The following is a 57,144-nucleotide window of genomic DNA, read 5'->3' as shown; positions in this document are numbered from 1 at the left end:
CACCGCTCGGCGTCGAGCGGTGGACCGGCTACGTCGCGACCGGGTGCTGGCGACGCGGCTCGCCGTACTCCGGGCGGAGGCGGAGCGGGCCGACCACGCCCCGCCCGCCGACGCGGACCGGGACCTGCCCGACGACCGGCTGGCGCTCTTCTTCACCTGTGCGCACCCGGCCCTGGCCGCGCAGGATCGCGGCGCACTCACCCTGCGGTTCCTGGCCGGCCTCACCACCACCGAGGTCGCGCGGGCCTTCCTGGTGCCGCCCGCCACCATGGCCCAGCGACTCGTCCGGGCCAAACGGAAGATCCGCGACGCCCGCATCCCGTTCCGGGTGCCGGGCCCCGACGAGCTGCCCGCTCGTCTGCCCACGGTGCTCCAGGCCGTCTACTCGGTCTTCACCGAGGGGTACGCGGCCAGCTCCGGCCCGGACCTGCAACGGATCGACCTGGCCGAGGAGGCCATCCGGCTGGGCCGGATCCTGCGTCGGCTGCTGCCGGCCGAGCGGGAGGTCGCCGGGCTGCTCGGCCTGATGCTGCTGGTCCACGCCCGACGGGACGCGCGTACCGGACCGGACGGCGCCATGGTCCTCCTCGACGACCAGGATCGGGGACGGTGGGACCATCCGATGATCGAGGAGGGGCGTGGCCTGGTGGTGGTCGCGCTGACCGGCCGAGCGCCCGGCCCGTACGGGGTGCAGGCAGCCATCGCCGCGCTGCACGACGAGGCCGCCGACGTGGCCAGCACCGACTGGCCGCAGGTGGTGGCGCTCTACGACGTGCTGCTCGGCCTGGTGCCCTCACCGATCGTCGCGCTGAACCGGGCCGCCGCGGTGGCCATGCGGGACGGGCCGGAGGCGGGGCTCGCGCTGCTCGACGAGTTGGCCGACGATCCCCGCCTGCGCGGCCACCATCCCTATCCGGCGGCGCGGGCCGACCTGCTCCGCCGGCTCGGCCGGTACGACGAGGCCGCTGCCGCGTACCGCAGCGCGTTGACGCTCGTCGGCACCGAACCGGAGCGCGCGTACCTGCTCAGCCGGCTGAAAACCGTCACGACCGAGTGAGCTGTACCCTTCCCCGATGACTCTGCCTCTGCCATCCGGTGAGTTCGCGGCGTACCTGTTCGACTGCGACGGCACCATCGTCGACTCGATGCCGCTGCACTACCTGGCCTGGCAGCGGGCCCTCGAGGAGTGGGGCTGCGAGTTTCCGGAGGACCTCTTCTACGCCTGGGGTGGGCGACCCACCGCCGACATCATCGTCGCCCTGAACGAGCAGCAGGGTCTGGCCATGCCGGTGGCGGCCGTCGTCGAGCGCCGGGAGAGCTACTACGAGGAGTTGCTGCCGCAGCTCGCCGCCGTGCCCGAGGTGGTGGCGCACATCCACGACGCCCATCGACGGGTTCCGTTCGCCGTGGTCTCCGGCAGCACCCGCGCCTCGGTCATCGCCTCGCTCGACGCGCTCGGCCTGCTGGACCGCTTCGACGTGCTGGTCTGCGCCGAGGACTACACCCGGGCCAAGCCCGACCCGGAGGCGTTCCTGCTCGCGGCGGAACACCTCGGCGTACCCCCGGGTTCGTGCCTGGTCTTCGAGGACACCGACCTGGGCATCCAGGCCGCGACGGCGGCCGGCATGGCGTCGGTACGCGTGCCGCAACAGCGCACGGCGCACTGAGGTCTCAGGCCACCGTCAGCAGCAGCTTGCCGGCGTAGGAGGTTTCCAGGCGCTGGTGCGCTTCCCGCACCTTGCCCAGCGGGAACTTCTCCGCGACGTGCACCACGAACGGGCCGGCCTCGATGAGTTCGTTGAGGCGCTGCAACTGTCGAGGGCTCGATTCGCCGTCGTACGCCCGGACCACCACACCTGGCCGTTCCTTGGGCTCCGGCTGCACCCCGTGGGCGAACGCGACCACACCGCCATCGGTGAGCGCCTCGGCGAGCCGGTCGAGCGTCTTGCCGCCCGCCATCGCCAGGATGGCGTCCACCCCGGCCGGTGCCGCGTCCCGGATCCGGGCGAGCACCTCGGTCGGGTCGGCGTGGCCGTCGAGGGACACGTCGGCGCCGAGCCGGGTCACAAGCGCGACGCCGTCCGCCCCGGAGGCCACGGCGATCACGTTCAGGCCCTGCCGCTTGGCCAACTGCACGGCCAGGTGGCCCTGGCCGCCGCTCGCACCGAAGATCAACAACCAGGCGCCGGCTGACAGGCTCACGGTGTCGAGCCCGGCCAGCGCGGTCAGCGCGTCGGTGGGCATGGCCCCGGCGTGCTCGGCCGGCACACCGGCGGGCACCTTGGCCGCGTACTCCGCCTTGACCGCGGCGTACTCGGCGTAGAAGCCACCCTTCGGGCGGGTGGTGGCGGAGACGTAGACCAGGTCGCCGACCCCGACGTTCGACACCTTGCTGCCGGCGGCGATGACGGTGCCGGCGCCGTCGGAGCCGGGCACGATCGGGAGGGCCGAGCCCTCCGGCACCAGCACACCCTGCCGCTCGTACGCGTCCCACACCCCGACGCCGGCGCTCCAGACCTTGATCAGCACCTCGTCGTCGGCGATCTGCGGGATCGGCAGCTTCCGCAGCGTGATCACCTCCGGCCCACCGAACTCGTCCAGGGCCGCGGCCTGCATCCGCTCTGGCACATCCCCGTCAACCATGTGGATCCCCCCTCTGTGCCGGCGTCACCGTCGCAGCATGCGCGCTCGGGGACGGGCGTGGTCCGGAGCCGAGCGCCGTTCACCCACAAGGGCGACCGCCGCGCGATCTTGCAGTTTCGGTTGCCGATACGCGTGGAACGCCCTGGTATGACGGCGCAGAAAGTGCAAGATCGCGGGAGAGGGACAGGCGGGAGGCGGAGCTGCGTGATCAGGAGGTCCGCGGCTCCTGATCCCGCAGAGCCCGCGCGACGGCGTCGCGTACGCGGGCGTCCTCGCGCACCGTGCGCCGCGTCCGGTTGCGACGCCGGTACAGGTACGCCCCGACGACAACCGCGACAAGGACGACGAGCGCCAGCACCAACATCCACGGCAGCGCCCACCCGTGCGCGGTGACCTGGACCGGCTTCAGCGAGGTGGTGGAGCCCGAGGCGTCGGTGAGCAGCGGCGTGACGGTCACGGTCGCGGCCAGCGAGACGGCGGGGGCGACCCCGGCGATCGGCACGGTCACGTCCCAGCTCTCGCCCGGGAGCAGCTCCGGCGGGGCGGCGATGTCCTTCGCCCGGACCCGCAGCACGCCGAACGGCCCCGAGACCGATACCGCCTGCTGCCCGGAGAGCGCGGCGTTGCCGACGTTGTGGATCTTGTAGGTGATGGTGGCGTCGCCCTTGCGGAACGGGTTGACCGAACCGCCGTACGTCACGTGCGGGTCCTCGATCGCGAGGTTCGGCTTCAGCTCGCCGCCGACCCGCAGCTTGATCCGGATGCCGAGGCGCCTGTCGACGTTTATGCCTTCGGCCTGGTCGGCCTGGGTGAGCGTGGTGAGGATCCCGCCGACGTAGTCACCGGGCGTGGCGTTGTCCGGAACGCTCACCGTGAAGGGGACCTGCGCGGTCTTCCCGGGCTGGATCACGACACTGCCGGCCTTCGGCTTCGCCCAGGCGCCGATCGCGACGGACTTGGCGTCCTTGGTGAGCAGGTCGAGCTGGCCCGCGTCGGTCGTGAACCCGTCGGCGGCGTACACGGACAGGGTCAGTGGCGCCTTGCCGCGGTTGGCGACGACCATGGCGTCCTCGACAGCGCCGCCGGGGTTGACGTTGTAGCTGTAACTGGACCGAGCTTCGCCGTAGCCGTTGGAGGCCGTGCGGACCGTCCAGGCGACGTTGCCGTCCGCCGCCAGGGCGGGGCCGGCGCCGACGCCGACGCCGACGGTCGCGACGACGGCGAGCAGGGACAGCGCGGTGGTACGAGCACGCTTCTTCCAGCGCGTTACGGACGGGTACATGTCGGTTCCTTGAGGTGATCTTGGGAGGACTGCACATGGGTGGCGGGGCAGGCCCCCGAAGGTGCCTACCCCGCCCGGTGGAACAGGTCGGTCAGCTGCTCAGCGCGGTGATCGTGAGCGTGGTGCGGTAGCTGCCCTTCGCGATGCTGTCCGGGATCTTCAGATCCAGGTCGGCGCCGAGGCGGGCACCGCCCCGCGCGTGACCCTGCGCGGCAGCGGCGAGGGCGCTGGAGACCGAGAGGCCCTTGCCCTGGTCGTCGAAGGACGACAGGACCGGAGCGCCGGCCTCGGCGCCCGCGCCGCCGTCGAGCACGTACGGGTTCCAGCCCAGGTAGGAGCCGGAGAACTTCTTGTCGGCGTCGGAGAAGTCGCCGACGTTCGCCGAGATCGACCACGGGGCGAGCGAGCGGCGGCTGTCCGACACGAGGATCGGGTTGATCTTGCCGGCCGCCTCGAAGAAGGTGCCGTCGCGCTCCTGGGCGGTGCCCAGGTCGACGAGGCCGTTGTAGCCGTCGATCGTCCAGCCGAACTCGCCCGGAGCCGGGTTCGGCACGTTGACCTGGATGGCCTGACCGTCACCGTGGTACGGGTGCACCGTGACCTTGTCGACGATCGAGCCGACTGGCTGACCCTCCGGGGTGTTGACGCAGGAGAGGCCCTTCTCGACGGCCGCGTTCGGCGCCGCGCAGGTGCCGCTGCGGACATTGGCCAGGACCAGCTTGTCGCCGCGCACCTGCACCTTGACGTAGCTGCGGACGTGCTCCTGGTTCTGCACCGAGTTGTACCAGTACTTGCCCGGGTCCAGCGGGTCCGGGCCGTTGCCGCGGATGCCGGTGCCGCTGTCGTCCGGCTTCTTGATGTCGTAGTACTTCGAGCCGGAGGCCGAGTTCGCCGTCACGTAGATGACGCCACCCGGGCCGGGGAACACGTCGGCAGCACCGGGCTGCTCGGCCGGGTTCTCCTTCTGGCCGTTCTTGATCGAGTAGCTGCGGGTGTAGCTGTGGTCGTGGCCCTGGAGCACCATGTCCACGCCGAGGTTGGAGAACGCCGTGGTGAAGTCCTCGCGCCGCTGCTTGTTGTCGGTGTCGGTCGCGTGGCTGGCCGGCGAGTAGATCGAGTGGTGGTAGACGAGCACCTTCCACTTGGCCTCGGAGCCGTGCTTGTTGATCACGTCGGTGACGTACGCGACGTGCGCCGCGTCGCCGCCGGCGGAGCCGTCCGCCGGGTTGGCGTAGCTGTTGCTGTTCAGGTCGATGAACAGCACGTCCTTGTGGATGAACCAGTAGTCGCCGCCGGACCGGGTCGCCTGGTCGCCGTTGTAGTACTGCGCCGAGCGGTCGGTGTTCGGGGTGAAGTGGTGCTGCTCGTAGGACTTGCCGCCGACGTCGTGGTTACCGATGGTGGCCACGAGCGGGTACTGACGCAGTTGCTCGGGGGCCAGGAACGAGCTCCACTGCCCCTCGTCGTTGGCGCTCTCCACGTGGTCACCGGCGGAGACCAGCAGCTCGGCGTTCGGGTTGGCGCCGGTGGCGACCTTCAGGGTCTCCTCCCAGCCGGCCTGGTCCTTCAGCCGGTCACCGGAGGAGCCGATCTGCGGGTCACCGAAGAACAGGAAGTCGTAGTCGCCCTCGAAGTCCTGGGTCTTGAAGGCGTACGCCGGGGACCAGCCGCCTTCGGCGCCGACCCGGTACGAGTACGCCGTGTTCTCCCGCAGGTTGCTGATCGTGGCGTGCCGGTTGAAGCCGGTGGTGGAGGTGTTCGCCGCACCGACGGCGTCGAAGCTGACGGCGCTTGCCGGAAACTCGCCGTTGACGATCTCAGCGGTCGGGGCGAGCTGGATCTTCTGCGCGGTGTCCGCGGAGGAGTACCAGCTCACGATCCGCTGGGTCTCGTTGGCGCCGACGCCGAGGATCACGCCGGTGATCGTGGTGGACTCGGCCGCGCTCGCAGTGGCCGTCAGGCCGCTGCCGAGGGCCGCGCCCATTCCCAGGAAGCCGGCTGCGACCCCGGCGACCACGCGCCGCCGCACAAGCCCGGGGGCCCGTGTCGAGGTGCTCAATGTCATCGACATTGTTCCCTTTTCAAATAGAGAAATGGATGGTGACTTCACCCGACGCGGGGAAGCAAATCCACGCTTTCGCCGCCCGGTTAACCGACCATGAACGTGATCTTGCGAAGACCTGCACTTCACGAACTACTTAGCCTTACTCAGGACCCGAAAACGCGCTGCACAAACCAGATCAGGCCCATGACGGACACGGCTGCGGAAACAACGCCGGTCGCCCAGATCCCGGTTTTCGGCGCACGGCGGCGCAGGACCAGCAGGAGCGGGAAGACCACCGCGATAATCGTCAACTGAACGACCTCGATGCCGATGTTGAATACCAACAGCGACCACAGCAGGGTCCACGACCACGCCTCGTCGATGCCCAACGCGCCCGCGAAGCCCAGGCCGTGCACGAGGCCGAAGCAGAACACCACACCGAGACGGATCCAGCCCGCCCGATCCAGGCTGAAGTGCCCGTGCCCCGCCGTGTCCAGGTCTGTCGCGTGCTCGCCGCGTCGCCAGATACCCCACAGGTGCCAGCCGGCGACGACGGCGATCGACAACGCGATCACCGGCTCCACGACCGCCCCCGGCACCTCGACCAGGCCGAGCGCCGCGAGCATGAACGTCACCGAGTGCGCCAGGGTGAAGCTGGTGGCCGCGAGCACGATCTCCCGCAGCCGCCGCGATCCGGCGATGAGCGCCAGCAGGAACAGGATGTGGTCGATCCCGGACAGCAGATGCTCGGCGCCCAGCAGGAAGAACTCCCCGAAGCGCTGGTACCACGCCTGCCCGGTCGAGAAGGTGGGGTTGGCGCTGTCCAGCGCCGCACTGCCCGACCGGCCGTCGATCTCGTAGGTGACGATCGTCTTGGTGCCCTTGACGTAGCCCTCGACGTCCGGGAACAGCGCGCCGCGCACCTCGTGCTCGCCGACCCGCTCGGGGCAGGTCCAGTCGAGCAGCAGATTCGCGTACGGCACGCCCTCGCGCTCGCCGATCGTCGCGTCGCCCACCTGGGTCGGCCGACAGGCCGCGTCCCGCGCGCTCACCGAGAACCGGTCGGAGACATACCTGAGGACCGTCGACGAATGGCTCTTCAGTGCCGCGGCCTGGGCGTCGCCATCGCCCGCCTCGAACGCGGCGGTGCCCGCCTCGAAGAGCGGGTCGTCGTGACCCGAATCCGCGGCGGACACGACGAGAAGGTCGTATTCGAGGTCCATCGCCGTACGGATGTGACCCTCGTCTCCGGCCATTATTTTCGCGTACACAGTCGACGAAAAGCCGTGCGCGGAGGCCGGTCCGGCAGCCAAAAATGGGAGCACCACCGCGGCAATCCCGACAGCGGTGACGATAACGGTACGGCGAACGCGCCCCAACATGCGACTCCCTCGGTAGGCCAGTGCACGTTGCAGGGCACGGGTGAACACCAGCCCGCGCGCCGACGAACCGCCGGAAAACAACAGCCCCGGACGACCGCCCGTGGATAAACGGCGCAGGGAATTGAGATAGGAATACGAGGCTGCCGCCACCACTCGAAAGGACGACCACCTTGCGCCCCCCGCTTCGCGCCGTCGCCATGCTGGCCGCGACCGCCGCGCTGGTCGCCGCCTGCGACTCCGGCGACGACTGGTCACAGCCGCACCCCGCACCCAGCGCCGTCGGGACGCTCGGCCCCGGATTCGTCGCCCCCTCCACCACCCCCGCTCCGGAGGCGACGATCACGCCGCAACCCGGCTCGTGGGCCGGGGTCCACCCGCCGAAGGACTACCGGGTCGTCCTGCTCACCGCCGGCTCTGACGACCCGACGAAGGCGCTGGTGACGGCCGTACGGGAGTGGGCCGACGACGAGCACGCGGATCTCCGGACGATCGTCGTCGGCAACGCCCACGATGCCGTTCCCAGCATCGCCAAGGCCATGGAGATGAACCCGGATCTCATCGTCAGCGCCGGCGGCGACCTCATCGATCCCCTCGCCCTGGTCACCCCGAACCACCTGGACGAGAAGTTCCTCGTGGTGGGCGCCGAGTTGGCGGAGCCCACCCACAACGTGACATCGGTCGACTGGGACGGCGCGTCGTTCCGCGGGGAAGGGCTCGGCATGTCCTCGACGTACGACCCGAAGTCGTTCACCGCCGAGCGCTGCGCGGCCGCCGTCCGGGCGGGTGTGGCGGCGGTCCTCAACGACCTGACCGGGATCGTGGTCTGGCTCTGACGGCGGTGGACGAGGACTGTCCGCACCGGGGCCGTTCGCGGCTCAGCGCGGGGCAGGCCCACGGTCCTCGAACTCGTACGTGGTGGTGAGGCCCTCGGGCAGGTCGGGCACCAGGGCGTTGGTGCCGTCGACCACCTGGACGTAGCGCTTCCCCTGGAACATCGAGTAGCTGCCGTCGGGGACCTGCTCGATCCGGAAGAGCTGCGTCGAGGCGGCCGGATCGCACGTGCGCCCGCGCACGCTGCCCGGCGCGGTGTCGTGCACGACGGTCATGCAGACCGCGTTGGCACCGGACGCCAGACGGATCCGGTACCTGTCGCCCTCCGGGTGGAGAACCCACAGCGCCCGATCCTCGACGTCCTGCTCGCTGGTGGCCCGCACCTGATCGCCGTCGCGGTCGATCGCCAACGTGGCCCCGCGCATGCCGGGCAGCACGATCCGGACCTGACGCCCGCCGCCGAGGATCTGCTGCGGTCCCGCCGAGGCGATTGCGGACGGGGCGGTCGCGGACGGGGGCACGGACGGTGCGACCTGGGTGGCCGGGCCGACACCCGGCGTCTCGACGCCGGCCCGCGCCTGCCAGAGAGTGGTGCCAGCGGCAACGGCCACGACAGCCAGCCCCGCCACGCCGGCGGCGACAGTCACCCGGTGCCGCCGACGCCTGTCGCTGCGCTGCCGCAACGTCTGCGCGGAGGGGAGCGTCGCGACCCGCCGGACCTCGTCGACGATCGCGGAGAGCTCGTCGCGTGGATCAGCCATGGGACGTCTCCTCCTGGTGCGCGTCGGTCAGCAGCCCGGCCATCGCTCGTCGACCACGGGCGAGATACGTCTTCACGGTCCCGACGGGGGCCTGCATCTCGGCCGCCACCTCGGCGACGCTGAGATCGTTGAGGTGGTGCAGCACGACGGCCCGGCGCTCGTTGACGCTCAGCCGCTGCAACGCCTGCAACAGGGCGACATGGTCCTCGTTCAGCCCGGGAACGCCCTGGTCGACAGCGGCCCGGCGATGCGCGCGTACCCGGTTGAACGTCTTGCGCCAACTGCTGACCGCGATCCGGGACGCGACGCGACGGACCCACGCCTCCGGGCTGTCCGCCTCCCGGACCGTCCGCCAGCGCTGCCAGGCCCGCATGAACGCCTCGGCGACGGCATCCTCCGCCTCGGCCCGGTTGCCGGTCAGCGCGTACACGTGACCCACGATCCGGCCGGCACAGGCCGCGTAGAGGGCGTCGAACTCCTCGGCATCACGCATCCGACCGGTGCCCTCCCCTGCCGTTTCCGCTGGTCACCGCCGCATGCAACCCCTCCGGGTGAATCGGACACCCCGGCGCGGGTGCGGATTGTGACGGCCATCACAGCAGAGTGATCAACCTAACGCCCCGGCCAGGCGTCATCGTGCCGTCCCGGGAGACGCCCGTGGCGGAGAGGACGATGTGCGACGACGGCAACGACGCGCGCTGACAGCCGGCGTACTCGCGACCGCGCTGGTGGCGGCGGGCCTGACGGCCACCCCGGCCAACGCGCGGGTGAAGCCGGGGGCCACTGTCGACGGCAGACCCGGCACCTTCACGCTGATCACCGGCGACGAGGTCACGCTTGACGCGAACGGTCACCCAACGATCCAGCGCGGGCCGGGGCGGGCCGGCATGCGGTTCGTGACCAGCCGCGAGGGCGGCCACCAGATCGTCATCCCGGTGGACGCGATGCCACTGCTGCGGGACGGACGCCTCGACCGGCGGTTGTTCGACCTCACCGTGCTCGGCGGGTTCGGCTACGACGACCGGGCCGCCGAGCTGCCGCTGCTCGTCGCGTACCCGGAGAACGCGGCGGCGCAGGCGCGGGCCGCGACCGTCGGGGGCGCCGCGCGGGTCCGGGCCGACCTGCCCGCCACCCACGCGTTGGCCGTACGGGCGAAACCGGACGACCGGGTCACGCTCTGGGGATCGCTCACCCGTGGGACTGCCGCCGCGCGCATCCTGGCCCCCGGTGTCACCCACATCTGGCTGGACGGCAAGCGCAGGGTCTCCCTCGATCGCAGTGTGCCGCAGATCGGCGCCCCGGCGGCCTGGCAGGCCGGTTTCGACGGCACCGGTGTCACGGTCGGCGTGCTGGACACCGGGATCGACGCCAGCCACCCCGACTTCGCGGGTCACCTCACCGAGGTCCGGGACTTCACCGGGGGCAACGACCCCGGCGACGCGGTCGGCCACGGCACCCACGTGGCGTCGACGATCGTGGGCAGCGGCGCTGCCTCCGGCGGAAGGTATCGCGGTGTGGCGCCGGGGGCGAAGCTGCTCGTCGGCAAGGTCTGCGCCACCACCGAATGCCAGGACTCGGACATCATCACCGGCATGCAGTGGCTCGCGCCGCAGGCGCGGGTGGTCAACCTGAGCGTGGGTGGCGACGACGCACCCGGCCTCGACCCGCTGGAAACCGCGGTGCAGGAGCTGAGCAAGCAGTACGGCACGCTCTTCGTGGTCGCGGCCGGCAACGAGGGCAAACCGAAGTCGGTCTCCTCGCCGGCCTCGGCCGACGACGCCCTCGCCGTCGCCGCGGTCGACGCCGACGACAACCGGGCGTACTTCTCCAGCCGGGGCCCGCGCATCGGCGACAACCACATCAAGCCGGAGATCAGCGCGCCCGGCGTCGACATCGTGGCCGCCGCCCCCGGCGGCGACTACGCCACCATGTCGGGCACCTCGATGGCGACTCCGCACGTGGCCGGCACCGCCGCGATCCTCGCCGGGCAGCACCCCGACTGGACCGGCCCGCAGCTCAAGGCCGCCCTGATGGACTCGGCCAAGCCGACCGGCGAGGACACCATCTACGAGCAGGGCGCCGGCCGGGTCGACATCGCCCGCGCGGTCGCCCAGCCGGTCGCCGCCGACGTCGCCGCCATCGACTTTCCGGTCCAGCGCTGGCCGCACGCCGACGACACTCCGATCACCCAGGTCGTCGGCTACCGCAACACCGGCAGCACGCCGGTCACCCTGACGCTGGGCATCGCCCCGGCCCCGGCCGGCATGCTCACCGTCAGCCCGGCGACGCTTGTGGTGCCGGCCGGCGGTCGCGCCGAGGCGACGATCACCGTGGACACCCGGGTGGACGCTCCGGACGGCGTCTACCAGGGCGCGCTGACCGCGACAGGTGCCGGAGACCTGCGGGTACGCACGCCGTTCGCGCTCAACCGCGAGATCGAGAGCTACGACGTACGGCTCACCCACACCGGACGCGACGGCCGACCGGCCACCGGGTACACGACAGTGGCGGCGAGCCTGGCCACCGGCGAGTTCAGCACCCTCGACGGGGCACCGGGGGGCGGCACCCTGCGGCTGCCCAAGGGCCGGTACGCGCTCTACAGCACCATCCACGAGGGCGACGCGTCGACGTTGCTGGTCCAGCCCGTGCTCGACGTACGCGGCCCGGTCACCGAGGCCGTCGACGCCCGCACCGCCAAGCCGGTCGCGCTGACGGTGCCCCTGCGGGACGCCGCACCCATCGCGATCAACGTGAGCGCGAACTGGGACGACGGCTTCCGCTACCCGGGTGTCCAGCTGAGCGGGGTGTCGTTCGGGGACGTCCTCTTCGGCCGGATCGGGCCCGCCGTCGCCGCACCCGAGTTCACCGCGACGCTTGGTGTCGGGCTCGCCCGCCCCGGCGCGGACGGGACCTTCCGGAACAGCCCCTACACGTACGACCTGGCGTACGTCCGCCCCGGCGACATGTTCACGGGCCTGGCGAGGAAGCTCTCGGCGAAGAACCTCGCCACGGTCCGGACGACCTACCGGAGCCAGTCCACGGCCGCGACAGCCGTCCGGTTCCACCGCGCGTCGGCACCCGGGGGATCCGGCCCGATCGGTTCCAGCACGCCGCTCGACCTGCCGTTCCACGGCACCGAGTACTACAACACCGACGGTGGCATCACCTGGACGTCCACGTTCCTCGAGGGCGACAACTCCAGTACGCAGGACTCCACCTTCCAGGCGGGCCGGACCTACGCCCAGACCTGGAACGCGGCGCCCTTCGGCCCCACGGTGGCCCACGCACCCAGCCTGGCACCCCTCGGGTACGCGGGCCGCGACGGCGACACCATCTCGGTCGCGTCGCTGCCGTTGTTCGGTGACGCGGCGGGACGCCCCGCGAGCCGCGACGACCGGCCGGTGCGGTTCCGGCTGTTGCGCGACGGCACGGAGATCGGCAGCTCGGACAGCCCGTGGGCGGAGTTCGCCGTTCCTGCCGGCAAGGCCACCTACCGACTGGAGGCGACAATCACCCGCGCCGCCCCGGACACGCTGTCGACCTCGGTCTCGGTGGCGTGGACCTTCACCTCGGCGCACACGTCGTCACCGCAGCGGCTGCCGCTGACGACGGCCCGGCCGACGCCGGCGCTGGATGACACCAACACGGCCCGGACGGGCAGGGTCATGGCCATCCCGGTGGCGCTGGACCGGCAGGCGGGGTCGACGGCGGCGGCCAATCGGACACTCGGCGTCTCCGCGTCGTTCGACGACGGCAGGACGTGGGTCGCGTTGCCGGTGCTGCGGGGTGTCGCTCTCATCGCTCACCCCCGCCGGCCCGGCTTCGTGTCGCTGCGGGTGACGGCGGCGGACACTGCCGGCAACACGGTCACGCAGACGATCCAGCGGGCCTACCGGATCGCCTGACGGGCGTGCCCCGGGTGCGAGGCGGGCGGCTGTTTCGGGCCGCCGTCCCGCACTCGGGGCGTCCGCGACGCCTCAGGCGGTGAGGCCACCGTCGATGGCGATGGACGCGCCGCTGATGAAGGTGGCCTCGTCGCTGATCAGAAAGGCGGTGAGCGCGGCGACCTCGTCGGAGGTGCCGGCCCGTCCGGTCGGCTGCGCCGACAGGTAGCGCTCCGCGATCTCCGGGGCCTGACTGACGACGCCCTGCCAGAGCGGCGTGTCGATCAGGCCGGTGACCAGGGCGTTGACCCGCACACCGGAACGGGCGACGTCGAGTGCCGCCGAGCGGGTCAGGCCGATGACACCGTGCTTCGACGCGTTGTAGGCGGCCTGCGTCGCGTCGCCCTTGACGCCGGAGACGGAGGCGTTGTTGACGATCGAGCCGCCGCCGGAGGCGATGATCGCCGGGATCTCGTACTTGAGGCCGTAGAAGACGCTCGTCAGGTTGAGGGCGAGCGACCGATGCCAGTCGTCACTGTCGGTTTCGCGGACACTTGCCATCGGGCCGCCGCCAGCGTTGTTGAACGCGCCGTCCAGCCTCCCGAACTCCGACACCGCGGTCTCGACGAGCCGTGCCATCTCCTCCTCGACCGTCACGTCGGTCGGCACGAACAGGGCGCCACCTCCCGCGTCCCGGATCTGCGCGGCCACCTCCTCGCCCCGGTCCTTGTCCCGGGCGCCGATGACGACGCGCGCGCCCTCCGTGGCCGCCCGCTGCGCGAACGCCAGGCCCATGCCCTGCGTACCGCCGGTCACGACCAGCACCTTCGAATCCAACCGTCCAGACATCTCGTCCCACATCTCCTCGACCGGTATGCCGCTGCGCGGCGGGGCTGAAGATCCACGGAGTGGCACCGGAGGTGTCGGACCTCGTCGACCGGTCCGTGGGGCTTCACGAGGCGGAACGCTAGCCAGTTCTGGAACGTTCGACAAAGTAACTGCGCTCACATTGCCAACCTGATAGTGGGATGCACACGCCCAAAACACTCTCTTTGCCTTCCATGGGCAGGCGCAGGGACTACCAGGGGAAGGAGAATTCTTTGATGTTCGTTCCATAACCGCGACTAGCGTGGCGCCCATGCACCGACCGGTACGACTCCCGGCGTTGTGGTGACCGAGGACACGGTGCACGGACACGTCGGAGGGGGTGAAATCAGATGTGTGAGCAGAAGAGGCACCGGCGCGTGACGTCGTGAGGTCCACCCTTTCCGACCGCGATCCGGGTTCCCCCGGCGCTGGCCTCGCCTCCGCAGGGGACGAGCCGGTCCGGGCCACGACCGCTCACCGGCAGCGCTGGGCAGTGGAAACGATGGCCGTCGCACCCGCCGATCAGGTGCTGGAGATCGGGTGCGGTCGGGGGGCCGCGGTGTCCCTGGTCGCCAGCCGACTCACCACCGGCCGGATCGTCGCCATCGACCGCGCCGCGACGATGGTGCGGCTCGCGACCCAACGGAACCTGAGCCACGTCAGCGCCGGCAGGGCCGAGATTCGATGTGCCGGGTTCGAGTCGGCCGACCTCCCCGCCGACCGCTTCACCAAGATATTCGCGGTGAACGTCAGCCTCTTCTGGTTGGGCGACGCGGCGCAGCAGATCGCCCGGATGCGAAGCCTGCTGGCCCCGGGCGGGCGACTGTACGTCTTCGGCGAGCGACCCACGGCCGCACACGCCACCGCTAACCTGACCACGACCCGGCTGCTGCTCGAATCCCACGGTTTCGCCACGACCACGTCGAGCGCCACTCGTGGTCAGCGCCAGGTGCTCACCTGCGTCACCGGCACCGCCGTCGAATGAGGTTGGGCTGATCGCGGTGGCGGTTGCTCGGCTGGTGGCCGGTTGCGTCGGCTTCCTGGCACCGCACGGCGGCCACACGATTCGGGCGGGCTCGGCATTCGCCGAGCCCGCCCGTTTCGCGATCAGGTGGTGTTAGCGCTGCAGGGTCAGCAGACCCGGCCGGTACGGCAGGAGGCCGTAGTTGACACCGTCGGAGCTGGGGGAACGACCCTGGTAGAGCAACTGCAGGTTGCAGGCGTCGACAGTCATCGTCTGGTCGGCGCTGGTGCGCAGCAGCTCACCGTGGCTGATGTCATTGGTCCAGGTGGCACCACTGTTGACCTTGGCGGCGAACGGGTTGCTCTGCGTCGCGGCCTGCGGCGTCCACGTACCGTTCAGGCTGGTGGACGTGAACGAGCGGAAGTAGCGGCCGGTCGAACCGATCGCCTCGACGATCATGAGGTACTTGTTCAGGCCCTGCAGCTTGTAGACCTGCGGCGCCTCGAACAGGTTGTTCTGCGTGTCACTCATGATGGTCGTGTAGCTGCTGCCGAAGTTACCGGGGAAGTTCCCGATCGGCATGCTGGTCCGGTAGATCTTGCCGTTGTCACCGGCGAAGAACAGGTACATGGTCGTGTCGTCGGCGATGACCGTCTGGTCGATCGGCCCGGTACCCGAACCGGTGATGCTCCCGGTGAACATCGGCTGCGCCGCCGACCAGCCGTTCGGGTTGGTCGGGTTGGTCGAGGTCCGGTAGTGGAACGCCGCTCCGGCCCCCCACTGGTAGGTGAGCACCCAGATGTTCTTCGGCGCGAAGTAGAACAACGACGGCGCGACGGTCCCCGAGTTCATCCCGGTCTGCGTGGCCGAGGCCATCTGCGAGTAGTTCGAGAAGAGACTGAAGTTCATCGAACCCCAGCTGTCGCCGAAGTCGTGCGTGGTGGCGTAGACCAACTGCTGGCCGTTGAAGGGGGCCACGGTGAAGTCCTTGAGCGACACCCAGCCCGACTTCGGGGTCGCCAACACGCCACTCGACGACCAGCGGTACGTCGAGGGAAGGTCACACACGCCGCCCGGCGGCGGCGACGTCGGCGGCGGCGTGGTGGGGTTGCTCCCGCCATCGACGCGGACGAACTGCCACTGCTGGTTGGTGCCGTTCCAGTCGGCGTACTGCACGATGTTGCCGCCGTCGGCGGTCGAGGCGCCCTGCACCTCCATCACCTTGTTGCTGTTGCGGTTGATCAACCGGACGTAGCCGCTGTCCGAGTCGGCCAACCGGAACTGCTGGTTGGTGCCGTTGTTGTCGGACCACTGCACGATCGGCCCGCCGTCGGCGGTCGAGCGGCCGGAGACGTCGAGCACCTTGCCGGACAGCCGCGACTTCACCCGGTAGTAGCCACCGCCGGAGTCGACGAACTGCCACTGCTGCTGGTTGCCGTTGTTGCGCGTCCACTGGGTGATCCTGGCGCCGTCGTTCGTGGCCAGGTTGTACACGTCCAGGGCCTTGTTGCTGTTGCGGTTGATCAACACGTACCACGCGCTCGTGTCGACGGTCGCCGCGGCGGCGGGTGACGACACCACCGCTACGGCAGCACCGCCGACCAGCACCGCCGCCGCGCCGGCGGCGATAATGCGGGGCAACCACCAACGCCGCCGCGACGGCGGCGCGATCGATGGAGACCTATCGAGGGCAGACATGATCCTCCTTCAATGACCAAAGCCGAACGGCCTGCCCGAGGGTGGGCGCACCGCGACACGTGCCCGGGCGATGTGTCGGGGAAGTTAGCGCTAACAACACGCCTACATGCCCTGACGCACGACCGATCCGAGGGTCGACGAAGCAGGCTTCCCCGGTAAGCCATGGATGTCGTCGTCCTTAGCCATCGACTGTGAGCGATAACATGCCGTTCGTCAAGACGTAACGTGCTGGGAACATCAGGCGGTGACGGGTCGTGACCCGGGGCGAGATCGCCTCCCACCAGACCTCTGCAGGCATTGCCCCCAGCTCGTCAGCACCGACCGCGACGAGAGCCCTTGAGGAGCCGCCGCGTTGGCGCTAACATCGACGTTTGCCCATCAAACCAGCGATGGGTCCTGCGTCGACTCGGTCGGGGTACGCCCCGCCTCAGACCGCGCCTCGGTCGACAAGGCTGAAGGTGGTGTCGACCGGGGCGTCACCCATGAACTCGACGTAGATCTCGCTCCTGGTCGGGCTCCACTGCACCACGCCGTACTCCTGGTTGGAGATGACGTAGGAGGTGCGCCCCTTGTCGTCCCTGCCCTCCGGGGATATCGCGAACTGCGTTGCCTTGGTCGGCCGACACTCGGCTCCCACAAGCAACTTGTCCCGGTTCCCGTCTCTCTTGACCCCGAGGCACGGTCGGTGGGCGATCTCCGGGTTCACCGACTTGATCATGTATTCGGCGCCTACCGGTTCGAGCACGAATAGCGCGTCCTTGCCGGTCCCGCCACCGACCGCGAGCTCGCCGTCCGACGGCAGTGACAGATCACGGTCGATCTCCACAACGTGCACCAGGATTCGCCGCTGTCCGGCCAGGATGGCCTCGGTAGGGTCTGCGGCGGCCGACGGCGGCTTGGTTGGCGTAGTCGCTGCTGGCGTGGACGCGGACGCCGACGCCCCGCCCGTCGCCGGGCTCCCGGCCGCCGTCGAGCCGGGCGGGGTCGGTCCAGCCTTGTCGTCCAGCAGGCGCGGGCCAAACAGGAAGGCGGGCACCAGCACCGCGACCACCGCGGCGACCGAGCCCAGAGCGATGAGCCAGCCACGCCGGCCCGAGCCCTCGCGACCGGCCGGGCCGGAGGACTTCGCAGGCCGCCCCTGGTCGACACCACCGCCAGCCTGCGCCGCACGCACCGTCGGCATCTCCGCCAGGCGTTGGGCCGTCGCGTCCGCGCCCCCCTGATTCGCTACGGTCAACAGTCCGTCGAGCAACTCCCGGGCGGTGGGCCGGGCAGCGGGATCCTTCTCCAGCGCCCGGGAGACCAACTCCCGCAGCGCACCGCCGAGGCCGGTCAGGTCCGGCGGTTGGGTGAGGATCCGCATCGCGACCGCGGTCGGGGAGTCGCCCCCGAACGGGTTGCGGCCGGTAGCGGCGTGAGCGACGAGGGCACCCCACGCGAAGATGTCCGCAGCCGGGCCCACTGGGTGGCCGGACGTCGCGTCGAACCGCTCCGGAGCCATGTACGAGACGGTCCCGACCATCTGGTTGGTCCGGGTGTGCTGGCTCGTCGCCTCGAAAGCTCGGGCGATGCCGAAGTCGATGACCTTGATCCCACCCGGTGCGACCAGGACGTTTGCCGGCTTCAGGTCCCGGTGGATCACACCGGCGCCATGAATGGCGGTGAGCGCGGTAGCCACCCCGACCGCGATGCTGTGCAGTTGCGCGGCCCCCAGCGGCCCTCGATCCCTGATCACCTGGGCCAGGCTGGGGCCCTCGACGTATTCCACCACCAGGTAGGGCGGGTTGTGGTCCGGGTCGGCGTCCAGGACCTCGGCGGTGCAGAACGGTGGAACCTGGCGGGCGCGGTTCACCTCACTTCGGAACCGCCCACGGAACTCCTCGTCATGCGAGAACTCCGGACGGACGACCTTGACCGCCACCTGTCGGCCCTGCGGTGACCGGGCCAGGAAGACAGTGCCCATGCCCCCGTCGCCGAGCCGGTCGAGCACCTCGTACCCACCGAGGCGGGCCGGGTCCCCGGGCCGCAACCCGTTGCTCACGCCGGATGCCCGCAGACCGCGATCACCGCGCGAACCGTTCCGCCTGTCACCCGTTCCCCTTAGGTCACTCGACTGCCGCCCGCAGCCTATCCTCCGCCCACCAACCCACGTCGATGCCGTCCACACGTCGAGGTGACCCGTCGGCACGCCGTGGGCGCGGACGCCGCAGCGGGTGCCGGCGTGGACACGCGTACCCGGATGAAGGCCGCCGCACCCCAGGCGCTCGTGGTCGCCGACTGACGGCCGGGAGTACGAACTCGGCCGCATCGCGCTCGGCGAGACCAGCCTCGACGACGTTCTGCAACACGTCGCGGAGATGGCCCAACGGGTGCTGCCGGTGCCGGTGGAGGTGTCGGTCACGCTGTTTCGCGGGGAGACCGCGCACACCGCGGCGTTCGCCGGCGACCTGGCCCTCGATCTGGACGAGCCGCGGTACGCCCCGAGGAGCGGCCCGTGTCTGGACGCCGCCACCACCGGCGCCGTCCTCTCCGTGCCCGGCGCCTCTACTTCCAGTCGGGCAGATGCGGCAGGGGGCCAGCCGGCTCGACGGTGAGGCCTTCGCCGTCACCGCGCCCCATCAGCCACGCCAGGAGCACACTCGACTCCCCCCCGACCGTCCTGGTCGGTCGCGCCCCGAACTGGTAGGCCGTGTCCTCCCCCGAGACGACAAGTCGCAGGTCGGGAACCTCCGGCCGATCCCGCAGACTGGCGACAACATCGGGCAGCTCGGCCTGGACGAACCAATCCGGCCAGTCTCGCGGCCCGTATCCGGCGTCGAGGTCGACGTGGTGGACCTCCAGTTCACGAAGCCGGCTGGGCACCACGTCGTCGACACTGCGGCCCTCCGCACCGAGCCATCGGACGTTGCGCCCCCAGCGATCGGCCGGATGGTCCGCGATGGCGGCGCGCAGTCGCTCGTCCGCGACCCGGAAGTCCGCCACGAGTTCCGCGAGGCTACGACGCGCCCACTGCTCGATCTCCCGTTCCCGGTAGGCCTCGTCCGGGTACTGGCGGATCACCCGGCCGGTCCGGGCCGATTCCAGGAGCCGCACCCGGGAGTCCGCGCCCCGGTTGAGGTGAGCCAAGACGTGCGCGCGGCTCCAGCCCGGCAACCGGGACGGGCCGCGTACCTCGTCCTCACCCAGGCGTTCAATTGTCGCCAGCACCCGGCCGGCAGCCTCGGTGACGCGCGGCAGCAGGCTGGTGGGGGAATCCGCGAAGGAGGGCGCGGGCATGAAATCACCATACTGAGTCTTCTCCCGGAAGACGGCCGAGGAGAACCCTTATCCACGTCGGTCACTTCGCGTACGGTCATCAAATGGTCGTACGCCTCCTGGCGCTCCTCCGTCCGCCGCTTGTCGTCAGCGGATTCGTGGTTGCCCTCGTGCTGCTCGCCCTGGACGCGCGCCACGAATGGAGTGCGTACGGGCTGGTCCTGCTCTTCCTGGTGCTCGGTGCGCTTACCGCGATACCGGCGGCGCTTGTCGACTCACCGGGGTTCCGGCGGATCAGCCTGGTCACCCATGCCGTCGGGGCCGGCGTCGTCGCGTTGGCTCTCTATGACTCGGCGGACAAGCGGGCTCTCTGGGTGTACGCGCTGTCCGCCCTGGTGGCGGTGATCTCGCCGGCCAGCCGGCCAGGGCTTGGCCGGACGACAGTGATCGGCGTGGTTTCGGCGGTAGTGCTCACCATCGGCGTGGCGGCTCCCGCACTGGCCTGGGGTGGTCCTCAGCCCGAAGCGGTGGTCTGCGTGCGGCAGGGGGAGTCCGCTGATGAGCTGGTGCGCGAGAACCAGCGCTTCGACCCGCATCACGTGGTTGAGGGCTTCGGGTTCGAAGAGCTGCAACCATCGTGCCTGGAGGTGCTGTTCGATCCCGGTGCCACAGCTGACGACGCCGCGGACGTCGTCCGCCGCTACTCCGCAGACCCGCGGGTCGTGTCCGTCAGCCGGTCACGCTGACACTCCGCGCACAGGTGCGCCAGCCCGCCGCACGCGGCCAGGCGCCATCGCACGACGCCCCGGGCCAGAGCGCCACCGTGATAACTTCCGTCGATGAGCTCGACACCTGAGCGCGCCCCATCTGGCCACGTTGATCGCGTCGCCGACTACTACGACGACAACACGCGGCGGTTCCTCCTGGTCGCCGAGAGCCCCGGCAGTGACGCTATCCACCGTGGCGTGTGGACCCCGGATGTCGCGAACGCGGCAGAGGCCATGGACACCGTCAATCGCCTCATGATCGAGCGTGTCCGCGGGTACGTCCCCGTGGACGGCGCAAGGGTCCTCGACCTCGGCTGCGGCGTCGGTGGGACGATGGTTCGACTGGCCCACGAGGTGGACGGGCTCATCTCCGGGGTGACGATCAGCCGAGTGCAGGCCGACATCGCGGCGAAACGGTTCGCCCGCGAGGGACTAACCGACCGCTGTGACGTGATCTGTGCCGATTTCGCGGAACTGCCCGCCCGCCCGCACTACGACGCCATGGTCGCCGTGGAGGCTGTCGTCCACTCGCCATCACTGGAGAACCTGCTCCCGTCCCTGGTGGAACGGCTGCGCCCCGGAGGCCGCCTGATCCTGTGCGACGACTGGATGACCGACAAGGATCGCGGGCTCGCCGCGCGTGAGCGCTGCCTCGACCAGTTCCGCGCCGGGTGGCGGGTCGGAAGTTTGCACAGTGTGGCCGAGTTGGCCGCCATGTCCGAGTGCGCTGGCTTGCGCCTGGTCGAGGACCTGGATCTCACCCCATATCTGCGCCTCGGTCGGCCGCGCGACCGGTTGATCAAGCTGGCGGTGGGCGCTACGGCCGTCGTTCCACGGCTCCGCGAACGTATTGTGGAGATGCCCTTCTGGGCCAACATGATCGGCGGATCCGCGTTGCAGGTTGGATTGTCACGGCGCTGGCTGGAGTACCACCTGGTCGTGCTCGAAAAGGCATGACCTGACTCGCCGACATCGCGTGTCTGGGCCGATGCGAACTCGCTTGAGGCCCATCGTCAGTCGCTAGGCGCCTGTCGACAGTTCGTTGTAGCCGTTGGCCGGCTCCTGACCGGACAGGTCCTGGATCGCGGCCATGATTTCGTCGGTGACAGCGCGTCGGGTCTGGCCGTTACTGCCGGTCGGAGGCTGCGCGAAGTACAGCGGCGCGCCGAAGCGCACGGCTATCCGGCCGACTCGGGGGAGTCGGGCACCGACAGGCTGGATCCGGTCGGTGCCGAGGACGGCAACGGGGATGACCGGAGCGCCGGAGGCGAGCGCGAGCCAGGCGACGCCGGTACGGCCGCGGTAGATCCGCCCGTCGCGTGACCGGCTGCCTTCCGGGTGGATCCCGAAGGCTCGCCCGTCTGCGAGCACGTCGAGGGCGACCTGTAGCGATGTCTGGGCTGCGCGGTGGCCGCCTCGTTGCACCGGTATGGCGTTGATGCCGGTCAGGCAGGTGCGCGTGAGCCATCCCTTGATTCCGGGCTGTCGGAAGTACTCGGCCTTGGCGAGGAATGCGACAGGTCGCGGCGTCGCCAGTGGGATCACGACACTGTCGATGAAGGACAGGTGGTTGGCGGCCAGGATCACGGCGTCGCGCCGCGGGACGTTCTCGCTCCCCTCGATGACGGGCCGGTAGACCAGCCGGGCGAGCGGTGCGATCACCAGCCGCACGGTCGCTTGCAACAGCATGTGTCCCCTTCGCTGTCAGTAGAGGATGGCGTCGCGGCGGGCGCGCAGCGCGTCGACGATGCCACGGGGGGCCTGGTCGGGAGAACCGGCACGGTAGGGCGGTTGGGGATCGTATTCGTGGGCGAGCTGGATGGTCTGGGCGACGGTGTCGCCGGCGATGCGTCCGGCGAGGGTGAATGCCATGTCCAGGCCGGCGGAGACCCCGGCGGCGGTCAGGTACTTGCCGTCGACGACGACGCGTTCGGCGACCGGGACGACGCCCAGCGGCGACAGTTGGTCATGCGCCAGCCAGTGGGTGGTCGCCTGACGACCGGTGAGCAGACCAGCCCCGGCGAGCAGGAGCGATCCGCTGCACACCGACGCGGTCCAGGCGCTGTGCTCGTCCGCGGTGCGTAGCCACTGCCGTACCGGGCCATCGATCATCTGGGCGTGCCAGCCCGGCCCGCCCGGCACCACGATGACGTCTGGTCTCGGTACGTCGGCGAGGGTGGCGGTGGCGGTGAGACGCAGGGTGCCCACCTCGTTGACGACCGGACCCGAGTGCTGCCCGACGAAGACGGTCTCGGCGCCGGGCAGGTGGGACAGAACGTCGTAGGGCCCGACGGCGTCGAGTGCGGTGAACCGTTCGAAGAGAAGGATGGCGATCTGCATCTGGGCCGCTCCCGTGAGGTGGCTGATCAGAGGCTGCGTGTCGGCCGGAGATGCGCGTCCAGCGCGGCGTGCAGCAGCGATTCGGCATCGACGGTTTCCATCACCGTCTGCAGGCTGCCCCACAGCCAGAGCTGGGCGATGCCGTGCAGGTTGGCCCACAGTGCGCCGGCGACGACGGAAGGCGCCGGGCCGCCGGGCGGTGTGGGTAAGGCTCGGGTGACCAGGTCGACCAGAACTCCGAACAGGGGGCCGCTGGCCTCCCGCAGGCCCATGCCGTTGCCCCGCAACAGGTCGTGGCGGAACATCAGTTCGAACATGCCGCGGTTGGCCTGGGCGAACTCCAGGTACATCCGGCCCAGTGCGAGTAGCTGCCCGTACGGGTCCCCGTCGTCGCCGACCACGTCGGTGACCTGCCGGCCGAGGCGCAGATAGCCCTCCCGCGCGATGGCGGCCAGCAGGGCGTGGTGGCTGGGAAAGTAACGACGGGGCGCGCCATGCGACACCCCCGCTCGACGGGCGATCTCGCGCAGCGAGAGGGCTGGTGTGCCCTCTCGCGTCACGAGGTCGACACCAACCTCGACCAGGCGAGCGCGAAGACCTCCGTCCGACTCCGGCATAGACACTGTCTACCAGGTCGACGTAGACGCTGTCTATCGCGTCGCTCTCTCCTGCGATCCATAACTGCGGCGAGGCGGTCCGAGCTCGTGCGTCGCGATGTCGGCACCGGCCTCGTCTAGGGCGTGTGTCAAAGCCTTCGGTCGAGCCGAGGCGGAGTCCAGGCGGCGATCCGGCAAGGCGGAGATTCGTCCGGATACCGGTGTTGTATCCGGACGAATCTTCAACGCGGCCGGTCGTCGTCTGGGCCCGCCGCAGGCCGGCCAGGAGCTTTGACACAGGCCCTAGGGCTGGACGTCGTTGGAAAGGTTGATCCGGATCTCCGTGTTGCGGTATCCGGCACGACGGAAAGCGGCCGCCATAGGCGCGTTGCCCATGTCGGTGGTGGCGGTGATACGCGACTCCCCGTTGGTCGCGTGAAGGCGGGTGATCTCGGCGAGCACCTCGTCCACGTAGCCGCGCCCACGGAACTCCGGCACCACCCCGAGATAGCCGACGTTCACGCTGTACGGGGTCGCGGAGGGAATCGCCATGCCCGCCACCTCGCCCTCGCGCGTGTAGGCGATCCGCCACCACTCCCGCTTACCCGGCGCCCCGAGATAGAAGTCCATCTCTTCGCGCACGGTCGCGTCCACGCCCTTGGCGGCCAGGCTCGCCCGGGTCTGGGCATCCAGGCTGCCCTCGGCGATTCTCCTGAACACCGCGAGGAACTCCTCGTCGGAGGCCTCGGTGAACCGCAGCCTGCCGGCTGCGGGGGGCACCCCGTCGGCGGGTGCCCACTCGAACTGCAGCCGCTCCACCTCGCGGGTGAGGCCCGCCGCATGCGCCGCCGCCCGCCGCCACTCCACGGCCGCCAAGGTGGCCGGATCGTCACGCCAGCCACCGGTGACCTTGATCAGGTACTCCACCGGCTCCGGGAATCCGGCCAGCGCGGCCCGGATCAGCTCGGCGGCGACGGCGGCACGGTCGTCCACGGCTGGATCCACGTCGAGGCAGTCGAGCGCGACCGGATGCGGGCTGCCCTTCGGCCCCCACCACAGTGCCCGTCCCACGACCCGGCCGTCGTGCTCGGCGATCCACGTCCATTCCGGCCGGTACATCTCCTCGGCCAGTTCGGCCAGGTAACGGTCGGCGGGGATCCACCCCACGGGCTCGGTCACGATCCACGGGGTCACGCGGTCGAGGTCTGCGGGGGCGGTAGCGCGGTAGGAGATCACCTGCAGAGGCTAGCGAAGCTCAGCACCATGATTCGCGCGCGCCGAGCGGCTCCTCTGGTCCGGGGCCGACCGGCACTCACCGTACGGGCGGTAGTGAACTGTTCACCTTACGCTCTTGATTGATAAATCGAAGATCAGCTACATTCCCCACGCGGCGGTTGACACGCGGGTTGTCAGCACGGGGCGCCGCAGGTGCGTTGCACGGCGACAAGCCTGTCCGCCCCGGGTCCGCGTGTATGAGCGACCGTTTCACGGCGCGCTCCGAGCGGAAGGCGGGAACTGTCACCCATGATCCGAGCACAACGCTTGGTCTCCCTGTCGGCGGCGGCCCTCATGGCGCTGGCGGCCACAGTCGTCGTCGCCGCCGGCGCCGGTGCCGGTGCTGGTGCCGCCCCGGCGTCCGCTGACCCGGTGCAGTCGCGCTACCCCTACAGCAACCGTGACGTCGGCTTCTCCGAGGTCGGCTGGGACTTCAAAACCCCTGGCGGGATCGGCGACCATCTGGACCGCATGCAGGGGTTCGTCCCGGGCCGCACGCCGATCATCAGGGCATGGACCGACTTTCACACGTACGCGTCGAAAGATGACGCCACGGGTGCCATCACCATGGACTTCCGCCACCTCGACGAGTCGGTGATGGAGGCGCACCGCAAAGGCATGCGACCGCTCGTGACCCTGTTCGGCTCGCCCAGCTGGCTCAACGGCGGCCACTTCGGGACGGGCGACTCAACGCAGGACCCGCCGGAGACCTGGCTGCCGACGGACAGCGAGGGCTGGAAGACGCTCGTGGACCAGACGGTGCAGCACTACGGGCCGCCGCCGGGCTCGCCGCCCGGCACCCCGCCCATCGTCGACGCCTTCGAGATCTGGAACGAGCCGAACATCGACGGCTTCGGCAAGTACGACGGCGTGTACGGGGACGACGGCGTCATCCGGCCGGGGGACGGGCGCTACGACACGGGCGCCGACGCGACCGCGACACTGGCCCGGTACTGGGAGCTGGTCGAGATGGCGTCCACGGAGATCCGCGCCACGTGCGGCCAATGTTATGTGCTGGCCGGTGGGTCGGCGGGGCTCGGCGCGATTCACGGTGACGCGGCGAGGTCGCCGTCGGCGTGGCTGGACTGGGGGTACGCCCACGGTTACAAGGACACGTTCGACGCGGTCGCCCATCATCCGTACTCCGACATGCACGACGCCCCGGACACGCCGAAGTGTGGCGCGCCCTGGGAGAACCTGTTCGGACCGCCGGCCGATGACACGCCGGGGCGGATCTGTGGTGAGCTCGCTGCGGTCCGCGACGTGATGGTGCGGAGGGGCGACGCGGACAAGAAGATCTGGGGCACCGAGTGGGGCTACGGGCTGATCTACCCCAATCCCGCCTCGTGGTGGGCGGAGAAACGGGACCAGTTGGTCAAGGGCGTCCGGATGTGGCAGGCGCTGGACTACACCGGCCCGCTCGTCCTGTTCTCGTACCGCGACTCCGAAAACAACCCGTACGGCGTCGTCACCGAGAAGGGCTTCGTCAAGAAGGACGTGACGCTCTACGACGACCTGAGCCTGGCGTTCACAAACCCCGACCTGCGGGTGCCGTTCAAGTCGCAGAGCGGGATCGGCGGGTACGACCTGGCCGATCCCCGAGACCGGGTGGTGCCGTTCGACTACGAGCACACCGGCAAGCTCGATCACCTGCTGGTCTACCGGCCGGGCACCGGGATCGTGTACGTGCTGCGGCGAAAGGCGACAGTCGGCACCGAGCGGCCCAGCTTCGAGACGGTGTTCAGGTCTACGAACGGGATCGGCGGCTTCAATCTGAGCAGCACCAACGACCAGATCATCAGCTACGACTTCGCGCACACCGGCCGGCAGGACTACCTGGTGCTGTACCGGCCGGGGACGGGCGTTGTGCACGTCGTCGGCCACGCGTCGGACGGCAGCTTCTGGCCGGTGTTCACCTCGACAAGCGGCATCGGCGGCTACGACCTGTCGTCGCCGAAGGACCGGCTCGTGGCCTACGACTACGAGCACACCGGCAAGCTCGACCACCTCGTGGCGTACCGGCCCGGCGACAACGTGCTGTTCATCCTGCAGCACAGCGCCGCGGGGCCGTTCACGACGGTCGTCGGGTCGCATCAGGGCATCGACGGCTTTGCCCTGACCAGCCCGGACGACCAGGTCATCGCCTACGACTATGCGCACACCGGCAAGCAGGACGCCCTGCTGCTGTACCGCCCTGGCGCCCGGCTCGTCACCATCGTCGGGCACGCGGCCGGCAACACCTTCTGGCCGCACCTCATGTCGTCCAGCGGCATCGGCGGCTACGACCTCGCCGACCCACGGGACCGCATCGTCGCCTTCGACTACGCCCACACCGGCATGGCCGACCACCTCGCCGTCTACCGGCCCGGCACCGGCTACCTGGACGTGGTGCGGCACGACCCCACCGACACGTACTCGGCGGTCCACGTCTCCCACCAGGGCGTCGGCAGCGTCGGCTGGTTCGACCTGCGCAACGCCCAGGACCGGATCGTCGCCTATGACTTCGGGCATACCGGCAGCGCGGACCATCTGCTGCTGTACCGGCCCGGCGGGCGCGCCGTCACCATCGGCACGCGGTAGGACATGCCCTAGGACAGACCGGCGGCGGTGGGTCCCGGTGCGACCGGGGCCCACCGCCGACCGAGCGTCAGGCGTTCGGCAGGTGCGGCTCAGCCGGGCGCTGCGAGGGTAGGGGTAACTCCCAACCCGACTGGGCGGCAGCAGGATCGAGCAAGATCTAGAAACCGTGGAAGCTCATTTCCATGACCACGCAGAAGATCTCCCGATTCCGTCGGGCCGCCCTGGCCCTCGTCCTTCCCGTCGCCGTGATAGCGGCAGTCGCCGGGTGTGCTGACTCGGCTGCGCCGAAGGCCGCGCCCGCGGCCAGTTCGGTAGCCGCGGTTCCCTCGACCTCGACAAGCGCGGCCGGCCCGGCAGGTGCGGCCCCCGCAGCGGGCTTGCACATGATCGCCAACAACGGGCATCAGCTTGCCTTCCACGTCACGCCCGGAAATTCTCCCACCATCGTGCTGGACGCCGGCGGTGGCGAGGACTCCTCGTACTGGGATGCCCTGGTGCCGCAACTGTCGCAGGCCACCGGATCGCAGATCATCACCTACGACCGGGCCGGTCTGGGCGCCAGCGAGGAGGTGAAGGGCCAATGGGACCCCAAGGCCGCCGCCTCCGACCTGCAGGCCGGTCTGCGTGAACTCGGCGTCACCCAGAACGTGGTCCTCGCGGGCCACTCGCAGGCAGGAGAGGTGGCCCACTACTTCGTCCTCGCGAACCCCGGCGTTGTCTCCGGGGCGGTGCTGATCGATGCCAACGTGCCGCAATTCTTCACCGACACCCAGACCCAACGCCTCGTCGCGCTAACCACGCCACAGATCGAAGAGCTCAAGAAGGCGCCGTCGACGAAGGCGAACCGCCAGCTCATCGCCACGGCCGACAACTTCGGCCCCACGCACCAGGCGTACCACAAGGTCTCCTGGCCCGACGGCGTTCCCGTCATCTACATCGTGTCGGACAAGACGCCCTTCGATGGATCTCCGCAGGACGCTCAGGCCTGGCGCGACGCGGCAGCGGCGTTCACCAAGGCGGGGCCCGACCGCACACTCGTCATCGCCGAGGGAAGCTCGCACGACGTTCCCCAGGACAAGCCCGCCCTCGTGCTCAAGGAAATCCAACGGATGACCGCCACCGTCAAGTAAAGGCCATCGGGCCGACGGCTGACAGGACCGGCGAGCCTTGTCGACCGGCCGCTGCCGCGGCGTTCTCGGTCAACAAGTCTGCGGAGACGGCACGATGCGCAATGATGGGGTGAGATGACCGATAACAGCGGAACCGCACTGTCCGGCGGCTCCTCGCCCTCGCGGGAGGGCTCCGGGCCGGGTCGCCTCGCTCGCAGCGGTACGAATCCGCGCTCCGCGCTGGCCCAGCGGATGAGCCTGCTGGGCTGGTCGCTGGTGCTGCTGCCGGGCGCGGTCCTAGGTGCCGTGCTGGCCACACTCTGGATCGCCTCGATATCGGTCGCCGCGCTTGGCGTCGGAATCCCACTGACCCTGCTCGCGACCGTACTGGTGCGCTGGTTTGCCGACCTGCATCGCCAGTGGGCCGCCGACCGGCTCGGCGAACCGGTGCCCGCCCGGCCCTATCAGCGGACGCCGGACGCCGGGTGGCCGGTGCGGCTCTGGACGATCCTGCGTGACCCGGCGACGTGGCGGGACTGGATCTGGTTGGTGGTCAACTCGATCACCTTTTGGTTGGGTTGCGGACTGTCGCTGCTGTTATTCCTTTTCGGAGTCGTCTACCTGACCTATCCGCTCATCTACCAACTGACGCCTTCTCAGGTGTTCCGCACTCCGCTGGGGGAGGGCTTCCGGCTGCACAGCGTCGCGCAGTCGTTCGGTCTGGTACCGCTCGGCCCGGTTTTCCTCTTGCTCTGGTACGTCACTGCGGTGCGCCTCGCGAACCTCAACGCTCGGGTGATCCGCGCTCTGCTCGGCCCCACCGAACAGGCGCGCCTGCGGGCCCGCGTCCAACAGTTGGCGACCTCGCGAGCTGAGACCGTCGACACCCAGGCCGGTGAACTGCGCCGAATCGAACGCGACCTGCACGACGGCGCGCAGGCCCGGCTGGTGTCGCTGGGCATGAGCCTGGGCTTGGCCGAACAGTTACTGCCCAACGATCCGCAGGCCGTCCAGCAGTTGCTGGCCGAGGCCCGCGAGTCGACCTCCAGCGCTCTCGCCGAGCTGCGCGACCTGGTACGAGGCATCCATCCGCCGGTACTGGCCGACCGTGGCCTGGACGGCGCACTCAAGGCCTTGGCCCTGGCCAATCCGATCCCGACCACGGTGGTGACCCGCCTACCCGGACGGCTGCCGGCCCCGATCGAGTCCGCGGCCTACTTCGCCGTCGCCGAGGCCTTGTCGAACGCCATCAAGCACGCCCAGGCCCAGCAGATCCGGATCACCGTGGAGTTCGCACCCCACCGGGGCGGCGCTGCCGGGGAACTGACGATGCTGGTGTCCGACGACGGCCGTGGGGGTGCTTCGATCGATTCCGGCACGGGCCTGCGTGGCATCGTCCGTCGCCTGTCGGCCTTCGACGGCACGCTGACCGTTGACAGCCCGCCGGGCGGACCTACCGAGGTGAGGATGTCGCTGCCGTGCGTATCGTGATAGCCGAGGACCTCGCCCTGCTCCGCGAGGGCCTGATCAGGATCCTGCGGGCCAATTCATTCGAGGTCGTGGAAGCCGTTGACAACGGCCCCGCGCTGATCCGGTCGCTGACGACGCACCGCCCCGACGTCGCCATCGTCGACGTGCGATTGCCGCCGACCTTCACCGACGAGGGGCTGCGTTCCGCGATCGAGGCCCGCCGCCAGATTCCGGGGCTGCCCATCATGGTGCTGTCGCAGTATGTCGAGCAGATCTACGCCAGGGAGCTGATGTCAGATCGCGCGGGCGCGGTGGGCTACCTGTTGAAGGACCGGGTTACGGACGTCGACCAATTCGTCGCCAGTGTCCGGCAGGTCGCTACCGGCAGCACCGTTATGGACCCCGACGTGGTGAGTGCGCTACTCACCCACCGCTCCAGCGACCCTAAGCTCCTGGAGCTGAGCCCACGCGAGCATGAGGTCCTCAGCCTGATGGCGCAGGGCCGCTCGAACGCTGCGATCGCCGCCCGGATGTTCGTCACCGAGAAAACCGTCAGCAACCACAGCAACAGCATCTTCACCAAGCTCGGTCTCAAGCCCTCCGAGGACGACAACCGCCGCATCCTGGCGGTACTCGCCTACCTGGAAGGCTGAGTCCTTGGCCTCTGCCCCACCAAAGCCGAGCGTCCACAACGGACGGGGCTGGATCACTAAACTGCGGCAATGACGACGCCTGCCACAGGTCACGTGCCGCCGGGACTGTCCCGCTCTCTGCGGGTTCCGGTCTGGGCGCTGCTCCTCATGGTGGTCGCCGGCGTATTACTCGGCGGGGCGGCGACCTGGGGCATGACTGCCGACAATGGCAAGCCGGCCATCGTCCAGGGAACGGTGACCGCGGTGAACTCCGACGGTACGGCCATCGGCTTTACCGCCGACGGTGGGGTTCGCGACGGCGAGGGTCTACCGCTGGTAGCGGACATTCCTTGGACCGACGCCGCAGGCGAGACCTACGGCGGCATCCGTCCCACCTGCCTGGCCCCCGGCTCGTTTGGGCAGCGGGTGGAGCTCGCGATTCTCGCCAACCGCGACAGCGGCCATGGGCCGTCGAGGGTCGTGGTGTGGGTGCACTGCCTGGCCTAGGGCGTGTGTCAAAGCCCCTGGCCGGCCTGCGGCGGGCCCAGACGACGACCGGCCGCGTTGGAGATTGGTCCGGATACAACACCGGTATCCGGACCAATCTCCGCCTTGCCGGACCGCCGCCTGGACTCCGCCTCGGCTCGACCGAGGACTTTGACACACGCCCTAGAACGGATGGGCCCCGCCCCTGCCTTGCAAAGATCAAGACTTCTGTTCGGCCCATGTCGCCCATCGTCTCCGGCCTGCTCGTCCTGTCGGCTGACGCCGCCTTCGCCCTACCGCCGTCGACCGGCTTGGCTGCACGAATGGCTGTACGGATGCGGAATGCTTCCCTGTGTGGCGGGAGGAACGGTGGCAATCAACAAGCGGGGCAGTAGGCCGATCGTTGTCGATGACAAGGGCTATCGCTGGTTGATCCGTAGGAAGCCGACGTACTGCCAAGGCTTGACCTGGTCGCCGCTGAGCTTTGCCGTCGAACGGACGGACCCGCCACCGTTCGAGCGGACGCCATCACCTACACGTGCTGCCGGCACCGTCGGCTCGAAAGCCTCTGCGCGCAGCGAACACATGTCCCCGACCTGCTCCGCGATGGCCCAACCGTTGCGCTTGGGAACCCCAATGACCAGCGCCGAGAGATACCGACCCGCCTGCGTCCGCGTCCGAACGAAACACGACCGCAGCCGCCCCAGCAACTAGGCAATTTCTGCCGACGCGAACCCAGCAAACCCGTTGGCAGGATTGGCGCTAAGAGCATTTGGCGCTACGCATAGGAGGATCTGGATGCGAATGCTTCTCCGATCGAAGGCTGTCGCTGTCATCTCGGGGGCGGTCGCCGTCGCTCTCGGGATCACGGCGGTGCCGGCGGCATCGGCCCCGCCCACAGCCGGCCCGGCCGGGTCGAACCAGGCCGCGGCGGTTCCGGCGTCGCCGGCGGACTGCCTGTTACCAGCTGCGGACGTCTACAACGAGCATGAGGGACCGGCCGACTACGGACGCTGGCTCCAACCGACCGGTACGTTGCGGGGGATCGTACTGTTCGTAGGGTTTCCTGGTGTGACTCCGCCCGCTGGCGAGTTGGCGGAGCGGAAGAGCCTGCTGTCGGGGGCGCCGGCTTGGTTCAGCCAGTCCTCGTATGGCGGGGTGACGCTACAACTCACCTTCGACACGGTGTGGCGTCAGCTGCCGAACTCCCAGACCACGTACAGCGGATACAACGTGGACTTCAACGTCCAGCGGGCGTACGTGCAGGACGCGGTGAATGTCGCAGACCCGGCGATCAACTTCAGCCAGTACGACCTCGTTTACGTGGTGGCCCCGAGTAATGCGTCGTCGCTACCCAACTCGCCGTCGTTCATCGCGAGCGTGGGTTGGGGTGCGTGGGCCGACGGCGTCGAGCTGCGACACGGGGCTACGTTCGGACAGGACCTGTCCCACTGGGGCTACAAGGTCCTCAACCACGAGACGGGCCACGTCTTCGGGCTGCCGGACCTCTACGCGTACGCCGCCGACCAGCACCAGGCGGCCGGCGGCTGGGACCTGATGGGGCTCATCTCCGGTCCCGCGCCCGATCTGTTCGCCTGGCACAAGTGGAAGCTCGGCTGGCTGGCCGACACCCAGATCGTCTGCCAGGACGGCTCGGGTAGCACGCCCGCCACGCTGACGCCGCTGGGCGCGAGCGGCGGCACCAAGGCGCTGGTGGTCCGCACCGGCGAGCGCGACGCGGTCGTGGTCGAGAACCGGCAGGTCAGCCAGCTCGATGTGAGTTCTTCCTGCTTCCAACCGGGGGTGCTCGTGTACCGGGTGACCACGACGGTCGGCGGGGGCGGCATCCCGCCGGGCAGCAACACCCCCGTCCCGGACGGTCCGCGACCGATCCGCGTCGCCGACAGGCTGCCCAACTCGACGATCGCGGGCTGCGACGCGCGTGCGGCCGAACTCGCCAATGCCACCCTCACGGCCGTCAATCACGCCGTCACCGTCGCCGGCGTGACGGTCCGGGTGACCGGGCATTCCGGGTCCAACCGCAGCGTCCAGGTCACTGTTCCCTAACACACGGATAGCCGCTGGTCCGGCCCGCCTGGGATGCTTTCCGGGCGGGCCGGACGTGCCCGGGTCAGCCAGCCGAGAGTCGTACGCCGAGGCCAACGTGGCATGGGACCCGCGGCGAGACCTGTGGACTGCGCTGGACGAACATCGACCTCGACCACGGCGAACTGACCGTGGAGCGCAACCGCGCCACCGCCGGATACCAAAACGTCGAAGGCAGCCCCAAAACCCCCGCTGGCCACCGCACCATCGCCCTCGACAAACGCACAGTGCAGGTGTTGCGCGCGCACCGACGTCGGCGACTCGACGGGCCCGCAAGAACCGGCCGAACCCCCGACCGAAACGGGTGCACCCACCCCAGCTCACGGCACGAAGTCGCAGGTCAAGACGCCGAAGCGCGGCGGCAAGTCAACACAAACGACGACACCCACATCGCACCCACGTGACACCCACGGTCGCGAAGAGCCAGACAGCAAAAAGGGCCCGACCTACTCAACCGTAGGTCAGACCCTTGATGATCTTGTGCGCCCGAAGGGACTCGAACCCCTAACCTTCTGATCCGTAGTCAGATGCTCTATCCATTGAGCTACGGGCGCTCGTGCTCAGCCAGTCTACACACCCGGCTTTCGCGCGGAGACTCCGGGATTCGAACCCGGGAGGGGCTTTAAGACCCCAACCGCATTAGCAGTGCGGCGCCATAGACCAGACTAGGCGAAGTCTCCCCGGTGATCCGCAGACCACCGCGCCCGAGGATACAGGTCGCCACCCGCCCGGAGCAAAACGACTTCCGGGGTACGCCGACCAGGGCCGTCCCGCCCCCGTGTTTCGGCGCTGTGCGACGGCGTGATCGGGACTACGCTCCATCGATATGCAGGAGCAGCCGCCCAGCGAGTCGACCCGTCGAGAGCCTGCTGAACGAGCGCGCCGGCGCTCCCCGCGGCCCACCTTCACACCTCCGACCGCCGCCGAGCAGCCCGGGGAGACGGTGCCACCGTCGGCGGCCGCTCCGGCGAGCCCGCGCCCTCGACGGGCCAAGGCCGCCCCGGCGGTGCTCTTCCAGCCTCCGGAACCGGACCGCCCGCTGCCTCGGCAGCCGCGCCGATCGTCCCCCGCACCGAGCGCACCACCCGAGGACGCCGCACTCGGAACCGACCAGACCGGCCCATCCGAGGCAGCCCGGCCCGCCACCGAGCAGACCGGCCGACCCAGGAAGGCCACACCCGCCGCCGACCAGGCCGGCCCGCCGCAGGAGCCCGCACCCGCCGCCGACCGGACCGGCCCGGCCGACGAGACCCCACCCGCCGCTGACCAGCCCGGTCCGCCCGAGGAGACGCCGCCCGCCGCCGACCAGGCCGATTCAGCCGCCGCCGACCAGGCCGACCCAGCCGCAGGCGGTCGGCAACCATCCGCCGCAGCGTCGGCACGCACGCCGTCGGCTCGCGCCACCCCGCGTAAGGCCACCGCCCGGAAGGCCACGAAGTCGACCGCCACAGCCCCGGCTGCGCCCGCTGCGACCAACACGACGGACGGGCCGACCAGCCCGGCGCCAACCCCGGCCAGCGCGGCGGCCGCGCCGACCAGGAAGGCCACCTCGACCAGGAAGACCGCTCCCGCCGAGAAGGCAGCCAGCCCGACCACGAGCGCCGCCCCGACCGAGAGCGCCGCCGCGACCGAGAGCGCCGCCGCGACCACGCACGCGACCAGCCCAGCCACACGATCCGCCACCCCGGCCAGGCGCACTGCCTCGGCGGCCAAGCGCGCGGCGGCCCCGCGCCCAAGCGCCACATCCACGGAACCCACCCCGGCACCGCAACCCGCGGCGACCCCGCCCCAGAACGCCATATCCACCGAACCCACCCCGGCACCGCAACCCGCGGCGACCCCGCCCCAGAACGCCACACCCACCGAAACCACCCCGGCACCACAACCCACGGCGACCCCAGTGCTGGTCGGTGACCCGGTGCCGGGGCGTACCCCGGAATCGGAGTTGCGGGCGGTCGCCGCGCGCGTGCTCGATCACCCGGGCTTCGCGCCGGAGCTGTTGGCGCTTGCCGCGGTGCGGTCGCTCGGGCCCGGCGCGGCCGAGTGGGCCGCGCGGCTGCGGGACAGGTATCCGGACGCTCTGGCGGACGGCCTGGCCCGGATGGTGACCCGGCGGTACGTGCGGGCGGCGGGCGTGGGTGGGGCGACCGCGGCGCTTGCTGGCTTCTTCGCGCCGCTCGCCGAGCTGGCCTCGGTGTTGTGGACGCAGGCGAACCTGGTGTTGCACCTGGCAGCGGTGTACGGCAGGGATCCGGCGCATCCCGACCGGGCCGTCGAGCTGCTGGTGCTGACCCAGGTGCACCCGGACACGGCGAGCGCGCGGGAGGCCCTGACCGCGGCGCAGACGGCCGGCGATCCGATCGAGGGGGCGTGGCCGCGGGCCGCGGAGGCGGCTTGGCGGTTGGCCGCCCCGCTTGTCGCGCAGGCTGGCGGTTGGGTGGCGTTGCGGCTGGTGGCTCGGCTGCTGCCGGGTGCGGCGGTCCTCGCGGCGGCGCTGGGTGACGCGGCGGCGGCCGATCGGCTCGCCGCTCGGACGGTGGCCGTCTACCGGCGCTGATCCGTCAGAGCCAGTCGAACCACTCCCGGGGCAGCGACGCGTAGCCGACGAAGGCGACCACGTCGAGCAGGGTGTGCGCGATGATCAGCGGCAGCACTCGCCGGGTGCGCAGGTAGAAGAGGCTGAAGATCACGCCCATCACCGCGTTGCCGACGAACGCGCCAAAGCCCTGGTAGAGGTGGTACGAGCCGCGCAGCAGCGCACTGGCCGCGATGATCGCGGCGAGCCGCCACTGGAGCTGGCGCAGCCGGGTGACCAGGTAGCCGACCACGATCACCTCTTCCAGCACGGCGTTCTGCACGGCGGCGAGAATCAGCACGGGGACCGCCCACCAGACCTGCGGCAGCGCGGCCGGCACCAGCGTGGCGTTGAGGCCGAGCTGGGCCGCGACGAAGAACAGGGCCAGCCCGGGCAGGCCGATCAGCGCGGCCAGGCCGGCGCCGCGGGCCAGGTCCTGGCCGGGCCGCCGGGCGTCCACGCCGAGGGTCCGCGCCGGGTCGCCGGGGTCACGGCTGAGCAGGTGTACGGCGAGCAGCACCGGCAGCAGCGCGAACACGATGCCGAGGAGCTGGTAGGTGAGGTCCAGCCAGGGCCGGGTCGACGCCGAGGTGTTCAGCGAGGCGGTCTGTTTGGAGAGCGGGCCCTCGGCGGTCAGCTTCGCGATGATCGAGACCACCGCGTAGACCGCCGACTGGCCGAGGGACAGGCCGAGGACCAGCAGTGTTTCGGTGCCCAGCAGGCGGCGGGACACCGGGCGGGTCAGCTCAACTGTCACCGCACCACTCTGCCCGACGAGTGACACCGGTGGCACGGCCGACCGACCAGCATGAGCCGATCGCACATTCTGTGCGACCAGTCGACACTCTCCGTGGAGATTCTATGGGCGCCCGATCCGCTGTCGACTGGAGGAGGAGCGCCTCGTGGACAACCTCGCACGGTTGCTGAAGGAGAGCTGGACCTTGGTCGAGGACGATCGGGCCCGACTGACCGACCACTTCTACGCCCGGGTGTTCCTGCTCGACCCCGCCCTGCGGCACCTCTTTCCGGTGCAGATGACCGGCCAGGGCGACCGGCTGCTGGAAGCGATCATCAGGGCGATCCACACGGTCGACGACCCGGAGAGCTTCGCCGAGTTCCTCCGGGCGCTGGGTCGCGACCACCGGAAGTACCACGTCGACGATCGGCACTACGCGACGATGGGCACCGCGCTGCTGGACGCGCTGCGCCGCATCGCCGGCGACGGTTGGAACCTGGAGTACGACCAGGCGTGGCGGGAGGCGTACGACGCGGTCGCCGCCCTGATGGTGGCCGGCGCGGCTGATGACGACGGCCCGCCGTTCTGGCACGCCGAGGTGCTGACCCACAAGCGTTACGGCCCCGACACCGCCGTGTTGACCTGCCAGGCGTTGCAGCACCCACTGCGTTGGCAGGCTGGGCAGTACGTCAGCCTGGAGGTGCCGCGCCACCACCCCCGGGAGTGGCGGAACTACTCGGTGGCGAACGCCCCGAACGACGACAACGTGTTGGAGTTCCACGTCCGGTCGCCTGGGGCCGGCTGGGTGTCCGGTGCGTTGGTGCGTCGGGTGCTGCCGGGTGACCTGCTCCGCCTGGCGGCGCCGATGGGGTCGATGACCCTGGACCGCTCCTCGGAACGCGACATCCTCTGTGTGGCCGGCGGTGTCGGCCTGGCACCGATCAAGGCGCTGGTGGAGGATCTCGCCACCTTCAACCGCACCCGGTGGGTGCACGTCTTCTACGGTGCTCGTCAGGCAGCGGACCTCTACGGCCTGGACGGGTTGCAGGAGTTGGTCGCCGCACACCCGTGGTTGTCGGTGACCGCGGCGTGCAGCGACGACCCGGACTTCGACGGTGAGCTGGGCGACATCCCCGAGGTCGTGGCCCGGTACGGCCCGTGGACCGCGCACGACTGCTACGTCTCCGGCTCGGCCCGGATGGTCCGGTCCACGCTGCGGGTGCTCGCCGCCGACGAGGTGCCGCCGCCGCACATCCGCTACGACACCTTCGGCGACCTCTAGACGTTCCTCCCCCCACACCGGGGCGCGTGCCCCCGCCCCCTGGGGCACGCGCCCCGGTCCCCTCGTCTGTCAGTAGCGCCAGGGGTGTCCGGTCTCCCGATATTCCTCGACCGGCACCAGCGGCACGCCGGGTGCCATCCGGTCGACGTAGAGCTGACCCTCCAGGTGGTCGATCTCGTGTGCGACAAGCCGAGCCATGCCGAACTCGAACGAGGTGATGATCCGGCTGCCGTCCCACTGGGCATGCTCCACGTCCAGCCGCAGCGGCCGGGGCACCAGACCTCGGTGATCGAAGAAGGACAGGCAGCCCTCGTACTGCTCGTCGGTGTCCGGGGCGGCGTCGACCACCCGTGGGTTGAGCAAAACGACCGGCTCGGCCAACCGGTCGGGGGGCCGCACCACGGCCGCGGCCCGGCCGATGCCGAACTGCGGGGCGGCGACGCCCACCCCCTTGCTGAACGGGTGCAGCTCGTCGAGTCGGGCCAGGGCCGTGGTGAGCCGGTCGACGACGTCCCGTGCGACGTGCTCCTCCCCCGGCAGGTCGAACGGGCGGGCGCGCTGGCGGAGCAGATCGTCACCGCGCTGCACGATGCCGAGGCCGCGCATCCGGTCGCTGGGTCGCACCCGGACAGCGCTCGGGCCACTGTCGGGTTCGGTTTCCGGGCGGGCGCGGAAGCGCCACTGCATCCGGTAGCGGGCGTTCAGGGGTGGGTCGTCGGTCTGCCACTCGTAGATCGCCCGGTCACCCTCGTCGTGCCGCTGCGGCGCCGTCCGCAGCGGGCCCTCCTCCGCGGAGAGCGAGGTTTCCTCGCCCCAGACCTGCGGGTCGAGCGCCGCGGGCAGATCCAGGCGTACGGCGAGTTGCCGGGTGGGTAGCCGGACGGCCCGCTGGAACCAGGGGCCCCACTTCTCGTGCCCGACGCTGTACGCGTACTCGATGGTGGCCCGGTCGCCCGGGTAGAGCGGGAAGCGCCGTTCCCCGTTCTCGAAGAGCAGCCAGATCTCCTTGAACGCGTCCCGGTCGTGTTTGGCTCGCCAGTGCATCGGCTCCGGTTCGCCGCCGCCGTCGTCTCGGCGGGCCTGTAGTTGCAGCTCGGCGAACGTGAGTTGGTGCTCGCGGTGGTGCCGGTTGGAGCGGCCGGGATCGTTTGGATAGCGGTCGACGGCGACCCGGATCAGGTAACGGGTGACCGGCTCGGTCCCGGCGTTGTACAGCTCCCGGTGGATCATGCACCGGTAACCGCCGTCGGTGTGGGTGAGGGTGGCGAGTTCCCGTTCCACGACGAGGCCGGTGCCGGGCGGCAGCCACTGTCCGGGCAGGTGCGACTCGCGGTGCGGCTGACCCGTGCGGGCGTGCCGCAGGTCGTCGTACTCCCGGAAGCGCTGCCAGATCGCGCCGTTGGCTTCCAGGACCGCCTCGGCCCGGCGGGCGAAGTCCTCGGTGGGGCGGTGCCGGCGTCCCTCGACGTGGCTCACGTAGGACGGGTCGAACCCCATCAGGATGGCCAGTTGTTTCTTGGAGAGCCCGCGCCCGGTCCGTTGCCGGGCGAGTTCGGCCGCGAAGGAGTCGGCAGCCCGTTCGAGGGGTGAGGTCGTCATCAGCTTCCTCGTGGCCGGGGCATTAAGTTTCACGTTCTGTGCGCGAGCACACACGCAACTGGCATCTTTTCGACACACCGCTTGACAATCCACCGATAGTCATCGATGGTGCGGCGACGTTTCCCAGGGGCGACTCCGGGTAGTAAGCGACGCACCACTCCCGTGGGACGGGGTGACATTCGCCTGGATATGACCAAGGTGAGCCTTCCCTTACGGCCGAGGGCCTGGTTAGGCTAGCCTTAGCTCAGGACGGCACGTGTCGTCCGCCGGGGCACTCCCGGTCACGCAGACGGGGGATGACTCAGGTGACAGCGGTGATGCCGAGGCGGGACGCCGTCGCCACGCCGCTCGCCCCCGTCACCGCGGCGCTCCGGGCCATGTTCGGCACCGACGACGTACCCGGGCTCGCCCGGGGTCTGGTTGTCGACGACGAGTTCGGTTGGGCGCCCGCCACTACCCTGATCGACGGCAGTCGGCTGCCGGAGTTGCTGCACGGTGCCGCCACCCGCTGGGGTGGCACGCCGCACGCGTGCGCGGCGCTGGCCTGGAAGTCGTACAGCTACTGGACGTCGCTGCCGGTCGTGCTCGGCTGGGCGTCGGCCCGCCGGGTGCCGCTCGTCGACCCGGCCGACGTGCTGATCCACTTCGAGGACCACCGGCAGCTGCTCACCATGGGCCTGCGTCGGGGGACCACAGTCGCGGTGCTGCCGAACGACCCGTTGGCGCTCGCCGGCCTGCCGGAGGTGCGGGTCGTCGCCGACGAGGCCGAGCTGCTGGCCGCGCTGCGCGCCGCACTGCTCGACGCGCACCTCGCACCGCTCATCACGGCGATCCAGTCGGAGGTCCGGGTGGGCACCCGGACGCTGCTCGGCTCGGTCGCCTCCGGCATCGCGCACGGCATCCTGCGGGCCGCCGACGGCCTGCCCGGCTCGACGGTGCAGAGCATCGACACCCTGCTCGGCGCGCTCGACCTGGCCGACCTGATCGAGCTGGTGCCGGGGCCGACAGGTGAGCCGAGCGTGCAGCGGCGCACCTGCTGCCTCGCCTTCACCCTGCCCCGGCCCAAGGTCTGCCAGGGCTGCTGCGTCCGTTAGCCCCTCGTCGGCTCAGTCGGTGAACGAGCGGACGTCCCACACCCACACGTCACCGGTGCGGACCGGCTGGATCCCGGTCAGCTCGGTCATCCCCCGACGCAGCGCGGTCTCGTGCTCGTGCGGCCCGAGAATGACCACCCCGGCCCGCCAGAAGCGCAGGTCGTCGACCGCTCGGACCCGCGCCTGCGGGGTGATCGGCGGCACCGCCCCGGTACGCCTGATGGTGGCGAAGAAGCTGCTGGTGGGGCGGGGCGGCGCACCGAACAACGCAACGCGCGGGGGATCGGCGCTCGGGCGGGTGTCCGGACCGAGGAAGTAGCCACGGGCCAGCGGCATGTCCAGCCGGGTCTCCGCCGCCCACCGCAGCGGCTCCGCGTAGGTGCTGTCCGGCAGCGGCAGGGTCACCACGCTGCGTCCACCCGTCACGTACGCCCGCCAGGCCCCACTTGTCACGAACGTGGGGACCGGGTCGAGGCGGGCCACGGGCAGCGGAGTGGGGACGATCGGCAACAGGGCCATCGTGAGCACGGTCGCGGTGACGAAGCGGACCTGCCCCCTGGCGGCCGGGTGCGAGCCGGCCAGCTCGCGGGCCCGTTCGGCGCCGTAGGCGAGGAGCAGCCCGATGATCGGTGTGATCGCCAACGCCCACCGGGTCGGCACCACCGAGTGCAGGATCGGCAGGTTCTCCAGCGCCGCCCACGGGCCCGGCACCCCCGTACCCCGGTTGTCGAAGCGGACCTCCCGGCCCAGCGAGAGCACCGCGAAGAGCAGCCCGAGCGCGGCCAGCGCGAGCACCACTATCGAGCGCCGCAACCACCAGACCAGGGCGATCACCAGCACCACCAACGCCCAGCCGAAGAAGCTGTTCTCCTCGGTCGGGTTCTTGGCCAGGCCGGCGGCGGTGCGTGGGCTGCCGGCGAGCGCCTCCCGGGAGTACGCGACGAACGACGCCAGATCGCTGGAGTAGCCGCGAATCAGCCGGGACAGCCCGGAGTACGCGTCCGGTCCGAAGAACTGCACGTACAGGGGGTACGCCAGCAGCAGCGCGGCGAGCCCGGCGGCGACCGCGAGGCCGGCGAGGAAGGACCGGGCCCGGGACCGCAGCTCGGCACGGCCGAGGGCGAGGACGCCGATGACCAGGCCGAGCCCGATCGCGGTCATCAGCAGGATCTCCAGGTTGAGGAAGGCCTGCCAGACGATCACGAGCGCGAGAAGGACCCCGTTGCGCAGCCAGCGGCCCGGCTCGCCGAGTCGCAGGGTCCGCCAGATGATCAACGGGACGACGAACTGCGACACGATGTTCGGGTGCCCGTTGGCGTGCGACACCATGGCCGGCGCGAACGCGCAGAAGCCGGCACCGAGCCACGCCGGCCCGCGGCTGCCGATCAGGACCCGGGAGAGCAGGAAATACCAGGCGGTGGCGGTGGCGATCATGCCGACGGTGAGGAAGACCAGGAATGCCACTCTCGGCCCCAGGAGCAGGGTGACCGGCGTCAGTGGCAGCGATATGGATAATACGGACGTATTGGCCATCAGATTCACGCCGTCCGGGACGTTCATCTGATTGGAATGGAACGGATACGCAAACTGTGTGACGACTCGCGCACCGTGCGCCATCATCCATTCGAATTGCGACTGATCAGACTGGTTGTCCCGTACGCCACTGCCCGGCTCCAACCAGAGCCGAGCGGTCACCCACAGGCCGAGAACCACGAAGCTCAGCACGGCGACCAGATCGGCCACCTTCCCCCTACGGGAAGGCCGAGCGCGACCCGACTCCCCCTGCGCCGACGGTGCGACGGCCGGACCGTCGCTGTCGCTGGGCGCGTCCGGCTCAGGAGTAGTCATGACAATTCACAGGGTAGTCAGGGCATCGCGCTGCCGTGACATGTTTCGGGGTACTGCCGTACTATGTGCCGGGTTCGCCGACCGCCGATCACGAACCCACCCCCGACCATAATTCGGCCACCCCCGATGCCCCGATTCTTCTGCCGTCCCAGCGGATGATTCACTCTGTCGGTCCAGGCACGGGTCGAGTTCATATCGTGAGGAATCGACGCATGGCAGAAATCACTGGGGATCAGCGCGTTCAGTCCGAGGTGTTGGAAGGTCTGGCGACCGCTGTCAACCACCGTCGCTGGTTCATCGAGCTGGCCGTGCCGTACCTCGGCGACGACCCGATCGAGATCGGCAGCGGCCTCGGTGACTACGCGCTGGAGTGGTCCGAGCTGCTGCCCAGGTTCACCGCGACCGAAGCCGACCCGGACCGGCTGGTGCAGCTCAAGGAGCGCCTCGCCGACCGGCCGAACATCGACGTCCGGCAGATGCTGCTGCCCCACAACGACCGGGGCGACTACAGTGCCGCGGTCTCGTACAACGTCCTGGAGCACATCGAGGACCACGTGGGCGCGCTGAGCAGCATGCGCGACCTGGTCCGACCCGGCGGCGCCGTGATCATCATCGTGCCGGCGTTCCAGTTCGCGATGGGCCCGGCCGACATCGCCACCGGGCACGTCCGCCGCTACACGAAGAAGACGCTCGGCGCGGCGATGACCGAGGCCGGCCTGACCATCGAGAAGATGCACTACGCCAACGCGCTGGGGCTGATCGGCTACTTCATGGCCACGAAGGTCTTCCGGCTGATGCCGAAGGAGGGCCCGATGGTCAAGGTGTACGACACCCTCGTGCTGCCCGCCACCAAGGCCGCCGAGCAGCTCGTCCGCCCCCCGTTCGGCCAGTCCGTCTTCGCGGTGGCCCGAGTCCCGTCCTGACCTTGCCCACCCTCCGCATGCCGCCCCCGCGATCTTGCACTTTCTGTCGTCCAGACGCCCCTTAGGTCGAGAATGTCGGAACAGAAAGTGCAAGATCGCGGGGTACGGGTCACTCCTTGATCTGGTACGTCGGGCGGATCACCGCTCGGGCCAGGGTGTGGAACGTCAGGTTGAAGCCGACGTAGGCGGGGCTGGCGTCCGGGGTCAGATCCAGGCGGTCCACGTCCACGGCGTGCACCGCGAAGACGTACCGGTGCGGGCGGTCACCGGCGGGCGGAGCCGCACCGCCGTAGCCCTGCTCGCCGTAGTCGTTGCGGACCGAGAACGCCCCACCGAGGTCGGTGCCCGCCGCGCCGCCGGCGCCGCTGGGCAGTTGGGTGACGTCGACCGGCACGTTGACGAGCACCCAGTGCCAGAAGCCGCTGCCGGTCGGCGCGTCCGGGTCGTAGCAGGTCACCGCGAAGCTCTTGGTCTCGGCGGGGAAATCCGACCAGGTGAGCTGCGGGGAGACGTTGTCACCACCGGTGCTGCCGTGCGCGTGCCGAGAGTCCATCGGCTCGCCGTTCTGCACCTCCTCACTCGTCAGCGTGAACGCGGGCAGCGTCGGCAGCAGCTCGTACGGGTCCGGGGCGATCGGTCGTTCCAGGGTCATCAGAACGCGTCCTTCCGGTGTGCGGAGATATCAGCCCCTTCTTACCCCGTTCCGGGGCCGCCGACGACCGGTTGGGCACTGTCGGAGTCGCCGCGCGGATATGATCATCGCCGCAACGTCACGGGGGAAATTCGTGAGCATGTGGCGTGACTTCCTGGTCGCCGTCATCAGCGCGCTCCGCAGGCCCGACGAGCAGTCGCTCGCCCGGGAACGCCGACGCGCGGTCGAGCGACTGGCCGAAGAGACGATCCGCGCGGAGCGAAGGGCCGCAGACCCGCCGGAGTGACCGGGGTGCCGGGCGCCGGACCCACCACCCGGCATCCGGTGAAGATGGCCCGATGGGGCGGATCTTCCAGGCACGGCCGATGGTGACCGCGGAGACCCACCGCACGACCCTGTTCGAGATCTTCTTCGACCTGGTGTTCGTCTTCGGGTTCATCCGGGTGACCGCGTTCATGGGCGATCGACCCTCGCCGGTGCGGCTGACGCAGGGATTCCTCGTACTCCTGCTGCTGTGGATCTCCTGGTTGGTCTACTCCTGGCTGGGCAACCAGGCCCGCGCTGATGTCGGAGTGATGCGTGTCGGCGTCACCGGGGCGATGGCGGCCATCTTCCTCGCCGCTCTGGTCATCCCCGACGCCTGGGCGACCGGTCCGGGAACGCGGGCACCGCGATTGCTCCTGGTGCTGTCCTTCGTCGTGGTGCGGCTGATTCACCTGGCGCTCTACTACTGGGCGGCAGACAGTGAGCGACTGCGCAGAACGGTTCGCCTCTACGCCCTCTCCAGCGTGTTGTCGTGGATTCCACTCGCCCTCGGTGCCGTACTCGGCGGAACCGCGCAGATCCTGCTCTGGACGGTGGCGCTCACCATCGACATGAGCGGTGGGGTGCTCGCCTCCGTGCTGAGCGGGTGGCCGGTACACAGCCCTGGCCACTTCACGGAGCGGCACAGCCTCGTGGTGATCATCGCTCTCGGCGAGTCCCTGATCTCGGTCGGCGCCGGCATCGGGGCCCGAATGATCCACCAACGGATCCTGCTGGCAGCGCTCCTCACCATCGCTGTCACAGTGTGCCTGTACTGGCTGTACTCGGCGAGCGCGGCGACCGCAGCACTGGCGCTTACGAGGGAGTCCGGCCTACGACGAGACCGGGTGGCAGCCAACTCGTACAGCCTTGCCCATTTTCCGCTGCTTGCCGGGACGATCTATGTGGCGCTGGGAGTCGAGGAGGTGTTCGCTGGCCTGGCCCACAAGGAGTCCCACGGCACCTCGGAGTGGATCGCGGCCATCGCGCTGTTCGGCGGGACCGCCCTGTACCTCGCCGGCAGGGCGACGTTCCTGAGCCTCAGCGTCCGACGCGTACGGCTGGAGCAGTTTCTCGCTCCCGTTGCGGCGCTGGTGTTATTACCCGCCGGCCGGTACCTGCCCGGGCTGGCCGCCCTCGGCCTGCTCGCCGCGTTCCTCGCCGCACTCCTCAGCTACGAGGCGTGGACCAGGCGATCCGCGACGATCGGCAGGGCAGAGTGACCGGACCGCTGTTCAACGTGCCCATCGAACGAAGCGCTCGACCTAGATGATCGACTCGCGTTCAAAGATGCCGGGGTATTCCTGGGCAGGGGACGCCCCGACATCCCGAAAGCCGAGTGGATCAGGGGCGGCGTCCGGGTTGGCGGAGGGTGTGGGATTCGAACCCACGAAGACATCGCTGCCTTACCGGTTTTCAAGACCATCTTCTGCAAGCGTCCTACCTGGCCGAACGTTCGACCCCCCGAGGCCGTTGCCGCTCATTTGCCGCCGCGCCAGTCTGGCTCTTGCCAGAGGCGCGGCGCTGCGCAAGCCCGACGCCGGCCAGCACCGCTACCGCGCCAAGCGCCATCGGCCATGTGACAGCCTCACGAACGACCAGCGCGCCCAGGACTACGGCAACGATGGGCAAAAGGTAGGTGGTGGTAGACGCCGCCGTTGGTCCCTCATCTTCGATCAGACGGTAGTTGAGTACGTACGCCGCGCCCGTGCCGAGAAGGCCGAGCACCAAGAGGCTTCCTACGGCCTCCGGACGCCACGTTGGAGCCGGTAGCCCCTCAACGGGTAGAGCGACGGTAGCGAGAATGGCTCCCGCCGCAAGCTGACTGGCCGCTAACGTGATTGAGGGAATTCCACGACCAGCCAGAAAGCGACCCATATAGACGTAGCTTATGCCGTAACTAGCTGCCGCAGCAAGGCAGGCCATTCCGCCCCAACTTGCGATTTCGCCTGACGACTGCCAAGGCGAGAAGATCAGAATCGTTCCCGCGAATCCGAGGATAAGCCCACAGACTCGCCTTGAATCAATCTTCCTCTCGATGCCCACCAATAGTGCAACAAAGACGGTCCACAGGGGTGTAGTCGCGTTGAGCACGCCTGCCACATTCGAACCGATATTTTGCTCCGCGACCCCGAATAGCGTGTAGGGGATTACGTTGGCTACTAACGCCGCAACGAATAGGTGACCCCAGGTGCCCAGACCCTTCGGCCATCCAAGTCCGCGAATCCCCGCGATCGGCGCTAGAACAATAACGCCGAGCGCGAGGCGCACTACCACGATCTGCATCGGCGAGAAGCCGCGTAGCGCAAGCTTGATCCACAGGAAGCTTGAACCCCACAGCAAGGCAAGCAGAACAAGCCTGGCCAGGCTACTGCGACTCACGGTTCTCTCCCTAATCCTCTACCGGCATTTCGTAGTCAAGGCCGTTTAAGTCGCCACGCATCACGAATTTGGTGACTTCGAACGGCCTTCTCGCGTTGTCCAGGCTCGTGTGCATTACTTCGATCACCGGCACACCCGGCGGCGCAATTAGCCCTGCCGACTCTTCCGGCGTAGGCATACGCGCAGATATTTCCTCACGAATTCTCATGATTGGGTAGCCGAGGTCTTCGAACCTGGCGTAGATGCTGCCACGCCCGAGCTTCGCGTCAGTGGCTAGCGGCGAATCGCCCGCAACGTCTACCGGAATATAAGTAACGCCGAATTGCACAGGCTCATCATCTGCGAAATACCAATTCTCGCGCCGGATTACCAGATCGCCGTGCTCAATTTCTAATCTCTCAGCCACTTCTTTCGGTGGCACCTCGCGCGTTACCGACCGGCATTCGGTTCGAGGGGTCCGCCCCTGCTTTGTGACCTCAATTCGGAACGGCGATAGCCCCGTTTCCCCTCGCAACCGCCGGGAGTACCGGTTGGAGCCCAGCCGCATCAATGGGGGCCGACTCCGGACGAACACGCCTCGCCCATGCTGCGCGTCGACCAGTCCCTCAGCTTGAAGGATGGCGACAGCCTCGCGTGCGGTATTTCGAGCCGTGCCGTACCTCGCCGCCATCGCTCGCTCGGACGGCAACTTTGCACCAGGCGCTAGCTCACCCTGCTTGATCTGCTCTCTCAGATCATCAGCGATGCGCCTGCTCGGCAGCCGCTTGTCTTGATCAGGGACCTGCTCCATGACCACCTCCGAACAGAGCTTACTGCAACTGGCTCAAGCCAGCTCTTGACAGGAGGTGCCCGGCGTGACCAAACTGGCTCAAGCCAGTTGACTGGCTTAAGCCAGTGTCCGGCCGGATGGCCCCAGGGAAGGCGGCGCACCTTTGCCGCACGCCCATGGACCGCCGGAGCGGGAGCCGATCTTTCTCAACTTCACAGCAGGAGTCGCCGCGTGGATTCGTCTGCGGCATCCCCGCCTTGAGCCACACGGTGGCCGACCCCGGTGTCTTCCCGGGCGAGCGGGGCGAGCGGGCCGGATCTGGCGCGCGGCATGGACTTCTGCCTCTTGATTCCTGTTCACCCCGGGGTGCGGCCGATCTGGTCGCACCCCGGGGTGTCCCCCACTTCATCGACACCGGAGGTTCCCCCGTGCGTACGCACCTCGCCCTCGTCACCACCGACCCGACCGCCGCCGAGCTGGCCGCGATCGACGCGGAGTGGCCGCTGATCGCGGCCGAGCTGGACCTGTTGGACGCCGAGATCACGCTGCTTTACGCCGAGGATCACGGCGGCCCGACCGAGCTGGACTGGCGTCGGGTGCGCCGGGCCGAGGCCCGAGTGACCCGCGCCGCGACCGACCTGAACACCCGCACCGACCCGCGCCGCGCCGCGTAGGCGAGGTGACCTGATGATCGAGATAGACCTCACCCGGTACTGCTACACGAGCGCCGACCTGGAATCGCTGCCACCGAGCCGGCTACGGGCCGGCGACCTGCTTGCCAGTGCTGGCCCACCTGGGACGGGGCGGCACGCCGCCGATCGCGTGATCGCAGTCGACTGGGCGGGCTGGTCGCCGTTCTGGGGCGCTGACACCTGGCGGGTGCGCTACCGCAACCCGTGGGGTGAACAGGAATTCGTCAACCCGGACACCATGCGCGTGCAGCGTGTGCGCCGGGACGTGACCTGATGTCGCGCATCCGCGCCGCCTACTTCGACCCGGACGGCACGCGGTTCGGCATCCCTACCTACTGGTGGAAGGGTGCCCCGCCCGGCTACGCCACCCGCCGTCAACTGACCGCTGCTGGCCTGCGCCCCGGTGGTCAACCCATCGCTGCTCAGGTGCTCTGGCGCGGCGTGGGCGGCACCCGCACCGCCTACCTGTACCGGGTCGACCTCGCCGCCCCGAAGCGCACCGCGACCCCCGCGCAGCGCGTCGCGATCGGCAAGGCACTCGCGGCCCGCCGGACCTGCCCGACCTGCCACACGGTCCGCCCCTACTGCATCCCGCGCTCACTCGGTGAGTGCGTCGACTGCGCCTATCCCAACTGACCAGGAGGTCACCTGCCATGACTGCCCCCACGATCAACGGCACCCGCTACCCGCAGCCGATCGAGGACCTGTTGCCCGCCGCCCGCGCGCTGGACCTGCCGGACGGGGAGGTGTTCCCCTCGCGGAACCGGCTCATGCGGGAGTTCCGCATCGGCGCACCAAAGGCCGGCGAACTGCTCACGCTGCTCAAGGCCGAACCCGCCGCGCCTCCGGCCGACGCCCCTGACCCGACCATCCCGGACCCGACCGCCGCGCCGGCCGCACCCGAGCCCGCGCCGCCGGCCGAGCCGGACCCGACCCCCGCGCCGGAAATCACCCCGCCCGAGCCGGTCGAGCAGGTCGCGCCGGTCAGTCGCCCGGACACGCCCGCCCCGCCCGCACCGGCCCGGTCGGCGGTGGTGTGGCCGGTGGTGCTGCTGGCCCTGCCGGCGTTCGTCGCGATCTGGTCCGGGTGGGTTGGCCTCGGCGGACTCACCGGGTTCGGCATCGTCCACCCGCTCCCCGGGATCTGGGACAGCTTCTCCATCAACAGCGCGATCACCCTGCCGATCGGAGTGGAGACGTACGGCGCGTACGCCCTCTACGTGTGGCTGTCCGGTCGGGTGCCGGAGCGAGCGCGTCGGTTCGCCAAGTGGTCCGCCCTCGGCTCCCTCGCCATCGGCGCGCTCGGCCAGGTCGCCTACCACCTGTTGGAGGCCGCCGGAGTCACCTCGGCCCCCTGGTGGATCACCACCGCCGTGGCCTGCCTCCCGGTCGCGGTGCTCGGCATGGGTGCTGCTCTCGCGCACCTCGTTCGCACGCACGACTAGTTCCGCCCGGCGGCACGGCCCCTGGCTCGCAACCTGTGCCGTGCCGCCGGTCCCCTGCCCATCCGTCTTGCAGACATCAGGGAGAGAACACCCATGATCCCCCGCCGCGCGGCTTCCGCGCACTCCCGAACCGTTCTTCTGCCCTGCGGCCGGCACTACGCCACGTTGTGGGGCAACGCCAAACCGCCCACGACCTGCGCCGACTGCCCGCCCCCCGCCCGCTGACCGCTTCCGCCGCCACCGGCTCATCACCCGGTGGCGGTGGTGGCCGCCAGACCCGCTGGACGGCCGGAAGGAGCACCCGTCATGGCCAAGAGCAACCAGAACCAGAACGTCGGCAAGAGCCTGATCACCCGGACGGCGGACCTGCGCGACGCCAAGACCATCACGGCCAAAGCCGACCGGACCAAGGACCGCACGGAGCGCAAGGGCCTGGACACCGAGGCCGCCCGGCTGCGCGCGAAGCACGGGCAGTAGCAACACCCGGCGGCACGGCCCCTGGCCTGGAAACCCGTGCCGTGCCGCCGGCCCCCTACCGATCTCCCGACCGTTGGAGGAACCCCCATCATGACTGCCCCTGATGAGAACCGTTTCGACTGGCAGGCCGCAGAGAACGACCTGACCGATCCGACCACCGGCCCGGATGCGGAGGTGGTCGACCTGGATGACGCCCGCGCCCGCCGGGTGCCCCGCCCCCGACCGCCGGCCGACGACACCGCCGAGGACGACGGCACCGAGGACGCCGAGACGATCGACGACGGCCCGGAGCGCCTCGGCGGACTGGTCGACGCGGCCGAGGACATCCCGCCGGAGGTGCTCGCCCGGCAGCGGGAGCGCCGGCCGATCCTGGCCGAGTGGGCGCGCTCGTGGCGCGGTATGCGCGCGGCGGCCCGGCACCAGAGCAAGGATGCCGGCTACGTGACCGGCTACCACGCGGTGCGGCTGCCGAAGTACGCGGCGAAAACCGTTGTGTGGGCACCGGTTGGGCTGTTCCGCGGCCTCGGTCGGGCGTTGCACTGGGCCAGCGCCGAAGAGGGCAACTGGCACCTGCGGCAGGCCGCCGCGACCCGTGGTGAGGCCGACGTGTGGCTCAAGCTGGACGCCCGCCGGCAGCGCCAAAGCGTGTGGCGGTGGTGGGTACTCGCCGCCGGGGCCGGCGCAACCGTGACCGGGGCGATCGTGCTCACCCTCGGCCCGCCGTGGTGGCGCTACGTCGCCCTCGCCGTGGTGGTGCCGCTGCTGGCCACCCTCGGCCGACCGGCGGACAAGCCGCTCACCGACCGGGTCACCGAGAGCACCCGCTACCGCAAGCTAACCGCCGACCTGGTGCGACGGGCGTTGACCTCGTTGCAGATGGCCGCGATCAACAGCGCGGTTGCCAAGGACGCCAAGGCCATTTCGTTCCCGGTGGACATTCACCGCGACGGCCCCGGGCACCTCGCCGTGGTGGACCTGCCGTACGGGGTGGAGGCCGCCGAGGTGGTCGCCCGGCGCGGCCGGCTGGCCTCGGCGATGCGGCTGCCGCTGGATCAGGTGTGGCCCGAACCGGCACCCGGGCACACGGGCCGCCTGGCGTTGTGGGTCGGCTATGAGCCGGCGTCGCAGATGACGCAACCGCCCTGGCCGTTGCTGTCGACCGGCGCGAAGGTGGACCTGTTCAAGGCGTTCCCGTTCGCCACCACGCCCCGCCTGGACGCCATCAACGCGGAGATGATGTTCCGCAACTGGCTGTTCGGTGGTCAGCCCGGCTCGGGGAAGACGTTCGCGCTGCGGACGTTGGTGCTGGCCGCGTCGCTGGACCCGCGCGCCGAGATCCGGGGTTACGAGTTGAAGGGCGTTGGGGACTTCGCGGTGTTGGAGCCGGTCATGGCCGAGTACGGCAACGGCTTCGATGACGACACCCTCGCTCGGTGCTTCGCCTTCATCGAGTGGCTGTACGAGGAGTGCCGCCGCCGGTCCAAGCGCATCGACCACTACGCCAGGTTGGGCAAGGCACCCGAGAACAAGGTCACCCCCGAGCTGGCCAACCTCAAGGGCTCCGGGCTTCACCCGCTCGTGGCGTTCTTCGATGAGCTGCAAGAGCTGATGACCAGCAAATACGGCAAGGAAGCCGGAGAGATCCTGGAAAAGGTCATCAAGCTCGGCCGGGCGTTCGGCGTGATCCTGCTGATCGGCACGCAGATCCCCGACAAGGACAGCCTGCCGACCGGCATCACCCGCAACGTCAACTCCCGGTTCTGCCTGTCCGTGGCCGACCAGACCGCGAACGACATGATCCTCGGCACGTCGGCCTACAAGAACGGATACCGGGCCACGGTGTTCGTGCCCGGCGACGAGGCAGGGTGGGGCATCCTGCGCGGCTTCGGCCCCAAGCCGACTGCGGGCAAGTCGTACAAGGTCGACACCAACGCCGCCGCCCAGATCGTCGCCCGCGCCGTCGCCCTGCGGCAGGCCGCCGGGACGCTGCCCAAGCCGGACGAGCAGACCCGCGAGGTGGCCCCGGTCGCGGACGTGCTCGGCGACCTGGCACAGGTGTGGCCGGGAGACGAAAAGGCGGCGTGGAACGAGACGCTGTGCGGTCTGCTCGCCGAGCTGCGGCCCGAGGTCTACGGCGGGTGGGAAGCGGCACAGCTCACCACCGCGCTCAAGCCACACCCGGCGGTGAAGGTCGGCGACGTGGGCCGGCGCATCGACGGCAAGCCGACCACCCGACGCGGCATCAAGCACCCCGACGTGCTCGCCGCGATCGCGGAGCGTGACCGGAAGCGGTCCGCCGGCTAACCCGCCCCGAGGGTGCTAGCGCTAGCGGCCCGTCCTGCTAGCGCTAGCACCCTCGCTAGCACCCAATCCGAATCATGAGCTGCGACCTAGCAGATAGCAGCTCACGGCCCCGTGCACCCAAAACCGGCCCGGGAGGCACTTGTGAACCCCCACCTGACCGCCGCTATCGTCCTCGCCACGATCCCCGCCCTGATCACACTCGGTTACGCCGGGCTGTGCTGGGTGAAGCCCGTCAAAACCTGCCAGCGGTGCGCCGGCACCGGCCGCATCACCACCCGCGTCCTACGCCGCCCGCGTGCCTGCCGGCGCTGCGACCGGGGCCACCGACTGCGCACCGGCCGCCGCGTCTACAACCACTTTCACCGGCTACGCGCCGAGGCCAACCGATGAACCGCCGCACCCGCGACGGGCACACCGAGTGGTGCGGCAAGGACCACCGCTGCGGCCTCGGAGAGCACCGCTCCGAAGAGATCGTGGTCGACGTTGCCGGCCGCTCCCGCGCCGTCCTCGTCAGGGTCCGCAGCGCCGCCGGCCGCGAACACGCCGAGGTGCGCGTCAGGGTCGCGCTCGCGCCGGGCGAGGTGGCCGCGCGGCGGCAGTTGGTCGGGCTGCTCGGCGACCTGCGCGACGCGGTGACCCGGGCCGCGATCACGGCGCGGCCTCGGCCGAGGCGGTGACCCGGTGGCCGCCCGATGGCTGGTCGCGAGCACGGTGCTCGGTCGGCCGGTGACCGACGCCGAGGCATACCCGCACATCTGCGGCCGGCTGCTCGCCGCCGACAACGCGCGCAGCGGCCGGCCCGTCCTGCTACGACGCCGCGACTGCGCCGCCTGCGCCCAAGGCCGCCACGAACGCCAACACGGCCAAGCGCAAGCCGCGCGCCTCACCACCTCACCCGCACCACCGGAGAGGACCCGCACCATGCCTGACAACCCGCTGCTCACCGCCGCACTCGCGCACGCCGAACGCGGCTGGCACATCTTCCCGCTACGCCCCGACGACAAGCGACCCGCCTTCCCCGACCACACCACCGACGACTGCACCGGCCGCGACCCGCGCTGCCGCGCCTCCGGGCATCACCTCGGGTGGGAGCCCCGCGCCACCTGCGACCCCGACCGCATCCGCCGGGCATGGACCGCGCGTCCGTACGGGATCGGGGTGGCCTGCGGCCCGTCGCGGCTCGTGGTGGTCGACCTCGACGTACCCAAGGACGACGGCGACGCGCCGACCGGCGAGTGGGCCGGGGCGTGCGACGGCCGCGACGTGTTCGCGGTGCTCGCCGACCGGCACGGCACCCCGACGAATTGGGTCGCCGGCTTCGGCCCGGACGGCACTGCTGCGGCCGGCATCGACCACACGTACACCGTTCTGACCGGTCGGGGCGGCACTCACCTCTACTACCGGCACCCTGACGACGGGCCGGCGCTGCGCAACACGGCCGGCACGCTCGGCCCGTTGGTCGACACCCGCGCCAACGGCGGCTACGTCGTGGCTGCCGGCTCGACGGTCACCGGACGGCCCTACCGGATCGGCCTCGACGCCGACACCGCGCCGCTGCCGGGCTGGCTGGCCGCCCGGTTGATTCCGGCGCCGCTTCCGCCGCAGCGGCCGGTGGTGGTGTCGCTGCCGACCGACCGCAGCGGCGCGTACCTGCGGGCCGCGATCACCCGGGAAGCCGACCGGGTGACCACCGCGCCGGCAGGGGAGCGCAACCGGGCGCTGTACATCGCTGCCGTGGCTCTCGGGCAACTCACGGCCGGTGGGTCGCTCACCGAAACGGACGCCTCGGGAGTGCTGGAACAGGCCGCAGCGTCTGCCGGGTTGGGCAGCGTCGAGACGGCCCGCACCATTCGATCCGGGCTGGCCGCCGGCAGCAAGCGACCCCGGCAGGTGGCCGCATGAGCGCCGCCCGCCTCCACCTCGTCACCGACCAGCCCGACGCCACCGGCGAGCCGGCATCGGGCGGGCCGCTGTGGGATGTTCCAGTGCCCCTGACCGGGCCGAGCACCGCGCCGCCGCCGTTCCCGGTCGACGTGTTCCCCGGCTGGTTGGGCGACATGGTGACCGGCGTCGCCCGCTTCACCCAGACCGATCCGGCGATGGCCGGCACCCTCGCCGTGGCCGTGCTCTCCGCGTGTGCGGGTGGCCGGTTGGAGGTGGAGCCGGTCGGCGGGTGGCGGGAGCCGGTGAACGTGTTCGCCGCTGTGATCGCTGGCCCTGGCGAGCGGAAGTCACCTGTTCACCGGGCGATGACCGCGCCGCTGTTCGCCGCTCAGTCGACGTTGGGTGAGGCGATGCGGCCTCGGATCGCCGAGGCTGCCGCGCTGCGGGACATTGCCGACCGGCAGGCCGAACAGGCCAAGGCACAGGCGGCCAAGGCTAGCGACCCGGGCAAGCGCGATGAGGCCGCCGCCGAGGCTGTTGCGGCTGCGATCGCGGCCGAGGCGATCACCGTTCCGGGCCTGCCTCGGCTGATCGTGGATGACGCCACCCCGGAAGCCCTTATCGGGTTGATGGCCGCCAACGGCGGACGGATGGCGATCATCTCGGATGAGGGCGGGATCTTTGACACCCTCGCCGGTCGGTATTCCGGTGCCCCGAACCTTGACCCCTACCTGAAAGGCCACGCGGGGCAGCCGATGAGCAACGAACGGCAGACCCGCGAGGGTGCCTCGGTCGACAAACCCGCGCTGACCGTGTGCGTAATGGCGCAACCGACCGTGCTGCGGAAATTCGGCGGGAACGCGGACCTCGCCGGGCGCGGCCTGCCGGCCCGGTTCCTGTTCGCCCTGCCCCGATCCCTCGCGGGTTATCGGCTGGTCGACACGGAGCCGGTGCCCGAGCAGGTGACGGCCGGCTACCGGCACCGGGTGCACGACCTGGCCGCGACCCTCGCCGAGTGGGAAGACCCAGCCGTGGTCACCCTCACCCCCGAGGCGGGGCGGGTGCGGCTGGCCGCCGCTCAGGATGTGGAGGCGCAGCTACGCCCCGGCGGGACGCTGCACGACATGCGCGAGTGGGGCAACAAGCTCTCCGGCGCAACGCTGCGGCTGGCCGGGTTGCTGCACGTCGCCCACCACCCCGCCGACGCGTGGCGACGCCCCATCGACGCCGATCGGATGACCGACGCCGTACGGCTGGCGGAGTTCTTCGCCGCGCACTACCGGGCCGCGCTCACCACCATCGGCAGCGACGCCGCGATGGAGAACACCCGGTACGTGCTCGGGGTGCTCACCACCAAGGGCATGACCACCTTCACCCGCCGGGAGCTGCACCGCAAGGTGTCCCGCCGGCTGCCGAAGTCGGATGAGGTGTCGGCGGTGCTCGCCGAGCTGGCCGCTCTCGGGTGGGTCCGCAACGGGTCGGATGGCCGCTACGAGTTGCACCCGCGCGCCGTGGCCGAGGTGCCCGAAGGCGTTGACACGTTGACAACCGCCCCCGACGCGGACGTTTCCGCAGCTCAAAGCACACGCGAGGGTGTCAACGGGGCGCGTTGACAGGCGTTGACAGGCGTTGACAACCCGCCGCCGGTCGACCCGGTGTCAACGGGTGTCAACGCCTGTCAACGGGGGGCGTTGACACCTCGGCACCGCCTCTCACCTGCGCAAACGTGGCCGCACTGGCCGATTGTCAACGTGTCAACGCTTCCCGGCCCCTCCCGGCCCGCATCGCGCCGCCGCCGGGCGATCGGCACCCGGAGACGGCCCGCTGAGAGCCACACAGACGGTTCGGCCCTATGCCTTACACCAACCATGCCCGGATCTTGCCTCCATGGCGCTCTCAGCGGGCCGCCCTACGCCGTTCTGCCGCACTGCCACCCCGACCCTCCACGGACGACCGACGCCGACCGGAAGGCGCTCACCGCGCCAATCAGCCCGCAAGACACCCCGCTGAAACAGCCGCAACGCTGCCCGCCGCAACGCAGCGGCTTGTTCCAGCGCTCCACCTGCACCCCGCACGAGGGAGGCCCCGCCCATGACCGCGCGCCGCACCCCTACCGGCAACCTGCTCACCCTCGCCGAAGTCCTAGACGAACTACGCGTCCCCCGGTCGACCTTCTTCCGCTGGAAGGCCACCGGCCGTGCACCCCGAACGATCAAGTACCCGAACGGCAGCCTGTACGTCCGCCGCCGCGACCTGGACAACTGGCTCAACGACCACGAAGAGGCAGCATGAGCACCTACGAGGTACGCATCTGGGCTACCCGCGAATACCAAGGCCGCGACCGCAAGACAGGCAAGGAGCGTAAGAGCTACCGCGTTCGGTGGGAGGTGGCCGGGCGCGAATTCGGCAAGACGTTTCAGACACGAGCGATGGCAGAAAGCTTCCGATCACGCCTCGTCATTGCGCAGCGCGAGGGAATCGCGTTCGACAAGCCAACCGGCCTGCCCGAACCGATGGCCCGAGAGCTGAACAGCCGAACGTGGTACGAACTCGCGGCGGCGTTCGTCGACATGAAATGGCCCCGAGCCGCCGCGACCCAACGAAAGAGCATCGCCGACGCTCTTACAACCGTGACGCCAGCATTCTTGAGCAGCACGCGGGGAGCGCCGACCGACGCCGAGATTCGGAAAGCGCTGTATACGTGGATCTTCAACAAGTCGCAGCGGGACGCCGACCCGCCGGCCGACCTGGCACCGGTCATCAAGTGGCTCAAGACCAATACGCTGCCGCTGACCGAGCTAGCGAACGCGGCCACGATTCGGAAGGCGCTCGATACGCTGGCGACCCGACTCGACGGCGGACCGGCCGCCGCTAACACCGTTGCCCGCAAACGAGCCGTCCTCTATAGCGCGCTCAAATACGCGGTGGAGCTGCGATACCTCGACGCACACCCCATGGATTTCGTCCAGTGGCGAGCACCGAAAAACGAAGAGAAGATCGACCGAAAGGTCGTCGCGAATCCGCAGCAAGCACGCTTACTGCTGGCCGCCGTAAGCGACCGAGATCCGGCCCTAGTGGGATTCTTCGCGTGCATGTACTTCGCAGCGCTCCGGCCGTCCGAGGTGATGCACCTGAGAGCGCGTTTGGTTTGTGGGTTGGTCGGGTGTGTCGCACAGTGGGTCCGACCGATGAGCCTGGCTCGGTCGA

The 57,144-nt window shown here is 69.8% G+C and carries 50 protein-coding genes, 3 tRNA genes and 1 pseudogene (1 of these 54 only partly in view); 31 read left to right on the top strand and 23 right to left on the bottom strand.

All coding sequences use genetic code 11. The features are described from left to right. Both ACLQ29_RS33760 and ACLQ29_RS33755 read left to right on the top strand, forming a co-directional pair. Positions 1 to 1,057, top strand: partial view of an RNA polymerase sigma factor gene (locus ACLQ29_RS33760; protein WP_425775424.1) — the 3' portion only. It extends 200 nt beyond the left edge of the window; 1,057 of the gene's 1,257 nt are visible here — the last part of the coding sequence; the start codon falls outside the window, past its left edge; the stop codon is at positions 1,055 to 1,057. 16 nt (positions 1,058 to 1,073) lie between these two features. Then, positions 1,074 to 1,667, top strand: a complete 594-nt coding sequence (locus ACLQ29_RS33755) for an HAD family hydrolase (protein ID WP_425775423.1) — start codon at positions 1,074 to 1,076, stop codon at positions 1,665 to 1,667. Positions 1,668 to 1,671: 4 nt separating this feature from the next. Here ACLQ29_RS33755 and ACLQ29_RS33750 read toward each other — a convergent pair whose 3' ends face one another. The 4 genes from ACLQ29_RS33750 to ACLQ29_RS33735 form a co-directional block, all read right to left on the bottom strand. Then, positions 1,672 to 2,643: an NADP-dependent oxidoreductase gene (locus tag ACLQ29_RS33750; RefSeq protein WP_425775422.1), complete on the bottom strand. Its 972-nt coding sequence runs from the start codon at positions 2,641 to 2,643 to the stop codon at positions 1,672 to 1,674. A 208-nt stretch (positions 2,644 to 2,851) separates the two neighbouring features. Next, the gene (locus tag ACLQ29_RS33745; protein ID WP_425775420.1) at positions 2,852 to 3,925 is read right to left on the bottom strand and encodes a WxL protein peptidoglycan domain-containing protein; all 1,074 of its coding nucleotides are present in this window, start codon (positions 3,923 to 3,925) and stop codon (positions 2,852 to 2,854) included. A 91-nt stretch (positions 3,926 to 4,016) separates the two neighbouring features. Beyond that, the gene (locus tag ACLQ29_RS33740; protein WP_425775419.1) at positions 4,017 to 5,990 is read right to left on the bottom strand and encodes a fibronectin type III domain-containing protein; all 1,974 of its coding nucleotides are present in this window, start codon (positions 5,988 to 5,990) and stop codon (positions 4,017 to 4,019) included. Positions 5,991 to 6,133: 143 nt separating this feature from the next. After that, entirely contained in the window at positions 6,134 to 7,504 is a 1,371-nt protein-coding gene (locus ACLQ29_RS33735; protein WP_425775418.1) for a HupE/UreJ family protein, read from the bottom strand. 17 nt (positions 7,505 to 7,521) lie between these two features. Between ACLQ29_RS33735 and ACLQ29_RS33730 the strand changes: the two genes are divergently transcribed. Further along, entirely contained in the window at positions 7,522 to 8,184 is a 663-nt protein-coding gene (locus tag ACLQ29_RS33730; RefSeq protein ID WP_425775417.1) for a hypothetical protein, read from the top strand. Between the two features lie 42 nt (positions 8,185 to 8,226). Here the strand turns inward: ACLQ29_RS33730 and ACLQ29_RS33725 are convergent, their stop codons facing one another. Further along, on the bottom strand, positions 8,227 to 8,943 hold the full coding sequence (locus ACLQ29_RS33725; protein WP_425775416.1) for an RICIN domain-containing protein: 717 nt from the start codon (positions 8,941 to 8,943) through the stop codon (positions 8,227 to 8,229). Next, a complete protein-coding gene (locus tag ACLQ29_RS33720) occupies positions 8,936 to 9,436 on the bottom strand; it encodes a sigma-70 family RNA polymerase sigma factor (RefSeq protein WP_425775415.1) in 501 nt (166 codons plus the stop codon). The genes ACLQ29_RS33725 and ACLQ29_RS33720 overlap by 8 nt, the downstream gene beginning before the upstream one ends. Before the next feature lie 181 nt (positions 9,437 to 9,617). Here ACLQ29_RS33720 and ACLQ29_RS33715 point away from each other — a divergent pair, with 181 nt between their 5' ends. Continuing rightward, a complete protein-coding gene (locus tag ACLQ29_RS33715; protein ID WP_425775414.1) occupies positions 9,618 to 12,848 on the top strand; it encodes a S8 family peptidase in 3,231 nt (1,076 codons plus the stop codon). A 72-nt stretch (positions 12,849 to 12,920) separates the two neighbouring features. Here ACLQ29_RS33715 and ACLQ29_RS33710 read toward each other — a convergent pair whose 3' ends face one another. Continuing rightward, positions 12,921 to 13,643 (bottom strand): SDR family NAD(P)-dependent oxidoreductase, encoded by a 723-nt coding sequence (locus ACLQ29_RS33710; protein WP_425775413.1) that lies wholly within the window; start codon positions 13,641 to 13,643, stop codon positions 12,921 to 12,923. 436 nt (positions 13,644 to 14,079) lie between these two features. Between ACLQ29_RS33710 and ACLQ29_RS33705 the strand changes: the two genes are divergently transcribed. Beyond that, complete coding sequence (locus tag ACLQ29_RS33705; RefSeq protein ID WP_425775412.1) at positions 14,080 to 14,679, top strand: class I SAM-dependent methyltransferase; 600 nt, start codon at positions 14,080 to 14,082, stop codon at positions 14,677 to 14,679. Positions 14,680 to 14,811: 132 nt separating this feature from the next. Here the strand turns inward: ACLQ29_RS33705 and ACLQ29_RS33700 are convergent, their stop codons facing one another. From ACLQ29_RS33700 to ACLQ29_RS33690, 3 genes are all read right to left on the bottom strand, one after another. After that, a complete protein-coding gene (locus ACLQ29_RS33700; protein WP_425775411.1) occupies positions 14,812 to 16,356 on the bottom strand; it encodes a non-reducing end alpha-L-arabinofuranosidase family hydrolase in 1,545 nt (514 codons plus the stop codon). Positions 16,357 to 16,783: 427 nt separating this feature from the next. Further along, positions 16,784 to 18,397, bottom strand: coding sequence for a serine/threonine protein kinase (locus tag ACLQ29_RS33695; RefSeq protein ID WP_425775410.1), 1,614 nt, complete (start codon positions 18,395 to 18,397; stop codon positions 16,784 to 16,786). A 503-nt stretch (positions 18,398 to 18,900) separates the two neighbouring features. Beyond that, complete coding sequence (locus ACLQ29_RS33690; protein ID WP_425775409.1) at positions 18,901 to 19,632, bottom strand: maleylpyruvate isomerase family mycothiol-dependent enzyme; 732 nt, start codon at positions 19,630 to 19,632, stop codon at positions 18,901 to 18,903. 83 nt (positions 19,633 to 19,715) lie between these two features. Between ACLQ29_RS33690 and ACLQ29_RS33685 the strand changes: the two genes are divergently transcribed. Both ACLQ29_RS33685 and ACLQ29_RS33680 read left to right on the top strand, forming a co-directional pair. Continuing rightward, positions 19,716 to 20,357, top strand: a complete 642-nt coding sequence (locus ACLQ29_RS33685; RefSeq protein ID WP_425775408.1) for a hypothetical protein — start codon at positions 19,716 to 19,718, stop codon at positions 20,355 to 20,357. A 93-nt stretch (positions 20,358 to 20,450) separates the two neighbouring features. Further along, positions 20,451 to 21,335 carry an SAM-dependent methyltransferase gene (locus ACLQ29_RS33680; RefSeq protein WP_425775407.1) on the top strand — a complete coding sequence of 295 codons (885 nt, stop codon included), beginning with the start codon at positions 20,451 to 20,453 and terminating at the stop codon, positions 21,333 to 21,335. A gap of 63 nt (positions 21,336 to 21,398) precedes the next feature. Here the strand turns inward: ACLQ29_RS33680 and ACLQ29_RS33675 are convergent, their stop codons facing one another. The 4 genes from ACLQ29_RS33675 to ACLQ29_RS33660 all read right to left on the bottom strand — a co-directional run bounded on the left by ACLQ29_RS33675 (position 21,399) and on the right by ACLQ29_RS33660 (position 24,550). Continuing rightward, positions 21,399 to 22,067 carry a lysophospholipid acyltransferase family protein gene (locus ACLQ29_RS33675; RefSeq protein WP_425775406.1) on the bottom strand — a complete coding sequence of 223 codons (669 nt, stop codon included), beginning with the start codon at positions 22,065 to 22,067 and terminating at the stop codon, positions 21,399 to 21,401. A 15-nt stretch (positions 22,068 to 22,082) separates the two neighbouring features. Beyond that, entirely contained in the window at positions 22,083 to 22,718 is a 636-nt protein-coding gene (locus ACLQ29_RS33670; protein ID WP_425775405.1) for a DJ-1/PfpI family protein, read from the bottom strand. Between the two features lie 26 nt (positions 22,719 to 22,744). After that, entirely contained in the window at positions 22,745 to 23,335 is a 591-nt protein-coding gene (locus tag ACLQ29_RS33665) for a TetR/AcrR family transcriptional regulator (protein WP_425775404.1), read from the bottom strand. Between the two features lie 282 nt (positions 23,336 to 23,617). Further along, entirely contained in the window at positions 23,618 to 24,550 is a 933-nt protein-coding gene (locus ACLQ29_RS33660; RefSeq protein WP_425775403.1) for a GNAT family N-acetyltransferase, read from the bottom strand. Between the two features lie 306 nt (positions 24,551 to 24,856). Between ACLQ29_RS33660 and ACLQ29_RS33655 the strand changes: the two genes are divergently transcribed. From ACLQ29_RS33655 to ACLQ29_RS33630, 6 genes are all read left to right on the top strand, one after another. After that, the gene (locus ACLQ29_RS33655; RefSeq protein ID WP_425775402.1) at positions 24,857 to 27,169 is read left to right on the top strand and encodes a hypothetical protein; all 2,313 of its coding nucleotides are present in this window, start codon (positions 24,857 to 24,859) and stop codon (positions 27,167 to 27,169) included. A 182-nt stretch (positions 27,170 to 27,351) separates the two neighbouring features. Continuing rightward, a complete protein-coding gene (locus ACLQ29_RS33650) occupies positions 27,352 to 28,299 on the top strand; it encodes an alpha/beta fold hydrolase (RefSeq protein ID WP_425775401.1) in 948 nt (315 codons plus the stop codon). A gap of 231 nt (positions 28,300 to 28,530) precedes the next feature. Beyond that, complete coding sequence (locus tag ACLQ29_RS33645) at positions 28,531 to 29,769, top strand: sensor histidine kinase (protein ID WP_425775400.1); 1,239 nt, start codon at positions 28,531 to 28,533, stop codon at positions 29,767 to 29,769. Beyond that, on the top strand, positions 29,757 to 30,401 hold the full coding sequence (locus ACLQ29_RS33640; RefSeq protein WP_425775399.1) for a response regulator transcription factor: 645 nt from the start codon (positions 29,757 to 29,759) through the stop codon (positions 30,399 to 30,401). Before ACLQ29_RS33645 ends, ACLQ29_RS33640 begins: the two co-directional genes overlap by 13 nt. A gap of 69 nt (positions 30,402 to 30,470) precedes the next feature. Continuing rightward, on the top strand, positions 30,471 to 30,887 hold the full coding sequence (locus ACLQ29_RS33635; RefSeq protein WP_425775398.1) for a hypothetical protein: 417 nt from the start codon (positions 30,471 to 30,473) through the stop codon (positions 30,885 to 30,887). 1,050 nt (positions 30,888 to 31,937) lie between these two features. Beyond that, positions 31,938 to 32,933, top strand: coding sequence for a M6 family metalloprotease domain-containing protein (locus ACLQ29_RS33630; protein ID WP_425775397.1), 996 nt, complete (start codon positions 31,938 to 31,940; stop codon positions 32,931 to 32,933). A gap of 520 nt (positions 32,934 to 33,453) precedes the next feature. On the opposite strand, the gene ACLQ29_RS33625 is transcribed toward ACLQ29_RS33630, so the two are convergent. Together ACLQ29_RS33625 and ACLQ29_RS33620 are read right to left on the bottom strand one after the other, a co-directional pair. Beyond that, positions 33,454 to 33,526, bottom strand: a tRNA-Arg gene (locus ACLQ29_RS33625). Between the two features lie 35 nt (positions 33,527 to 33,561). Next, positions 33,562 to 33,652 (bottom strand) — tRNA-Ser (locus tag ACLQ29_RS33620). A 146-nt stretch (positions 33,653 to 33,798) separates the two neighbouring features. Here ACLQ29_RS33620 and ACLQ29_RS33615 point away from each other — a divergent pair. Continuing rightward, the gene (locus ACLQ29_RS33615) at positions 33,799 to 35,529 is read left to right on the top strand and encodes a hypothetical protein (protein WP_425775396.1); all 1,731 of its coding nucleotides are present in this window, start codon (positions 33,799 to 33,801) and stop codon (positions 35,527 to 35,529) included. Between the two features lie 4 nt (positions 35,530 to 35,533). Here ACLQ29_RS33615 and ACLQ29_RS33610 read toward each other — a convergent pair whose 3' ends face one another. Beyond that, positions 35,534 to 36,304, bottom strand: a complete 771-nt coding sequence (locus ACLQ29_RS33610) for a CPBP family intramembrane glutamic endopeptidase (RefSeq protein WP_393364690.1) — start codon at positions 36,302 to 36,304, stop codon at positions 35,534 to 35,536. Positions 36,305 to 36,449: 145 nt separating this feature from the next. Here ACLQ29_RS33610 and ACLQ29_RS33605 point away from each other — a divergent pair, with 145 nt between their 5' ends. Further along, positions 36,450 to 37,565, top strand: coding sequence for a globin domain-containing protein (locus ACLQ29_RS33605; protein ID WP_425775395.1), 1,116 nt, complete (start codon positions 36,450 to 36,452; stop codon positions 37,563 to 37,565). Positions 37,566 to 37,634: 69 nt separating this feature from the next. Here ACLQ29_RS33605 and ACLQ29_RS33600 read toward each other — a convergent pair whose 3' ends face one another. After that, positions 37,635 to 39,164, bottom strand: coding sequence for a peptide deformylase (locus ACLQ29_RS33600; RefSeq protein WP_425775394.1), 1,530 nt, complete (start codon positions 39,162 to 39,164; stop codon positions 37,635 to 37,637). Positions 39,165 to 39,481: 317 nt separating this feature from the next. Here ACLQ29_RS33600 and ACLQ29_RS33595 point away from each other — a divergent pair, with 317 nt between their 5' ends. Further along, positions 39,482 to 40,258 (top strand): hypothetical protein, encoded by a 777-nt coding sequence (locus tag ACLQ29_RS33595; protein ID WP_393366993.1) that lies wholly within the window; start codon positions 39,482 to 39,484, stop codon positions 40,256 to 40,258. 12 nt (positions 40,259 to 40,270) lie between these two features. Here the strand turns inward: ACLQ29_RS33595 and ACLQ29_RS33590 are convergent, their stop codons facing one another. Beyond that, positions 40,271 to 42,106: a hypothetical protein gene (locus ACLQ29_RS33590; RefSeq protein ID WP_425775393.1), complete on the bottom strand. Its 1,836-nt coding sequence runs from the start codon at positions 42,104 to 42,106 to the stop codon at positions 40,271 to 40,273. Positions 42,107 to 42,318: 212 nt separating this feature from the next. Here ACLQ29_RS33590 and ACLQ29_RS33585 point away from each other — a divergent pair, with 212 nt between their 5' ends. Continuing rightward, positions 42,319 to 43,029 (top strand): class I SAM-dependent methyltransferase, encoded by a 711-nt coding sequence (locus ACLQ29_RS33585; protein WP_393364702.1) that lies wholly within the window; start codon positions 42,319 to 42,321, stop codon positions 43,027 to 43,029. A gap of 109 nt (positions 43,030 to 43,138) precedes the next feature. Here ACLQ29_RS33585 and ACLQ29_RS33580 read toward each other — a convergent pair whose 3' ends face one another. Continuing rightward, on the bottom strand, positions 43,139 to 43,681 hold the full coding sequence (locus tag ACLQ29_RS33580) for a YbhB/YbcL family Raf kinase inhibitor-like protein (RefSeq protein WP_425775392.1): 543 nt from the start codon (positions 43,679 to 43,681) through the stop codon (positions 43,139 to 43,141). 133 nt (positions 43,682 to 43,814) lie between these two features. Between ACLQ29_RS33580 and ACLQ29_RS33575 the strand changes: the two genes are divergently transcribed. Further along, on the top strand, positions 43,815 to 43,967 hold the full coding sequence (locus ACLQ29_RS33575) for a hypothetical protein (RefSeq protein ID WP_425775391.1): 153 nt from the start codon (positions 43,815 to 43,817) through the stop codon (positions 43,965 to 43,967). A 52-nt stretch (positions 43,968 to 44,019) separates the two neighbouring features. Beyond that, positions 44,020 to 45,207, top strand: coding sequence for a low temperature requirement protein A (locus ACLQ29_RS33570; RefSeq protein WP_425775390.1), 1,188 nt, complete (start codon positions 44,020 to 44,022; stop codon positions 45,205 to 45,207). Between the two features lie 140 nt (positions 45,208 to 45,347). Here the strand turns inward: ACLQ29_RS33570 and ACLQ29_RS33565 are convergent. From ACLQ29_RS33565 to ACLQ29_RS33555, 3 genes are all read right to left on the bottom strand, one after another. Beyond that, positions 45,348 to 45,450: transfer RNA gene (locus ACLQ29_RS33565), tRNA-Ser, on the bottom strand. Further along, the gene (locus ACLQ29_RS33560; protein ID WP_425775389.1) at positions 45,425 to 46,366 is read right to left on the bottom strand and encodes a DMT family transporter; all 942 of its coding nucleotides are present in this window, start codon (positions 46,364 to 46,366) and stop codon (positions 45,425 to 45,427) included. The genes ACLQ29_RS33565 and ACLQ29_RS33560 overlap by 26 nt, the downstream gene beginning before the upstream one ends. A gap of 10 nt (positions 46,367 to 46,376) precedes the next feature. After that, positions 46,377 to 47,156, bottom strand: coding sequence for a GntR family transcriptional regulator (locus ACLQ29_RS33555; RefSeq protein ID WP_425775388.1), 780 nt, complete (start codon positions 47,154 to 47,156; stop codon positions 46,377 to 46,379). 407 nt (positions 47,157 to 47,563) lie between these two features. Here ACLQ29_RS33555 and ACLQ29_RS33550 point away from each other — a divergent pair, with 407 nt between their 5' ends. The 12 genes and pseudogenes from ACLQ29_RS33550 to ACLQ29_RS33495 all read left to right on the top strand — a co-directional run. Continuing rightward, complete coding sequence (locus tag ACLQ29_RS33550) at positions 47,564 to 47,809, top strand: DUF6284 family protein (protein WP_425775387.1); 246 nt, start codon at positions 47,564 to 47,566, stop codon at positions 47,807 to 47,809. Between the two features lie 13 nt (positions 47,810 to 47,822). Then, a complete protein-coding gene (locus ACLQ29_RS33545) occupies positions 47,823 to 48,101 on the top strand; it encodes a hypothetical protein (RefSeq protein ID WP_425775386.1) in 279 nt (92 codons plus the stop codon). Further along, a complete protein-coding gene (locus tag ACLQ29_RS33540; RefSeq protein ID WP_425775385.1) occupies positions 48,101 to 48,463 on the top strand; it encodes an RRQRL motif-containing zinc-binding protein in 363 nt (120 codons plus the stop codon). Before ACLQ29_RS33545 ends, ACLQ29_RS33540 begins: the two co-directional genes overlap by 1 nt. A gap of 17 nt (positions 48,464 to 48,480) precedes the next feature. After that, positions 48,481 to 49,272 carry an ABC transporter permease gene (locus ACLQ29_RS33535; protein WP_425775384.1) on the top strand — a complete coding sequence of 264 codons (792 nt, stop codon included), beginning with the start codon at positions 48,481 to 48,483 and terminating at the stop codon, positions 49,270 to 49,272. 306 nt (positions 49,273 to 49,578) lie between these two features. Continuing rightward, entirely contained in the window at positions 49,579 to 49,749 is a 171-nt protein-coding gene (locus ACLQ29_RS33530) for a hypothetical protein (protein ID WP_425775383.1), read from the top strand. A 90-nt stretch (positions 49,750 to 49,839) separates the two neighbouring features. Continuing rightward, complete coding sequence (locus ACLQ29_RS33525; RefSeq protein WP_425775382.1) at positions 49,840 to 52,053, top strand: cell division protein FtsK; 2,214 nt, start codon at positions 49,840 to 49,842, stop codon at positions 52,051 to 52,053. Positions 52,054 to 52,194: 141 nt separating this feature from the next. Beyond that, positions 52,195 to 52,443 (top strand): hypothetical protein, encoded by a 249-nt coding sequence (locus tag ACLQ29_RS33520; RefSeq protein ID WP_425775381.1) that lies wholly within the window; start codon positions 52,195 to 52,197, stop codon positions 52,441 to 52,443. Continuing rightward, the gene (locus ACLQ29_RS33515; protein WP_425775380.1) at positions 52,440 to 52,730 is read left to right on the top strand and encodes a hypothetical protein; all 291 of its coding nucleotides are present in this window, start codon (positions 52,440 to 52,442) and stop codon (positions 52,728 to 52,730) included. The genes ACLQ29_RS33520 and ACLQ29_RS33515 overlap by 4 nt, the downstream gene beginning before the upstream one ends. 4 nt (positions 52,731 to 52,734) lie before the next feature. Next, a complete protein-coding gene (locus ACLQ29_RS33510) occupies positions 52,735 to 53,955 on the top strand; it encodes a bifunctional DNA primase/polymerase (RefSeq protein WP_425775379.1) in 1,221 nt (406 codons plus the stop codon). Next, complete coding sequence (locus ACLQ29_RS33505; RefSeq protein WP_425775378.1) at positions 53,952 to 55,550, top strand: YfjI family protein; 1,599 nt, start codon at positions 53,952 to 53,954, stop codon at positions 55,548 to 55,550. Before ACLQ29_RS33510 ends, ACLQ29_RS33505 begins: the two co-directional genes overlap by 4 nt. 478 nt (positions 55,551 to 56,028) lie before the next feature. Beyond that, positions 56,029 to 56,229 carry a helix-turn-helix transcriptional regulator gene (locus tag ACLQ29_RS33500; RefSeq protein ID WP_203174352.1) on the top strand — a complete coding sequence of 67 codons (201 nt, stop codon included), beginning with the start codon at positions 56,029 to 56,031 and terminating at the stop codon, positions 56,227 to 56,229. Continuing rightward, positions 56,226 to 57,144, top strand: a pseudogene (locus ACLQ29_RS33495) (integrase); the annotation flags it as partial. The gene ACLQ29_RS33500 and the pseudogene ACLQ29_RS33495, both read left to right, overlap by 4 nt.

Source organism: Micromonospora sp. DT228, assembly GCF_049841595.1.
Lineage (GTDB): Bacteria > Actinomycetota > Actinomycetes > Mycobacteriales > Micromonosporaceae > Micromonospora.
Note: the sequence above shows the minus strand (reverse complement) of the source record. Positions and strands in the feature narration are given on the sequence as shown.

Excerpts from the sequence above, each read along its gene's own strand:
- ACLQ29_RS33755 (WP_425775423.1), top strand. The coding sequence starts at position 1,074 with ATGACTCTGCCTCTGCCATCCGGTGAGTTCGCGGCGTACCTGTTCGAC.
- ACLQ29_RS33750 (WP_425775422.1), bottom strand. The coding sequence starts at position 2,643 with ATGGTTGACGGGGATGTGCCAGAGCGGATGCAGGCCGCGGCCCTGGAC.
- ACLQ29_RS33745 (WP_425775420.1), bottom strand. The coding sequence starts at position 3,925 with ATGTACCCGTCCGTAACGCGCTGGAAGAAGCGTGCTCGTACCACCGCG.
- ACLQ29_RS33740 (WP_425775419.1), bottom strand. The coding sequence starts at position 5,990 with ATGACATTGAGCACCTCGACACGGGCCCCCGGGCTTGTGCGGCGGCGC.
- ACLQ29_RS33725 (WP_425775416.1), bottom strand. The coding sequence starts at position 8,943 with ATGGCTGATCCACGCGACGAGCTCTCCGCGATCGTCGACGAGGTCCGG.
- ACLQ29_RS33720 (WP_425775415.1), bottom strand. The coding sequence starts at position 9,436 with ATGCGTGATGCCGAGGAGTTCGACGCCCTCTACGCGGCCTGTGCCGGC.
- ACLQ29_RS33700 (WP_425775411.1), bottom strand. The coding sequence starts at position 16,356 with ATGTCTGCCCTCGATAGGTCTCCATCGATCGCGCCGCCGTCGCGGCGG.
- ACLQ29_RS33690 (WP_425775409.1), bottom strand. The coding sequence starts at position 19,632 with ATGCCCGCGCCCTCCTTCGCGGATTCCCCCACCAGCCTGCTGCCGCGC.
- ACLQ29_RS33685 (WP_425775408.1), top strand. The coding sequence starts at position 19,716 with ATGGTCGTACGCCTCCTGGCGCTCCTCCGTCCGCCGCTTGTCGTCAGC.
- ACLQ29_RS33680 (WP_425775407.1), top strand. The coding sequence starts at position 20,451 with ATGAGCTCGACACCTGAGCGCGCCCCATCTGGCCACGTTGATCGCGTC.
- ACLQ29_RS33675 (WP_425775406.1), bottom strand. The coding sequence starts at position 22,067 with ATGCTGTTGCAAGCGACCGTGCGGCTGGTGATCGCACCGCTCGCCCGG.
- ACLQ29_RS33670 (WP_425775405.1), bottom strand. The coding sequence starts at position 22,718 with ATGCAGATCGCCATCCTTCTCTTCGAACGGTTCACCGCACTCGACGCC.
- ACLQ29_RS33665 (WP_425775404.1), bottom strand. The coding sequence starts at position 23,335 with ATGCCGGAGTCGGACGGAGGTCTTCGCGCTCGCCTGGTCGAGGTTGGT.
- ACLQ29_RS33650 (WP_425775401.1), top strand. The coding sequence starts at position 27,352 with ATGACCACGCAGAAGATCTCCCGATTCCGTCGGGCCGCCCTGGCCCTC.
- ACLQ29_RS33645 (WP_425775400.1), top strand. The coding sequence starts at position 28,531 with ATGAGCCTGCTGGGCTGGTCGCTGGTGCTGCTGCCGGGCGCGGTCCTA.
- ACLQ29_RS33635 (WP_425775398.1), top strand. The coding sequence starts at position 30,471 with ATGACGACGCCTGCCACAGGTCACGTGCCGCCGGGACTGTCCCGCTCT.
- ACLQ29_RS33615 (WP_425775396.1), top strand. The coding sequence starts at position 33,799 with ATGCAGGAGCAGCCGCCCAGCGAGTCGACCCGTCGAGAGCCTGCTGAA.
- ACLQ29_RS33600 (WP_425775394.1), bottom strand. The coding sequence starts at position 39,164 with ATGACGACCTCACCCCTCGAACGGGCTGCCGACTCCTTCGCGGCCGAA.
- ACLQ29_RS33595 (WP_393366993.1), top strand. The coding sequence starts at position 39,482 with ATGCCGAGGCGGGACGCCGTCGCCACGCCGCTCGCCCCCGTCACCGCG.
- ACLQ29_RS33590 (WP_425775393.1), bottom strand. The coding sequence starts at position 42,106 with ATGACTACTCCTGAGCCGGACGCGCCCAGCGACAGCGACGGTCCGGCC.
- ACLQ29_RS33585 (WP_393364702.1), top strand. The coding sequence starts at position 42,319 with ATGGCAGAAATCACTGGGGATCAGCGCGTTCAGTCCGAGGTGTTGGAA.
- ACLQ29_RS33580 (WP_425775392.1), bottom strand. The coding sequence starts at position 43,681 with ATGACCCTGGAACGACCGATCGCCCCGGACCCGTACGAGCTGCTGCCG.
- ACLQ29_RS33570 (WP_425775390.1), top strand. The coding sequence starts at position 44,020 with ATGGGGCGGATCTTCCAGGCACGGCCGATGGTGACCGCGGAGACCCAC.
- ACLQ29_RS33555 (WP_425775388.1), bottom strand. The coding sequence starts at position 47,156 with ATGGAGCAGGTCCCTGATCAAGACAAGCGGCTGCCGAGCAGGCGCATC.
- ACLQ29_RS33545 (WP_425775386.1), top strand. The coding sequence starts at position 47,823 with ATGATCGAGATAGACCTCACCCGGTACTGCTACACGAGCGCCGACCTG.
- ACLQ29_RS33540 (WP_425775385.1), top strand. The coding sequence starts at position 48,101 with ATGTCGCGCATCCGCGCCGCCTACTTCGACCCGGACGGCACGCGGTTC.
- ACLQ29_RS33535 (WP_425775384.1), top strand. The coding sequence starts at position 48,481 with ATGACTGCCCCCACGATCAACGGCACCCGCTACCCGCAGCCGATCGAG.
- ACLQ29_RS33530 (WP_425775383.1), top strand. The coding sequence starts at position 49,579 with ATGGCCAAGAGCAACCAGAACCAGAACGTCGGCAAGAGCCTGATCACC.
- ACLQ29_RS33525 (WP_425775382.1), top strand. The coding sequence starts at position 49,840 with ATGACTGCCCCTGATGAGAACCGTTTCGACTGGCAGGCCGCAGAGAAC.
- ACLQ29_RS33515 (WP_425775380.1), top strand. The coding sequence starts at position 52,440 with ATGAACCGCCGCACCCGCGACGGGCACACCGAGTGGTGCGGCAAGGAC.
- ACLQ29_RS33505 (WP_425775378.1), top strand. The coding sequence starts at position 53,952 with ATGAGCGCCGCCCGCCTCCACCTCGTCACCGACCAGCCCGACGCCACC.
- ACLQ29_RS33500 (WP_203174352.1), top strand. The coding sequence starts at position 56,029 with ATGACCGCGCGCCGCACCCCTACCGGCAACCTGCTCACCCTCGCCGAA.